Raw genomic sequence first — 56624 nt, 5'->3', positions numbered from 1 at the left:
CAGTTATCAACCCTCAACCATCGCCGTCAACATGAACGATCTCCCTGACGGCGTTACCGTTGATGAAACGATCACCCGCCAAACCTGGACGGAAGGAGCTATCGGTTACAAAGCGCTGATATCCCGTGCAGGCAAAAATATTACCGTCGCCATCAGAATGGAAAATGGAGACTACCCGCCACTTGGCGCGATCGTTCGGCATATTGCCAGCAATACCGAAGTAGGAATGGTCAGTGAAGAAGGTCATGCCTGGCTTGGTGGTGTCGACAGTGGGCAACACTTTACAGTTCAATGGGGTGATAAAAAGACATGCACCTTCGCATTACCAGACACATTGGATATCACCACGCAAAACCTTATTTTACCTTGTCATTAATTAAGGATGAAAAATGACATTATTTAAAAAATTGCCAATAGTACTACTCGCCTTATCACTCACCTCTCAGGCGGCAATTCAACCTGACAGAACGCGGATAATATTTAACGGCAACGAAAAGGCCAGCAGCCTGAAAATCGAAAACCAAAGCAAGCAGCTGCCCTATCTGGCCTATTCATGGATTGAAGATGAAAAAGGTAATAAGGACGACACCTTTCTGGTTGCCCTGCCTCCAATCCAACGCTTAAATCCCAGCGCAATTTCACAAGTGAGGATCGTTAAGCAGGATAAAGCTCGCTCACTACCTCAGGATCGGGAAACGCTGTTCTATTTTAATGTCCGTGAAATTCCGCCTGCGCCAGAAAATAAGGGAAGCAATGCCATTGTGCAGATGGCCCTGCAATCTCGATTGAAATTGTTCTGGCGTCCAGCGGCTTTGAAGAAAAAGCCGGGTACTGAAGTTGAACTTCAGCTCAAAGTTAGCCAACAGGGAAATACGCTGTTGGTTAATAATCCTACCGCCTACTACATTACGTTGGCTTTTTTTGGCAAAGACAGCAAAAGCCAATTGTCAGGCTTTAGCAGTAAGATGATTGCCCCTTTTTCCTCTGTCACATTAAATGCCGGCGGTTATAACGGAAATGCGTTCGCACTAGGATATATGGATGATTATGGCGGACTGCGCATGCTGAACGTGAAATGCCATGGTCAATGCGATCTTATCGTGCCGGAGGCCAGAAAATGATCCGCACGCTACGGTTATTTCTGCTGTTAATATTCATCGTGCTCCCTTTTCGTTCAGCGCTGGCGGTTCACTGCTATCTGGGAGCCACCGGAGGTCCTGTTGAAGGTTATACCGCTATCGAGCCGTTTGCAGTCCCTAACAACGCCAAACCCGGGGACAAAATCTGGGAAAGCAACGATATAAAAATCCCCGTCTACTGCGATAACGCAACCTCCGAAAATGCTTATAGCAGCGAAAACGTCTACGCATGGGTCAACCCCTACACCTCAGTCAATGATACCTATTATCAACTGGGCGTCACCTATGAAGGCGTTGATTATGACGCCACGCAAGGTGCGGTCAATATTGATACACATCAGTGCATTGATAATCAGAAGCTTAAGATCTATACCCCCGCGCAAATCAAAGCCAGCGGTTGGGAACATTATCTCTGTTCAGGTAATGCAGAAGATACGCACTATTCAAGAACGTTTATTGCCCGCATGCGCCTGTACGTAAAAGTGATTTCGATGCCCCCCCACGACTACGCCAGTAGCATCGGTGATTATATTCTTGTGCAGTTTGATGGTGTTGGTGGTATCAACGTCAGCCCGGATGCCGCTAACCTGAAATATCATGTCACTGGATTAGATCAAATTCGAGTACTGGACTGTAGCGTAAAATTCAACATTTATCCGGAAAATCAGACCATTGACTTTGGCACCTTTAATAATATGGAAATCAATGCCAAAACCATGACCAAAAGTTTCTCCATCAAGACTATAAAGAATTTAAATGCAGACAGTGGATGTACTGATACATTCAAAGTTTCATCTTCATTCTATACTACTGAAGAATTAGCAGAAGATGATACTTCACTGAGAATAGGGAATGGCTTGCAATTAAAAATCCGTAATATGGAAGATAATACACTCTCCACCTACAACGCGTACGCAGAGTATGCCGAATTTGATACGGAATTATTGACCAGAGAGAAAAGTTATCAAGCAGAGTTAAGTCAAGTCGCTGGCGAGGCCGTTCAGACCGGACCATTTGAAACGGTAGTGTTATTTAAAATTAACTACAACTAAACAAAAAAAGCCGATGGCATTGCATCGGCTTTTCTTCACCATGGCACTGTACGATTAGCTGGCTTTGCGCTCGTGCGCCTGACGGTAAGCCACCAGGTCTTCGATAGTCACCACCGCCATATTATGCTTGCCGGCAAATTCGATGCACTCTGGCGCTCGCGCCATGGTGCCATCGTCGTTGGTCAGTTCGCACAGCACGCCTGCCGGTTTAAACCCTGCCAGCGTCATCAGGTCGATGGTCGCTTCAGTATGACCACCACGGGTCAACACGCCGCCAGCCTGAGCACGCAGCGGGAAAACGTGCCCCGGACGGTTAAGATCGGAAGGTTTGGCGCCATCCTTAATTGCCGCACGCACCGTAGTCACACGGTCCGCAGCGGAAACACCGGTGGTCACGCCCTCTGCTGCTTCAATGGTCACGGTAAAACCGGTGCCGTAAGCGCTGGTATTATTTTCCACCATCATTGGCAGATCGAGCTGTTTGCGTCGGTCTTCAGTGATGCACAGGCATACAATACCGCTACCGTGACGGATGGTCAGCGCCATCTGTTCTACGGTCATGGTCTCTGCCGGGAAAATCATATCGCCTTCGTTTTCGCGATCTTCATCGTCAAGCACCATCACACCGCGTCCTTCACGCAGCGCAGACAGCGCATGTTCAACACGTTCGAAAGCCGTACCAAAAGAGGAAAGTAGCGTCTGATTCATGGTAAAAAAACCTCACTAAAATTATGGTTACCAGAATCAGGGCAGTCTTAGGAGTACCGTCTAAGCGGCAAAAAAATAACGTGAGCGGGTCCATGCCCGACTGGATCGTTACTCTCTCCCATCCGGACTCTAACCGTCGGCCCCGGAATTACACCGGATCTGCTGACCTTTTTGCCGTAACAAAAAGCGCTCGCGGGCTTTCAACATCAGTTGATTTACCGCCGGTGGGGAATTTCGCCCCGCCCTGAGAATAAGCGGGTTAACTATAACGCTATTGATTACCTTCATCAACGCCTTTACTCGTCTTAGCTTCACACAATTCTGGTTTATGCCTGTGCCAGTTCGCACTACAATAGGCAGCAACACGTACCAGTTCAGGGAAACCACAATGATTGACCCGAAAAAAATTGAGCAGATTGCTCGTCAGGTTCACGAGTCGATGCCGAAAGGGATCCGCGAGTTTGGCGAAGACGTCGAGAAGAAAATTCGTCAAACGCTGCAGTCACAGCTGACCCGTCTGGATCTGGTAAGCCGTGAAGAATTCGATGTACAGACTCAGGTTTTATTGCGCACACGTGAAAAGCTGGCGCTGCTTGAGCAACGTCTGACTGAGCTGGAATCGCGTGAAAAAACGGCAGAAGTTAAACCTGCCCCCGCGATCCCGTCAGTCGATCCGCAAGAGTAAAACGACAACGGGCCGCAAGGCCCGTTTTTCTGTTAGTGTTCCAGTTCTAGCTTCCTGGCTTCCGTCGCCTGCTGGCAGTACAGCGCATAGCGTTTGCAAAACCAGCTTCGATGTTCTTCATCCATGTTCCCGGTTATCGCCTGGATATCAACGGGATGGCCCTCAGCCTGCATTCTGGCAAAACTACGGGCCAGGAAATCGAAATTGTTCATTGAATACATATTGCTGTTCATGAGCATACCCTCCAGTTATTGAATATCTGCTAAGGCCATATGCTTTTTCTAATTTCAGTATTTCCCTGGATACGAAGTTATTCTGTACATATTGTGCGCAAAAAAACCGCCTGCTTCACAGTTTCCTACGAAATCTAAGAGGGGGATGAGCCCCTTTTCGGATTAAAGACCAGGGTAACGCATGTTATTGTAACGTCATGTAAAAGTAAGAGGTAAAACCATTACTTTTGACACGGACAGGGAACGCAGTAACAGGAGGAAACAACTTGGCATTATTCACGGATTACAACAGCCCCTACCTGTTTGCTATTTCATTTGTACTGTTGATTGGCCTACTGGAAATCATCTCTCTTATTTTTGGCCATTTTCTTTCAGGTGCGCTTGATGCTCACCTCGAACATTACGATGCCCTGACTTCCGGCAATATCGGCCAGGCGCTTCACTATCTCAATATCGGGCGGATCCCGGCACTGATCGTGCTGTGTTTACTCGCTGGCTTCTTTGGACTCTTCGGTATCCTCCTTCAGCATGGCTGGGTCACGCTGTGGCAAGCACCGCTCAGCAACCTGCTGCTTGCTCCGGTGAGTTTTATTCTTGCCGTCTTCGCCGTGCATTACAGCGGAAAAATCATTGCTCCCTGGCTGCCGCGGGATGAAACCACCGCCCTCGCTGAAGATGAATTTATCGGCAGCATGGCGATTATTACCGGACATTCCGCAAGTGCCGGAACCCCCTGCGAAGGCAAATTTACCGATAAGTTCGGGCAGACTCACTATGTGCTGCTGGAGCCTGAAGCGGGCAAAGAATTCAAAAAAGGAGACAAGGTGCTGATTATCTGCCGACTCTCCGCAACGCGTTACCTGGCCGAGCTAAACCCCTGGCCGACTGTTTTATAATTTTATACAGAGGGATCTTATAGATGGATGATGTTTTTGGCATGTTACCTTCATGGATGTTTACCGCCATTGTGGCGGTGGTCGTCTTAGTAATTATCGGGATTATTTTTGCCCGCCTGTATCGCCGCGCATCTGCTGAACAGGCGTTTGTGCGTACCGGCCTTGGTGGACAAAAAGTGGTAATGAGCGGCGGCGCAATTGTCATGCCTATCTTCCACGAAATTATTCCTATCAACATGAACACCCTCAAACTTGAGGTGAGCCGTTCAACTGTCGACAGTCTCATCACCAAAGACCGTATGCGCGTGGATGTCGTCGTCGCCTTTTTCGTGCGTGTAAAACCGTCTGTTGAAGGGATTGCTACCGCCGCACAGACGCTGGGACAGCGGACGCTGTCACCAGAGGATTTACGTGTGCTAATAGAAGATAAGTTTGTTGATGCCCTACGTGCCACTGCGTCGCAGATGACCATGCATGAACTGCAGGATACGCGTGAAAACTTCGTTCAGGGCGTACAAAATACCGTCGCGGAAGACCTGTCCAAAAACGGCCTGGAACTGGAGAGCGTTTCACTCACCAACTTTAACCAGACCGAAAAAGTCCATTTCAACCCGAATAACGCCTTTGATGCCGAGGGTCTGACCAAGCTGACCCAGGAAACAGAACGCCGTCGTCGCGAACGTAACGAAGTCGAGCAGGACGTAGAAGTTGCCGTTCGTGAGAAAAACCGTGATGCGCTGGCACGCAAGCTGGAAATCGAACAGCAGGAAGCCTTCATGACGCTCGAGCAGGAGCAGCAGGTGAAGACCCGCACGGCCGAGCAAAACGCCAAAATTGCCGCCTTCGAAGCCGAACGTCATCGTGAAGCTGAGCAGACGCGCATTCTTGCTGAACGCCAGATTCAGGAAACAGAAATCGAGCGTGAACAGGCGGTGCGTTCCAGAAAAGTCGAGGCCGAGCGTGAAGTTCGCATTAAAGAAATCGAACAACAGCAGGTAACGGAGATCGCCAACCAGACCAAGTCCATCGCTATTGCCGCCAAGTCTGAACAGCAGTCTCAGGCTGAAGCACGCGCTAACGATGCGCTAGCCGAAGCGGTTCGCGCCCAGCAGAACGTAGAAACCACCCGCCAGACCGCAGAAGCGGATCGTGCCAAACAGGTGGCGTTGATTGCCGCAGCGCAGGATGCAGAAACCCAGGCGGTTGAACTGACCGTCCGGGCAAAAGCGGAAAAAGAAGCTGCAGAATTGCAGGCGGCAGCAATTGTTGAACTGGCCGAAGCCACGCGGAAAAAAGGTCTGGCGGAAGCCGAAGCCCAGCGTGCGCTGAACGATGCCATCAACGTGCTTTCCGACGAACAGACCAGTCTGAAATTTAAGCTGGCCCTGCTGCAGTCCCTGCCAGCAGTCATTGAGAAATCCGTTGAGCCAATGAAGTCTATCGATGGGATCAAGATTATCCAGGTTGATGGTCTGAATCGTGGCGGCGCCGTCGGTGAAGTGACCGCAGGTAACGTAACCGGAGGGAATCTGGCTGAGCAGGCATTATCCGCCGCCCTTGCCTATCGTACACAAGCGCCGCTGATTGACTCGCTGTTAAATGAAATTGGTTTGTCCGGCGGTTCGCTGTCGGCACTGGCCGATCCGCTGAAAAACAGTCCACAGCCTGTTGAGAAAACGACTGAAGAATAAGAAACAGAAATGCCGGATGGCAACGCTTACGCGTTTTATCCGGCCTACAACCTCGTAGGCCGGGCACCGCCATCCGACAAACATTCCAATTGTTATTTATCGCTGTCTTTCTGGATCTTCTTGATGATATTGGTCGTTGAGCAGCCATCTTCGAAGTTCAGCACCAGCACTTCACCGCCGTTCGCCCATACCTCTTTGCTGCCCGCAATATCTTCTGGCTTATAGTCACCGCCTTTGACCAGCAGATCCGGCAGGATGCCGGCGATCAGACGCTGCGGTGTATCTTCTTCAAAAGAGACCACCCAGTCGACGGATTCCAGCGCGCCCAGCACGATCATGCGCTGTTCCAGCGGGTTGACCGGACGCGTTTCGCCTTTCAGACGTTTGGTCGACGCATCGCTGTTTACCGCCACGATCAGGCGATCGCCCAGCTTGCGCGCATTTGCCAGATAGGAAACGTGGCCCGCATGCAGGATGTCAAACACGCCGTTAGTCATCACCACTTTCTCACCGCGCTTGCGGGCGCTGGCAACGGCCTGTTTCAGCTCAGATTCGCTCATCACGCCAAAACCAGTATCAGCCCGACCACGCACCGCGTTTTCCAGTTCAATCGGAGAAACGGTGGAGGTTCCCAGTTTACCAACCACAACACCGGCTGCAGCGTTGGCAAAATAGCACGCCTCTTCCAGTGTGTTACCCGCCGCCAGCGTCGCCGCCAGCACGCCGATTACCGTATCGCCCGCACCGGTCACGTCATACACTTCCTGCGCCTGCGTCGGCATATGCAGTGGCGATTTGCCCGGTTGCAGCAACGTCATCCCCTGTTCTGAACGGGTAATCAGCAGTGCGGAAAGGTCGAAATCAGCAATCAATTTCATGCCGCGCTCAACCAGTTCATCTTCGCTTTTGCATTTACCCACTACCGCTTCAAACTCAGACAGGTTGGGCGTTAGCAGCGTTGCGCCGCGGTAACGTTCAAAATCGGTCCCTTTCGGATCGATAAGTACCGGCACGCCAGCCTTACGCGCCAACGCAATCATCTGCTGCACGCTTGCCAGCGCGCCTTTGGCGTAGTCGGAAAGCACCAGAGCGCCAATAGAACCCAGCGCCTGATTAATACGCTCGTGCAGCGGCTGCGGATCCACGCCTTCAAAACCTTCTTCAAAATCCAGACGAATCAACTGCTGGTTGCGGGAAAGCACGCGCAGTTTGGTGATTGTCGGATGCGTCGGCACGGAAACGAAGTCGCATTTTACGTTCACATCCGCCAGCGTTTTGCTCAGCGCACGCGCCGCGTCGTCGATACCGGTCAAACCCACCAGACGGGAATTTGCGCCCAGAGAGGCAATGTTCATCGCCACGTTTGCTGCGCCACCGGGACGTTCTTCGATGGTATCGACCTTCACCACCGGAACCGGCGCTTCAGGTGAAATACGGCTGGTAGGGCCGTACCAGTAGCGATCCAACATCACATCACCGACAACCATGACTCCTGCACGTTCAAACTCTGGCAGCGTTACTTTCATTCCTGTCTCCTGAGAGATTCTCTGAGGGTCTTAAAATTTGCGCGCGATAATAGCACACTTCACTCGGCAACCAGCCACTTCTGCCAGCTGTCACGCACCAGTGTACGTTCAGCGTCAAAGTGCTCCAGCGCCACATGGCCCGGAAGTTCCTGCAACGCAAGATGGTGAAGTTCATCACGCAACGTCGTATAAGCACGGGTAAGCGCCAGCGCTTCCTGCTCGTCCATAATGTCGTTTTGCGCCAGTAATTCCAGAATGCGCACATTATCCGACCAGCGCGTCAGCTTCGGTTTTTCATGCGCATAGCGCAACACCAGATACTGCGTAATAAACTCAATGTCTGTGATGCCACCTTCATCCGCTTTAATATCAAAACGATCCCGATGCTTATTGCCCAAATGGGCGCGCATTTTCTCACGCATTTCACGCACGTCGGTCTGCAAGGTTTTCCCATCACGGACGAGGGTCATGATATCGCGACGAATCGCATCAAACTGAGAGGTCAACTGCGGGTCGCCATATACCACACGAGCACGCACCAGCGCCTGATGCTCCCATGTCCAGGCTTCGTTGCGCTGGTAATCGTCGAAAGCGTCGGTTGATGTCACCAGCATTCCCGCCGCGCCGGATGGACGCAGCCGCGCATCCACTTCGTACAAAATACCGGACGAGGTACGGGTGCTGAAAAGGTGCATAATGCGCTGCGACAGACGCAGATAGAACTGTCGCCCATCAATCTCACGTTCACCGTCCGTCATCACGTCCATCGGGCAATCATGCAGGAAGATCAAATCAAGATCCGAACTGTAACCCAGTTCCCAGCCGCCCAGTTTGCCATAGCCGACGACGGCAAAACCGCGCCCCTCACGTTCGCCAAGATGGGTAGGTTGCCCGTAGCGAGCAACCATCTGCGTCCACGCCTGCTGGACTACCGCATCAATAATCGCTTCCGCCAGCCAGGTTAAATGGTCGCTCACCTTCATCACCGGCAGCGTGCCGGCGATATCAGCCGCGGCAATACGCAGTAGCTGCGTTTGCTTAAACTGGCGCAGTGCCTCCAGTTGCTGCTCTTCGTCATCTTCCGGCACGCGCAGCAAATACTGGCGCAGCTCATCACGGTAGGCGTCCGTCGCGGTAGGTTGATACAGGGTATTCGGATCCAACAGTTCATCGAGCAACAACGGATACCGCGCCAGCTGGCTGGCGACCATCGGCGAGGCCGCACAGAGCGAAATCAAATGCTTCAGCGCCCCGGGGAATTCGCTCAGCAGTTCCAGATAGGTCGTGCGAGTCACAATACCCACCAGCAGCGGTGTAATGCGTGACAGCGGGACTGAGGCGTCGTCACGCGTACAGACATCGCTCAGCAGATGCGGCATTAAATGATCCAGCACCTGGCGTCCACGCGGGCCAATGGTGCGTTTATCCAGCTCTTTGCGGAAATCAGCAATCAGAGACAGCACGCGCCGCCGATCTTCATCCGCCAGATGCGTCAGCACTGGCGTGGTGTCATCTTCCTGTAAGGCGTCCTGCCACAATTCGCGCCACTGTTCTGAGAGCGACTCTTCCTGGGTTTCGGCCTCGTCATCGCCAATCAGCTCGTTAAATACCCGGCGTACGTTGTCCATATGATTGGTCAGCACATCGGTTAACTGCTGCCAGTCATCAACGTTCATCCCCCACGCTAGCCGCGCGCGATTCAGTTCATCACCCGGCAGCGTCTGGGTCTGCTCATCATTGATACTTTGCAGCAGGTTTTCCAGGCGGCGTAAATAGAGATAGGCTGCGCGCAGTTGTTCCGCGTCGGTATCAGAAAGCAAGTGCAGCGCATTGATGGCGCTAAGCGTCGGTAACAGCGAGCGGGATTGCAGCGATGGCTCGCGCCCACCGCGAATCAGCTGGAATACCTGCACGATAAATTCGATTTCACGAATGCCGCCCGCCCCCAGCTTGATGTTGTCTTTCAGGCCACGACGGCGTACTTCACGCGCAATCATCCCTTTCATGTTACGCAGCGACTGGATCACGCTGAAATCAATATAGCGACGGAAGACAAAAGGCCTCAGCATGGCACGAAGCTCGCTGACGTATGTGCCGTCGGCTTCGCCCATAATGCGGGCTTTAACCATCGCATAGCGTTCCCAGTCGCGCCCTTGTTCCTGGTAATAATCCTCCAGCGCGGAGAAGCTCAGCACCAGCGGGCCGCTGTCGCCAAATGGGCGTAAACGCATATCCACCCGATAGACAAACCCATCCATTGTGGGCTGATCCAGCACTTTGATAAGCCGCTGGCCCATACGGGTAAAGAACTGCGCGTTATCCAGCTCGCGGCGCCCACCCTGTGTGCTGCCGTGTTCCGGCCAGGCAAAAATCAGGTCGATATCGGAGGAAAAATTCAGCTCGCCGCCGCCGAGTTTCCCCATGCCTAAAATCAGCAGCGGCTGCGCCACACCTTCAGGATTACACGGCGTACCCCATTCGCGACAGCAGGCTGCGTACAACCAGTCGCGCGCGGCGACGATCAACGTTTCAGCCAGATGACTTAGCTGCTGCAAAATACTCTCTTCGGTCACCAGCGACAGCGTCTGTGCCCAGGCGATACGCACCATAATGCGACGGCGAAACAGGCGTAACTCACGCATCAGTGTGTTTTCGTCACTAACGTCAGCCAATGCTTGCTGTAACCAGTTGGCATAGTGTTGCCATTCATCCGCCAGGGGTGGAGTGCTTTCCAGCTCAGCCAGCCATTCGGGATGGGCAATAATGCTGTCACGGACAAAATCACTGAATGTAAGTACTGACTTCGTCTGAACGCTAAGCGAGGACTCAGATATTGCTGCTGGCAGCCGCTCAACAACGGTCGGCCAGTACTGCTGTAACGGTGAAGAGAGCTGCTTCATTTACGGGTTATCCTTTGAATGGTGCCGGATGCGTCTTTTCGCCTTATCCGACCTACATGACAGTTACACACATCGCGTAGGCCTGATAAGCGCAGCGCCATCAGGCATCCCGGCCTCGGCCCTGATTATCGTTTTCCGCTGTGCAGCCAGAACGGTTCCAGTGCAATCGCCTCGTTACGGAAGTGTTCAATTTCAATATATTGGTTGGCCGCAATGGCGCGACGTAAGCCCTGCCAAGTAGCGATCCATTCCGATGCGACATTTTCGTCGTAGTATCCCGCCAGCATCAGCATGCTATCAATGTTGCGCGTCAAACGTGGAAGCTGATCGGCGTACTGATCGCCCAACGGCTGCGCAAAAGCGGTTTTCAACTCAGCGGCATGGCGTGAAAGATGGGTATCAGAGAAGCGCTTAAAGGAGTCGGCAATTTTGCCCTGCGCCTTCGCATCCAGGAACGGCTGCCATCCTTTGGTCACCAGCCATTCGGTCAGCGCCAGCTTGGCCATTGCCGTTTGCGTACTGTAAACCGCCGAAATAGCAGAAACGTCCGACGCAATGATCGCTTCCGATTGGGTCAGCAAATCACGTAAGTGAGCGCTCGCTTTTCGTGGCACATTACCGCCAAACAACATCAGAATGTGACGCACCAGACCCATTGCCGCCAGCACCTCGGCTTTCGCCCCTTTCACGCCGCGTACCCACAGCTCTTCGTGGTACTGCCACTGTGATAATGCCAGCTCCAGCGCCGCTTCCAGCCCCTGCTCAATGCTCGCCTTCGCCGGAACCTTCAAAATCCGCGTCGGTTTGAGTTCGCGCAGCGCATTCCCCTGGGCCAAATGATAACCGCGCGCGGCTTTGCTCAAACTGCCCTGGCGTAAACCGGTTTGCGAAACCAGCTGGTTTGCCAGCTTCAGTACCGCACGGGTATCGCCGCTTAGCAGTTCAAGTTCAAGCTCACAGATAGGTTCTGCAAACTCGCCCGCTTTCACTTCCCCCACATCGAGGGCCATTTCAATCCGGCTGCCATCAACATCAACCAACCATTTCTCACGGAAAAAATCGGTGCTGAACAACGGCTGCACTTGAGAAGCAAGTTCAGCGGGCAGTTTGCCACCAGGCCAGACTTCCGTTGGGAACAAGGCGAGATCCAGCTCAGGCGCGTCCAGCGCAACGTTAAATTCCGGTCGCTGATGCAGGCCGCCCGTCACGCGTCCGGCAATTTTCATGGTCATTTCGTAATGACCGTTTTCACCGCGAATACGCAGCCCCATATCGTGACCACGCAACCACGCATCCGGCGTTTCGTAGTAAATATTCAGCAACTGGCTGGGCGCATGATGCTCTCCCCCCAGCGTATTCAGACGTTCACGTAGCGCATCGACAGCGTCACTATTAACGATAAATTTTAATTCGATTTCCTGGGCCATGGTCTTGTACTTATGGGTTATGTCACAGTTGAGAAAACTGACTGCGAACTAAGTTCGTTCTTTATGGTCAGTAGATAGTATTTTGCGCCAAATTGCCATGCAACGAGCAATTTGACGGGCGTAAAAGTTTCGAGTGGTGGCAAAAAGGACACAGATGATTCCGATTGATGTCGAATGCTTTGCGTAGAGACACTGATGCCACTACTATCGTTCCACTTTCTATGACAATAACGACAGCCTGATGCCAAAATTACGCCTGATTGGATTAACTTTACTCGCACTTAGCGCCACTGCAGTCTCTCATGCCGAAGAAAAGCGCTATGTCTCTGACGAACTGAACACCTGGGTCCGCAGCGGTCCGGGAGATAATTATCGCCTCGTGGGTACGGTTAACGCCGGCGAGGAAGTCACGCTATTACAGACTGATGCCAACACCAACTACGCCCAGGTGAAAGACAGCACCGGACGTACCGCCTGGATCCCACTGAAAGAGCTGAACAGTACGCCGAGCCTGCGTACCCGCGTTCCCGACCTGGAAAACCAGGTTAAGATCTTGACCGATAAGCTCAATAATATCGATACCACATGGAATCAGCGTACCGCCGACATGCAGCAAAAGGTAGCGCAGAGCGACAGCGTGATTGACGGGCTGAAACAAGAAAACCAGAAGCTGAAGAACGAACTTATCGTGGCGCAAAAGAAGGTGAGCGCAGCCAACCTTCAGCTTGATGACAAGCAGCGTACTATCATCATGCAATGGTTTATGTATGGCGGCGGCGTGCTGGGTCTTGGTCTGCTGCTCGGTCTGGTTCTGCCACACATGATCCCAAGCCGTAAACGCAAAGATCGCTGGATGAACTGAATCGCCTTCTCCGCCACACTGACATATGATTAAGGGATGTTTTTTTCAAAAGGAAAGTGGCGTGAAGATTTATCTGGTCGGTGGTGCTGTTCGGGATGCGTTATTAGGGCTACCGATTAAAGATAAAGATTGGGTCGTTGTCGGCGCCACGCCGCAAGGAATGCTCGACGCGGGTTACCAACAGGTAGGCCGCGATTTTCCCGTGTTTCTGCATCCGCAAACCCGGGAAGAGTATGCGTTGGCGCGTACTGAACGCAAATCAGGTTCGGGATATACCGGATTCACCTGCTACGCCGCGCCAGATGTGACGCTGGAGGCCGATCTTCAGCGGCGCGACCTGACCATCAACGCAATGGCCCGCGATGACAACGGGGAGATTATCGACCCGTATAACGGACGCGATGATCTGGAAAACCGCCTGCTGCGTCATGTTTCCCCGGCTTTTAGCGAAGATCCACTGCGCGTGCTGCGCGTAGCGCGCTTTGCTGCCCGCTATGCGCACCTTGGCTTTCGTATTGCCGACGAAACCATGACGCTGATGCGCGATATGAACGCCGCTGGCGAGCTGGAACACTTGACGCCAGAGCGCGTGTGGAAAGAAACGGAAAGCGCCTTAACCACCCGCAACCCACAGGTATTTTTTCAGGTCCTGCGCGACTGCGGCGCACTGCACGTTCTGTTTCCTGAAGTGGATGCTCTGTTCGGCGTTCCCGCGCCCGCGCAATGGCACCCGGAAATTGATACCGGTATTCACACGCTGATGACGCTGTCGATGGCAGCCATGTTAAGCCCGGAGGTCGACGTGCGTTTTGCCACGCTGTGCCACGATCTTGGCAAAGCATTAACGCCTAAAGCGCTATGGCCGCGCCATCATGGCCACGGTCCGGCGGGCGTTAAGCTGGTCGAGCAACTGTGTCAGCGCCTGCGCGTGCCGAATGACATCCGTGATTTAGCCAAACTGGTGGCCGAGTTCCACGACCTCATTCATACCTTCCCGATCCTGCAACCGAAAACAATCGTTAAGCTGTTTGATTCCATCGATGCATGGCGCAAACCGCAGCGCGTGGAGCAAATCGCCCTCACCAGCGAGGCCGACGTGCGTGGGCGAACCGGTTTTGAAGCGGCGGATTACCCGCAAGGCAGGCTGTTGCGTGAAGCCTGGCTGGTTGCACAGGCGGTTCCCACGAAAGATGTCGTGGAAGCGGGATTCAAAGGTCAGGCAATTCGTGAAGAACTGACCCGGCGTCGCATTGCGGCGGTGGCCAACTGGAAGGAGAAGCGGTGTCCTAAACCCACCGCCTGAACGAATATCACCCGTAGGCCGGATAAGGTGAAACGACGCCATCCGGCACCACGGTAAGTCATCAGAAGAACACGACGTAAACGGCAGCCGCCACAATAAAGCGGTAAATCGCAAACGGAATGAACGAAATACGCTTAATCAGTTGCAGGAAGGTTTTGATCGCGACCAGCGCCACGATAAACGCCGTCACAAAACCGACTGCAAACATTGGGATATCTGATGCGCTAAGGAACGACCAGCTCTTGTAGAGATCCAGTGCCGTCGCGCCCATCATCATCGGCACCGCCAGCAGGAATGAAAACTCAGAAGCCGCATAACGGCTCACGCCCATCAGCATACCGCCAGAAATCGTCGCCCCTGAGCGAGAAAAACCCGGCCACAGCGCGAGACACTGAAAACAGCCAATCATAAACGCCTGGCGATAGGTCATATCATCCAGACCCGGCGCGCGCGGCTCTTTCGGCTTCAGGCATTCTGCGGCAATCAGCAGTACACCACCCACCACCAGCGCATACATCACGTTGATCGGGTTAAACAGCGACTTGATGGTGTCGTGGAACACCAGTCCCAGTACAACCGCCGGAATCATCCCCAACAGGATATGCCCCAGCGTCAGCCGACCTTTGCCAGTACCTTCATGCGGAGCCTTGCCGAAGTGAATGCCTATCAGGCCAAACAAACGTCGCCAGAACATCACCACTACTGCCAGAATAGACCCCAACTGGATCACCACCTCGAATGTTTTTGCGGTATCACCCTCAAAACCCAACAGGTGGCCAACAATAATCATATGGCCGGTACTGGAAACGGGTAAAAATTCCGTCAATCCTTCGACCACACCCAAAATTGCCGCCACCAGCAGCGAGTGCATATCACTCATTAATAAACCCCTAGATAGAGAAAACACGGCAAAAAAGAGCCGACGAAAGGACTCTTTTATACCCGTTTGATTTAGAAATTATTAAATTAATTATTTTCTTTCAGATTATTGCCACGCTCAATGACGACCCCGACGTTTGCCGCACGGGCTACCGCGCCAGGTTTGCTGAGTTTGATCCGCACCCACGGTGAATTAAAGCGGTTAAGTAGCAAATCCGCCACCTCTTCCGCCACACGTTCTACCAGCGCAAAACGCCCACCTTCCACATGATTAACAACCGTTTGAGCAATATCAGCATAGCTCAGGCAATCAGCCACATCATCGCTTTTAGCTGATTTGCGGTTATCCCATGCCATTTCGATATCGAACACCAACCGTTGTTCGATCGTTTGTTCCCAGTCGTAAACACCAATAGTGGTGATTACAGAAAGTTGCTCTATAAATACAATATCCATCACGACCTGCCTGCTTTTTGGCTAACCCGGATACCACTTCCGGCGAAATATGCGTATTATCCACAGAAGTAGCGTTTTACACGACATTTTCAAAACGGAACAGCTTATGAGTGCAATCGCGCCTGGAATGATTATCTTCGCGTACCTCTGTGGCTCAATTTCCAGTGCTATTCTGGTATGCCGCCTTGCTGGATTGCCGGACCCGCGCGACAGCGGCTCTGGCAATCCGGGCGCGACAAACGTGCTGCGCATCGGTGGCAAGGGAGCCGCCGTCGCGGTACTGATTTTCGACGTCCTGAAAGGTATGTTACCCGTCTGGGGTGCCTATGCGCTAGGCGTCAGCCCCTTCTGGCTGGGATTGATCGCAATCGCCGCCTGTCTGGGACACATTTGGCCGGTATTTTTCGGCTTTAAAGGTGGAAAAGGCGTTGCCACCGCCTTTGGCGCAATTGCGCCGATTGGCTGGGACTTAACCGGCGTGATGGCCGGAACCTGGCTACTAACCGTCCTGTTAAGCGGCTATTCGTCGTTAGGCGCTATCGTCAGTGCGCTGATCGCCCCTTTTTACGTCTGGTGGTTCAATCCCCAGTTCACTTTTCCGGTGTCCATGTTGTCGTGCTTAATTCTGCTTCGTCACCATGACAACATTCAGCGTCTGTGGCGTCGTCAGGAGCCGAAGATCTGGACCAAGCTAAAGAAAAAACGCGAAAAAGACCCCGAGTGATTTTATTGTCGGATAGCGACGCGTCGGCGTCTTATCCGGCCTCGGGGATGTGATACCCCTCCACCGGTTTGCCTAATCGGTTCTGACACCACGTCGCCAGAAACTCCACGCACACGCGAAGCTTCACGCTGCGATACAGCGGCTCCTGATAAACCGCCCAGATATTAGCGCTCTGCGCATAGTCCGGCAGCACCCGCTCCAGTTCACCGCTGGCCAGAAACGGTTGTACGTCCCATTCAGAACGCAGCATGATCCCTTTTCCCTGTAGCGCCCACTGCAGCACAATCTCACCGCTGTTAGAAGAAAGATGTCCCGCCACCTTAACCGACTTTTTCTCCTGACCGTTATCCAGTTCCCACACCCCGTGAGTCATATCCCGTTCTTTGGTGACCAGACAATCATGCCGAATTAATTCTTGTAACGTCGTCGGCTCACCGTATTTTTGTAAATACGTCGGTGCTGCGCATAATATCCTTTTATTTTTCGTTAACAAATGCGCAATATAATAATCAGGAATTTCATCATTGATACGAATATCCAAATCGATATTATCCTGCGCCAAATCAATTTGCCGATCGTAAAGTTCAAAATGTACCTGTAATTCAGGATAGCTGTGCATCAATTCTATAATTGCCGGTGCAATATAACTGCGCCCAAAACCAAAGCTACAGCCGATACGAATCATCCCTGCCGGACGCGTTTTGAGTTGCGTAACGTCATCGACCAAATGTTGATAACCTGCGAGGATCGCTTGCGCGTGTTCATAGCAACGTTGACCACTCTCCGTTAGCGCCACGCCACGCGCCGAGCGGCTTAGCAACGTAGCCCCTAGCGTGGACTCGAGGATCTGAATGCGCTTCGTCACAAACGCTGGCGTCTGGCCCAGCGTCGCAGCGGCGGCGCTAAAGCTGCCGCTATGAACAATTTCAACCAGCACCTGTAGGTCTTTCGCCAGGGGATACGTATTCAGCATGATCGGTAATCCGTAATGTGATTAACCGCAGTGTAATTCTCCCATACGTATTAAACCCTGCCCTGGCGCAATTTTTATTGCCTTATCTGGACATCATTCACGAACTGTTAATTAGATATTCACAGTGCCAAATAATATAAAACCACATTTTTAGTGGTAGTTTGTGGCGGAGAATTTATTTCCAGACAAATAAAAGAACTGGAGTTAATAAGATGAGCAATCAAAATAACCAACATGCGATAACTACGCTGACGAACATTGTCGCCGACTTTACCGCCATGATTTCTACCCGCATGCCTGACGATGTTGTGGATAAATTAAAACAGCTGCGTGAAGGCGAAACCTCGCCGATGGGTAAAATCATCTACCACACCATGTTTGACAACATGCAGAAAGCTATCGACCTGAACCGCCCTGCCTGTCAGGACACCGGGGAAATTATGTTCTTCGTGAAGGTCGGTTCCCGTTTTCCTCTACTTGGCGAACTGCAAAGCATTCTGAAACAGGCTGTTGAAGATGCCACGGTAAAAGCGCCGCTGCGCCATAACGCGGTTGAGATTTTTGACGAAGTGAATACCGGAAAAAATACCGGTACCGGTGTGCCGTGGATCACCTGGGACATCATCCCTGATAACGATGACGCGGAAATCGAAGTCTACATGGCAGGCGGCGGCTGTACGCTGCCGGGGCGCTCGAAAGTGTTAATGCCTTCTGAAGGCTACGAAGGCGTGGTGAAATTTGTCTTCGAAAATATCTCCACGCTGGCAGTCAACGCCTGTCCGCCAGTGCTGGTGGGCGTAGGTATTGCCACCTCTGTAGAAACCGCTGCCGTGCTTTCTCGTAAAGCGGTGCTGCGCCCAATCGGATCACGCCATCCAAACCCAAAAGCGGCAGAACTGGAACTGCGCCTGGAAGAAGGACTTAACCGTCTGGGCATTGGGCCGCAAGGGTTGACCGGGAATAGCTCAGTGATGGGCGTACATATCGAATCCGCCGCGCGCCACCCGTCGACTATCGGCGTTGCCGTCTCTACCGGCTGCTGGGCGCATCGTCGCGGCACGCTGTTGGTTCATGCCGACCTCTCCTTCGAAAACCTGTCTCACACCCGGAGCGCGTTATGAAAAAGATCCTCACAACCCCGATCAAAGCCGAAGATCTGGCAGACATTCGCGTTGGCGATGTCATTTACCTGACTGGCACGCTGGTGACCTGCCGTGACGTTTGCCACCGTCGCCTGATCGAACTGAAGCGCCCGATTCCTTATGACCTGAACGGCAAAGCCATTTTCCATGCGGGCCCGATCGTCCGTAAGAACGGTGAAAAATGGGAGATGGTCTCCGTCGGCCCAACTACCAGCATGCGTATGGAAGCGTTTGAGAAAGACTTTATCGAGCAGACGGGCGTCAAGCTGGTGGTCGGCAAAGGCGGCATGGGGCCGCTGACGGAAGAAGGCTGCAAACAGTTCAAAGCGCTGCACGTCATCTTCCCGGCTGGCTGTGCGGTCGTGGCGGCTACTCAGGTTGAAGAAATTGAAGAGGTTCACTGGACCGAACTCGGCATGCCGGAATCTCTGTGGGTATGCCGGGTAAAAGAGTTCGGCCCGCTGATCGTTTCCATCGATACTCACGGTAATAACCTGATTGCCGAAAACAAAAAGCTGTTCGCTGAACGTCGCGATCCTATCGTCGAAGAAATCTGCGAGCACGTGCACTACATCAAATAACCCTCCCGGAGGGGCGTAACGCCTCTCCCTCTTCGCAGGGATACAACAATGGCACCTTTAGCTGGTTGGTGGCGATACCTGGCTCCGCTGGTGGTCATCGCCATTATTGCTGTTCTGCCCGTCCCCACCGGTCTTGAGAGTCACACCTGGCTCTATTTTGCCGTCTTTACCGGTGTGATTGTCGGGCTTATTCTGGAACCTGTACCGGGCGCGGTGGTGGCGATGATTGGCATTTCGATCATCGCTGTCCTTTCACCGTGGCTGCTGTTCAGTCCGGAGCAACTCGCGCAGGACGGTTTTAAATTTACCGCCAAATCGCTGTCGTGGGCGGTATCTGGATTCTCAAACTCAGTCATCTGGCTGATCTTCGCGGCCTTTATGTTTGGTACCGGCTATGAGAAAACCGGCCTTGGTCGGCGAATCGCGCTGATGCTGGTGAAAAAGATGGGGCACCGGACGTTATTTCTCGGCTATGCGGTGATGTTCTCCGAACTTATCCTCGCTCCCGTCACGCCTTCCAACTCCGCGCGCGGAGCCGGAATAATCTACCCGATTATCCGCAACCTGCCGCCGCTGTATAACTCGCAGCCCAATAGCACCAGTTCACGCTCCATTGGCTCGTACATCATGTGGATGGGCATTGTCGCTGACTGCGTTACCAGCGCTATTTTCTTAACGGCGATGGCACCAAATCTGCTGTTGATCGGCCTGATGAAAGGCGCGTCCCACACGGCGCTGAGCTGGGGCGACTGGTTCTTAGGCATGCTGCCGCTGAGCATTTTACTGGTGCTGATCGTGCCATGGCTGGCGTACGTGCTGTATCCACCGGTGCTGAAATCCGGCGAGCAGGTTCCACGTTGGGCGGATACAGAGCTAAAAGCGATGGGACCGCTCTGCGCTCGCGAGAAAAAGATGCTGGCACTGATGGTCGGCGCGCTGGTGCTGTGGATCTTCGGCGGCGACTACATTGACGCCGCAATGGTCGGATACAGCGTGGTGGCGTTGATGCTGGTACTACGCATCATTAGCTGGGATGACATCGTCAGCAATAAAGCCGCATGGAACGTCTTTTTCTGGCTGGCCTCGCTGATAACGCTCGCCACCGGGCTCAATAACACCGGCTTTATCTCCTGGTTTGGCAAGCTGCTGGCGGGAGGACTGAGCGGCTATTCGCCGATGATGGTGATGGTGGCGCTGATCGTGGTGTTCTATCTGCTGCGCTACTTCTTTGCCAGCGCCACGGCGTATACCTCGGCACTCGCGCCGATGATGATTGCCGCCGCGCTGGCAATGCCGGAAATCCCGCTACCGGTCTTCTGCCTGATGGTCGGCGCCGTCATTGGTCTGGGCAGCATTCTGACCCCGTACGCCACCGGTCCTAGCCCTATCTACTACGGCAGCGGTTATTTGCCAACGGTGGATTACTGGCGGCTCGGCGCTATTTTTGGCCTGATTTTCCTCGTGCTGCTGGTGATCACCGGTCTGGTCTGGATGCCCCTCGTTTTGCTGTAATCTCCCTTGGGCGGCGTATTGTCGCCCCTTTATCCATAAGCTTCTCATATGATCGATTTCCCGATGCGCTGAGGCATACTTTTTTGTATGCAAACACCCTCATGCTGATAGGGGAAACGCTCTGGACACGGTTGCGCACGAGACACTCACACGGGGCTGGCAGGCCGAACTGGAACTGCATTTTACCTGCTCCGGGCACAAAACGGTGCTCGCCTTGGCGCGTCATCATGGTCCATTGACGGTTCAGCGCCCGTTTTACCCGGAAGAGGACGTCTGCCACCTCTATTTGCTGCATCCACCTGCGGGGATCGTTGGCGGGGATGAGCTTCATATTGCCGTCACACTCGACGAAAACAGCCATGCGTTAATCACCCAGCCCGGCGCGGGCAAGTTTTATCGCAGCCGTGGACCGCAGGCGTTGCTGCGCCAGCATTTTACCCTCGCCTCGCACGCCACGCTGGAGTGGCTGCCGCAGGATACGATCCTCTTTCCCGGCGCCAACGCCGCTATTCAGACCGTCTTTCATCTGACATCCGCAAGCCGCCTGCTGGCCTGGGATCTGCTGTGTCTTGGCCGACCGGTTATGCAGGAAACTTTCAGCCACGGCATGCTGCAAAATCGCCTGGAAGTGTGGCGAGATGGGCTGCCGCTGCTGATAGAACGCTTGATATTGCAGGAGGGGAATCTGAGCGGCGTCGCGCATCATCCTTGGGTCGGCACGTTGCTGTGTTATCCGGCCAACGAACACATGCTGGAGGGCACGCGGGAGCGGCTTATGGCGCTTGGCGATTACGCCGGGGCAACGCTTAACGACTCGCTGCTGACAATCCGTTTTCTTGCTAACGACAACCTGGTTGTTCAGCGCGTTATGCGTGACATCTGGCAATTTTTGCGCCCGCTGCTGACACATAAAACGCCTGTACTCCCGCGAATCTGGCAAACCTAAGAGAACCCTTATGGAACTGACCCCCAGAGAAAAAGATAAGTTGTTGCTGTTTACCGCCGCGCTGGTAGCGGAACGTCGCCTGGCCCGCGGGCTGAAGCTGAACTACCCGGAATCGGTGGCGCTGATTAGCGCTTTCATCATGGAAGGGGCGCGCGACGGGCAAACCGTGGCCGCACTGATGGAGGACGGGCGTCACGTGCTGCGCCGCGATCAGGTGATGGAAGGCGTACCGGAAATGATCCCGGATATTCAGGTTGAAGCCACCTTTCCGGACGGATCGAAGCTGGTCACTGTCCACAATCCGATCGTCTAAGGAGCGGCAATGATCCCAGGTGAATATCAGATCGCAAAAGGCAGTATCGCACTTAATCAGGGGCGAGAGATCTGCACGATCGTGGTTGAAAATCATGGCGACAGGCCCATCCAGGTGGGATCGCACTATCACTTTTTCGAAGTGAACCCGGCGCTGCACTTTGACAGGCTGGCCGCACGCGGCTTTCGTCTGAACATTGCTGCGGGCACAGCGGTGCGTTTTGAGCCAGGACAAAAACGCGAAGTCGAACTGGTGCGCGTTGCTGGCGCACAAAGGATCGTGGGTTTTCGCAGCGAAGTGATGGGCGCGCTGGAGGCAGATAATGAGTGACATTTCCCGGCAGGCGTACGCCGACATGTTTGGCCCAACCACCGGCGATAAAGTGCGCCTGGCGGATACCGACCTGTGGATCGAAGTGGAAAAAGACTTCACCACCTACGGTGAAGAGGTCAAATTCGGCGGCGGAAAAGTGATCCGCGACGGCATGGGCCAGGGGCAAATGCGCGCCGATGCATGTGTGGATCTGGTGATAACCAACGCGCTGATCGTCGATCACTGGGGGATCGTGAAAGCAGATATCGGTATCAAAGCCGGCAGGATCTTCGCCATCGGCAAGGCAGGTAATCCCGATATTCAGCCCAACGTTACGATTCCGATAGGCGTGGGAACTGAAGTCATCGCCGGGGAAGGCAAGATCGTCACCGCAGGCGGCGTGGATACGCATATTCACTGGATCTGCCCACAGCAAGCGCAAGAGGCGCTGGTTTCCGGCGTGACGACGATGATCGGCGGCGGCACCGGTCCGGCCGCGGGCACTCACGCCACCACCTGTACGCCGGGGCCGTGGTACATCGCACGCATGCTGCAGGCGGCAGACACGTTACCGGTTAACATCGGTTTACTGGGCAAAGGTAACGGCTCAAATCCTGACGCCTTGCGCGAGCAAATCACCGCGGGCGCAATTGGCCTGAAAATCCATGAAGACTGGGGTGCCACGCCCGCCGCTATTGACTGCGCACTGACCGTGGCCGACGAGATGGACATCCAGGTCGCGCTGCACAGTGACACGCTCAATGAGTCCGGTTTCGTGGAAGATACGCTGGCGGCGATTGGCGATCGCACCATTCATACTTTTCACACCGAAGGCGCGGGCGGCGGTCATGCGCCGGATATCATCACCGCCTGCGCGCATCCGAATATCCTGCCCTCCTCTACGAACCCGACGCTGCCCTATACCATCAACACCATCGACGAGCATCTCGACATGCTGATGGTTTGCCACCATCTCGATCCGGATATCGCCGAAGACGTGGCCTTTGCCGAATCACGCATTCGCCGGGAAACGATCGCTGCCGAAGATGTGCTGCATGACATTGGCGCCTTTTCCCTGACCTCGTCCGATTCACAGGCAATGGGGCGCGTGGGCGAAGTGATCCTGCGCACCTGGCAGGTGGCACACCGTATGAAGGCGCAGCGTGGACCTTTGGCAGAAGAAACCGGCGACAACGACAACCTGCGCGTTAAACGCTACGTCGCCAAATACACCATCAATCCGGCGCTAACCCACGGTATCGCCCATGAAGTCGGCTCCGTTGAACCTGGCAAACTGGCCGATCTGGTGCTGTGGTCACCGGCCTTCTTTGGCGTAAAACCAGCGACGATCGTTAAAGGCGGGATGATCGTCTGTGCGCCGATGGGCGACATCAATGCCTCGATTCCCACCCCACAGCCAGTGCATTACCGCATGATGTTCGGCGCACTTGGCGCAGCGCGGCATCACACCCGGCTGACCTTTATTTCGCAGGCCGCTGATGCGCAAAACATCGCGCAGCAGCTCAACCTGCAAAGCGCCATCGCCGTCGTTAAAGGCTGCAGAACAGTGAAAAAGGCCGACATGATCCACAACGACCTGCAACCCAATATCACCGTCGATGCTCAGACCTACGAGGTGCGTATTGATGGCGAACTGATTACCAGCGAACCGGCAAACGTTTTGCCGATGGCACAACGCTATTTTCTGTTTTGAGGAGTGACGATGATCTACCTGACCCAACGCCTTGACCACGCTCACCGCGCCACCGCAAGCGTCACGCTACCCATTGATATGCGGGTAAAAAGTCGTGCCAGAGTGGCGCTGAACGACGGTCGCGAAGCCGGGCTGATGCTACCGCGCGGTTTGCTGTTACGCGGTGGCGACCTGCTGACCACCGACGATGGCAGCGAGGTGATCGAAGTGATCGCCGCGCCGGAGTCGGTTTCCGTGGTGCGCTGCGCCGATCCTTTCCTACTCGCCAAAGCCTGTTATCACCTCGGCAATCGCCACGTTCCGCTGCAAATCCTGCCGGATGAGCTGCGCTACCACCACGATCATGTGCTGGACGCCATGCTGCGCCAGTTCAACCTCGAGGTGACGTTCGCCCAGTTGCCGTTTGAACCGGAAGCAGGCGCTTATGCCAGTGAATCACACGGGCATCATCACGGCCATGCGCACTGATGCATAACACCCAACAGCTGCGTCTGATGCAGCTCGCCAGCAGCGCACTCCCGGTGGGGTCGTTTACCTGGTCCCAGGGTCTGGAGTGGGCAGTGGAGATTGGCTGGGTGAAAAGCGTCGATGACTTCTCTGCCTGGCAAATTCAGCAGATGGAGCAGAACTTTTTTACCGTCGACCTACCGCTGCTGGCGAGACTGTATCGCGCCTGCGAGCAGGACGATCTCGACGCCGCACGCCGCTGGAGCGCTTACCTGTTAGCCTGTCGCGAAACCCGCGAACTGCGGGATGAAGAACGCAGTCGGGGCGCGGCGTTTACGCGGCTGGTCACCGACTGGGAGGCGGATTGCTCGCGAGAGTGGCGCACTCTCTTCGCCGACAGCCAACTCTGCGGCATGGCCTGGCTGGCCGTGCGCTGGAGAATTCCCCTGACCGAACTGGCGTTAAGCCTCGGCTACAGCTGGATTGAGAGCGCTGTGATGGCTGGCGTCAAGCTGGTTCCTTTTGGACAACAGGCGGCCCAGCGTTTGATTATTGCGCTCTGCGGTCGCTATGCGCAGGGTCTGGCTCAGGCGCTGGCGACGCCTGACGCCAGTCTCGGCTCCGCAACGCCGTTGGCCGCTATCGCGTCTGCCCGGCATGAAACCCAATATTCCCGATTATTCCGCTCCTGAGGAGAAAAAATGAGTAACTACAAGCATCCCCTGCGTGTGGGCGTTGGCGGCCCGGTCGGTTCCGGCAAAACGGCGCTGCTGGAAGCGTTATGCAAATCCATGCGCAGCAGCTATCAACTGGCGGTGGTGACCAACGATATCTACACCAAAGAAGATCAGCGCATTCTCACCGAGGCGGGCGCACTGGAGCCAGACCGGATCGTCGGTGTGGAAACCGGCGGCTGCCCACATACCGCCATCCGCGAAGATGCGTCGATGAATCTGGCTGCCGTAGAGGCGCTGAGCGAGAAATTCGGCAATCTGGATCTGATTTTTGTGGAAAGCGGTGGCGATAACCTGAGCGCCACCTTTAGTCCGGAATTAGCGGATCTGACGATCTATGTGATCGACGTTGCCGAAGGCGAGAAGATCCCGCGTAAGGGAGGGCCGGGGATCACTAAATCCGATTTTCTGGTTATCAATAAAACCGATCTGGCCCCTTACGTCGGCGCCTCGCTGGAGGTGATGGAACGCGATACCCTGCGTATGCGCGGGGAGCGTCCATGGACGTTCAGCAATTTAAAATCCGGAGAGGGTCTGGAAAAAATTATCGCGTTTCTGGAAGAGAAAGGAATGCTGCGGATGTAGCGTCTTGCCCGGTAACATTGCGCCACCGGGCAAAAAATCACGCCGCCGGTAATTCCGCCAGCGGCCAGCGTGGGCGCACGGTTACGCCAAGATCCGCCGTTGCGCCCGCTTTAAAACGCACCATGCCCGCGTAGGCGATCATCGCCCCGTTGTCGGTACAAAATTCCGGACGCGCGTAAAATACTTCGCCACGACGTTTTTGCATCATCTCGGCCAGTTTTGCGCGTAGCGTACGGTTAGCGCTCACGCCCCCCGCCATCACCAGACGTTTAAAACCGGTTTGATCCAGCGCGCGTTTGCACTTGATCATCAGCGTATCAACTACCGCATCTTCAAAGGCACGAGCAATATCTGCGCGCGTCTGATCGTCATTTTCGTTATTACGAATAGTATTCGCGGCAAAGGTTTTCAGCCCGGAGAAGCTGAAATCCAGCCCCGGACGATCGGTCATCGGGCGCGGGAAGACAAAACGTTTTTCAACGCCTTGCGAGGCCAGCTTTGACAACATTGGACCGCCAGGATAATCCAGCCCCAGCAGCTTGGCGGTTTTGTCGAACGCTTCGCCAGCAGCATCATCAATCGATTCGCCGAGTAATTCATACTGACCGATACCGGTGACGCTGATCAGCTGCGTGTGACCGCCGGAAACCAGCAGCGCGACGAACGGGAACGCAGGGGGATTATCTTCCAGCATTGGCGCCAGCAGATGCCCTTCCATGTGGTGCACAGGAATTGCCGGTACGCCCCAGGCGAACGCCAGCGAACGTCCTACGGTTGCGCCAACCAGCAGCGCGCCAACCAGACCAGGACCTGCGGTATACGCCACCGCATCAATCTCTTTTGCAGTCAGTCCCGCCTCTTTCAGCGCGGCCTGGATCAGCGGTACGGTTTTACGTACGTGATCGCGCGAGGCCAGTTCTGGCACTACGCCGCCGTAGTCAGCGTGTAATTTCACCTGACTATACAATTGGTTGGCTAAAAGACCTTTTTCATCGTCGTAAATGGCGATGCCAGTTTCATCGCAGGATGTTTCAATACCCAGTACACGCATGACTTGTTTTACCTCGCTCTATTACCGCGCAGTGTAGGACCAATGCGGGTTGATGTAAAACTTTGTTCGCCCCAGGAGTTTCGCTCGTGTATACTCCTTGTCCTTATAAAAGTCCCTTTCAAAATCGCGTCGGTGCTTTACAAAGCAGCAGCAATTGCAGTAAAATTCCGCACCATTTTGAAATAAGCTGGCGTTGATGCCAGCGGCAAACCGAATTTATTAAAGGTGAGAGTTACATGCCGGTAATTAAAGTACGTGAAAACGAGCCGTTCGACGTAGCACTGCGTCGCTTCAAGCGTTCATGCGAAAAAGCAGGTGTTCTGGCGGAAGTTCGTCGTCGTGAGTTCTATGAAAAACCGACTACCGAACGTAAGCGCGCTAAAGCTTCTGCTGTGAAACGTCACGCGAAGAAACTGGCTCGCGAAAACGCACGCCGTACTCGTCTGTACTAATCCATTGAGAGCCAAAGCTCTCAATTCAGACTGAGTTGTAGTTGTAAGGCCGTGCTTCCGGAAGGAATGCGCGGCTTATTTTCGTTTATACACGTCATCATTCAAGCTGCCTCAGTGTTGGCTGCAGTCGCTCACCCCAGTCACGTACTGATGTACGCTCCTGAGGATTCGCTTCCTTGCCGCCTTGATGCATCCTGAATGATTTTGTGTATATGAGTCATCAAAAAACAGGGGCTTATGGCTGGACGAATTCCTCGCGTTTTTATCAATGACCTGCTGGCAAGAACCGACATCGTCGATCTCATCGACGCGCGGGTAAAGCTGAAAAAGCAGGGCAAAAATTATCACGCGTGCTGTCCGTTTCATAACGAAAAAACCCCCTCTTTCACCGTAAACGGTGAAAAACAGTTTTATCACTGCTTTGGGTGTGGCGCGCATGGCAACGCCGTCGACTTTCTCATGAACTACGACAAGCTCGAGTTTGTGGAAACCGTCGAAGAACTGGCCGCAATGCACAACCTTGAAGTGCCCTATGAAGCAGGCAGTGGCCCCAGTCAGATAGAGCGCCATCAACGGCAAAGCCTTTATCAATTGATGGATGGCCTGAACACTTTTTATCAACAGTCTTTGATGCAACCCGCCGCTACCCCTGCGCGCCAGTACCTGGAAAAGCGAGGATTAAGTAGCGACGTTATCACCCGTTTTGCTATTGGTTTTGCGCCCCCCGGCTGGGACAACGTCCTGAAACGGTTTGGCGGCAATGCTGAAAATCGCAAATCGCTGGTTGATGCGGGGATGTTGGTCACCAACGATCAGGGACGCAGTTACGATCGCTTCCGCGAACGGGTGATGTTCCCCATCCGCGACAAACGTGGTCGGGTCATTGGTTTTGGTGGACGCGTGCTGGGCGATGCCCTGCCGAAGTATCTCAACTCCCCGGAAACCGATATTTTCCATAAAGGTCGCCAGCTGTATGGTCTTTATGAAGCCCAGCAGGATAACGCCGATCCACAGCGTCTGTTAGTGGTAGAAGGCTATATGGATGTGGTGGCGCTGGCGCAATACGGCATTAACTACGCCGTGGCATCCCTTGGGACGTCAACCACCGCCGATCACATCCAACTGTTGTTCCGCGCGACGAACAACGTAATTTGCTGTTACGACGGCGACCGTGCCGGACGCGACGCAGCATGGCGCGCGCTGGAAACCGCACTGCCCTATATGACAGACGGACGCCAGCTACGCTTTATGTTTTTACCTGACGGCGAAGATCCCGATACGCTGGTGCGCAAAGAAGGGAAAGAGGCCTTTGAAGCGCGGATGGAGCAGGCGCTGCCGCTCTCTGCGTTTTTATTTAACAGCCTGTTGCCGCAGGTGGATTTGAGTACCCCAGACGGACGCGCACAGCTCAGCACGCTGGCATTACCGCTGATTACTCAGGTACCAGGCGAAACGTTGCGCATTTACCTGCGACAGGAGTTGGGAAACAAGCTCGGCATTCTGGATGACAGCCAGCTTGAACGTTTAATGCCAAAACTGGCAGAAAATGGGGCTTCCCGCCCTGTTCCACAGCTAAAACGTACGACCATGCGTATACTTATAGGGTTGCTGGTGCAGAACCCGGAGCTCGCCCCGCTGGTTCCACCGTTAGGCGCACTGGATAGCAATAAGCTGCCTGGACTTGGCTTATTCAGAGAACTGGTCAACACTTGTCTGGCTCAGCCAGGTCTGACCACCGGGCAACTTTTAGAACACTATCGTGGCACAAATGATGCTGCGACCCTTGAAAAACTGTCGATGTGGGACGATATAGCAGATAAAGATATCGCAGAAAAAACCTTCACCGACTCACTCAACCATATGTTTGATTCGATGCTTGAACTGCGCCAGGAAGAGTTGATAGCTCGTGAGCGCACACACGGTTTAAGTAGCGAAGAACGCCGGGAACTCTGGACGCTGAACCAGGAACTGGCAAAGAAATAAGAGAAAGACAAAACAAAGACAAAATCATTCGCGTTGTATCAAGGCAGCAAGTAAACGAACGCAGCTAACGCAGAGACAACGTGAAAGATGAAGTATTTAACGGCTTAACTGCCGAATATCGATCGGGAAGCCCCCGACAGCCGCACGGAGAGGCAGCGGCAAAATATAAGTATGCCCTCGTTTTGCCGTTGGCGGTTTTACCGCCCAACACCAATCAAACGAATTAAGTGTGGATACCGTCTTATGGAGCAAAACCCGCAGTCACAGCTGAAGCTTCTTGTCCAACGTGGTAAGGAGCAAGGCTATCTGACCTATGCCGAGGTCAATGACCATCTGCCGGAAGATATCGTCGATTCAGATCAAATCGAAGACATCATCCAAATGATCAATGACATGGGTATTCAGGTGATGGAAGAAGCACCTGATGCCGATGATCTGCTGCTTGCTGAAACCTCCAACAGCACCGATGAAGACGCGGAAGAAGCGGCTGCCCAGGTTCTGTCCAGCGTTGAGTCCGAAATCGGTCGTACAACTGACCCGGTCCGCATGTACATGCGTGAAATGGGTACCGTTGAACTGTTAACCCGCGAAGGCGAAATCGACATCGCTAAACGCATCGAAGACGGGATTAACCAGGTTCAATGCTCCGTTGCCGAATACCCGGAAGCTATCACCTACCTGCTTGAGCAGTACGATCGCGTAGAAGCTGAAGAAGCACGTCTTTCCGATCTGATCACTGGCTTTGTCGATCCAAACGCGGAAGAAGACATGGCGCCAACGGCGACCCACGTCGGTTCTGAACTCTCTCAGGAAGAGATGGATGACGATGAAGACGAAGATGAAGAAGATGGCGACGACGACAGCAGCGATGATGACAACAGCATCGACCCTGAGTTAGCGCGTGAAAAATTCGGTGAACTGCGTACTCAGTACGAAATCACTCGCGACACCATCAAAGCGAAAGGCCGCAGCCATGCTGCCGCGCAGGAAGAAATTCAGAAGCTGTCCGAAGTGTTCAAACAGTTCCGCCTGGTGCCGAAGCAGTTCGACTACCTGGTAAACAGCATGCGCGTCATGATGGACCGCGTGCGTACTCAGGAACGTCTGATCATGAAGCTCTGCGTTGAGCAGTGCAAAATGCCGAAGAAAAACTTCATCACCCTGTTCACTGGCAACGAAACCAGCGAAACCTGGTTCAACGCGGCAATCGCGATGAACAAACCGTGGTCTGAAAAACTGCACGATGTGGCAGATGACGTTCACCGCGGCCTGCAGAAACTGCAGCAGATTGAAGAAGAAACCGGCCTGACCATCGAGCAGGTTAAAGATATCAACCGTCGCATGTCCATCGGTGAAGCGAAAGCCCGCCGTGCGAAAAAAGAGATGGTTGAAGCGAACTTACGTCTGGTTATCTCTATCGCTAAAAAATACACCAACCGTGGCCTGCAGTTCCTGGATCTGATTCAGGAAGGTAACATCGGTCTGATGAAAGCGGTTGATAAGTTTGAATACCGTCGTGGTTACAAGTTCTCCACCTATGCAACCTGGTGGATCCGTCAGGCGATCACCCGTTCGATCGCGGATCAGGCGCGTACCATCCGTATCCCGGTACATATGATTGAGACTATCAACAAGCTCAACCGTATCTCCCGTCAGATGCTGCAAGAGATGGGCCGCGAGCCTACGCCGGAAGAACTGGCTGAACGCATGCTGATGCCGGAAGACAAGATCCGTAAAGTGCTGAAGATCGCTAAAGAGCCTATCTCCATGGAAACGCCGATCGGCGACGATGAAGATTCGCATCTGGGTGATTTCATCGAGGATACCACCCTCGAGCTGCCGCTGGACTCTGCGACTACCGAGAGCCTGCGTGCCGCAACGCACGACGTTCTGGCTGGCCTGACCGCCCGTGAAGCGAAAGTTCTGCGTATGCGTTTCGGTATCGATATGAACACCGACCACACGCTGGAAGAAGTCGGTAAACAGTTCGACGTTACCCGTGAACGTATCCGTCAGATCGAAGCGAAAGCGCTGCGTAAACTGCGCCACCCGAGCCGCTCAGAAGTACTGCGTAGCTTCCTCGACGATTAATCGTTTCTGTTATTAAGAAGCTCCCTCCGGGGAGCTTTTTTTTTGGGATTTTCCGCAGTGTACAAAAATTGGTAGGGGGCATCGCCTATACATGCAATTGTAAATGATATTTATTTTCATTATCATTTTTCTTTTCGTAAACAACTGTAAAGAAAAATGACATGAATTTAAAAACATTAAAAAATCAGTCCCTCTGCGCGCTTGCGATTTCACTGGCACTTTATGCCGGTTCAGCCCTGGCAAAAGACTTTACTGAGGATCAGTTCGCCTCTCAGACGCTTGGTCATGGCGTTTACGAACTGGCTTATGACGCCGGACAACAGGCTATCTATGCAGCCTCTGCCCCCTCTTTCGACAAAGATAAAACCGCCGGTGAAGTGTTCCTGTTTTCAACTGAATCATTAAAAGTCGATGAGCGGATCGCCACCGAACGCCGTCCTTTTGCGGTCTCACTGGATGAACCTAACCACATTCTCTGGCTAGGTAATGCGCTGGATGGCTCACTGACCCTGCTGGATACCCGTACCCATAAAGAAGTGAAAATGCTTCAGCTTGCAGACGAAGAAAATAAAGCCCACGTTCGTGAAGTGGTGCTCGACAAGAAGCACCACCGTCTGTATGTCTCCGGTATTGGCAGTGAAAATAAAGGTGTGCTGTGGGTTGTCGACACGTATAACCAGAAACTATTACACGCCCTCAAAGGGATGGATCCGGTCGGTTTCGCCGTTGATGAAGCTGGCGATAAAGTTTACGCCGTCACTGGCAAAGGCGAACTGGTTACCCTGGATGGCAAAACGTCGCAGGTTCTGTCGCGTGTGAAGGTTGACCCCTCCGAGCCGAAGCATTACTTCCTGAACATCGCGTTGAACACGGCCAAAGGCGTCGGATTTATCGCCGATACCAACACCGCCGACGTGCTGGTAGTCCAACTGGGCAGCGGTAAAATTGTTCACCGCGTTCCCACGCCAAACTCCATCGCTGCGGTCTATAACCCTGCCCGCAACGAAGTGTATGTTACCCATCGCAATGCCCGTCAGATTAGCGTTATCGATGCCAACACTTACAGCCTGAAGCACACCATCAAAACGGCAGCAATGCCAAACAGCATGGTGCTTTCTCCTGACAGCAAAACGCTCTTCGTTAGCGTGAAGCAGGATGAAAAAGCCAACAAGGCTGACTATGTACTCAAGCTCGATTTAACCCAGTTCTGAGGAATGCGTTGTGATTAACCAGACTCGTACCGCGCTGGCGATTTCGCTCGCCCTTGCCAGCCTCCCGGCGACCGTTTTCGCCGAAGAAACCACACCAGATAATGAAGATCAACTGGTGGTCACCGCCACCGGTTTCGCACAGGAACGCCGTGAGGCACCGGCGACCATCTCCGTCGTCGGCGAGAAAGAACTGAACACCCGCTCTAACCAGAACGTCACCGAAGCCCTTCGCGAGATGCCCGGCGTATTGGTGGGTAATGGCAACGGTAGCCTTGCCACAGGCGATGTGCAGATGCGCGGCATGGACTCGACCTATACCTCCTACATGGTCAACGGCATCAAACAAGGCACCCGCGAATCGCGTCCTTACGGACACCATATCGGGACAGAGGCTGCCTTTTTACCGCCGCTTGCTGCTATCGAGCGAATCGAGGTGATTCGCGGACCGATGTCCTCACTGTATGGCTCTGACTCCATCGGCGGCGTGGTCAACGTCATCACCAAAAAAGGCTACAACCTCGATAAATGGACAGGTGTGCTGGAAGATAACTACTTCCTGCAAGAGAAGAGCGAGTACGGTAACACCAACCAGACCAATGTCTTCCTGATGGGGCCAATTATCCCCAGCAAGCTCGGAGTGAGCGTAGCGGCGGATTATCTTGATCGCCGTGATGACGACAGCATCTCCGATGAGCGCTTTGTGAAGCACCAGGCTGGCAATCTGGATGCCACCATCAACATGTCGCCGACCGACACCCAACTGTGGGATTTGAACGTCGTCAAAGGGCATCAGGTAAAATCACACAATGATAAAGCCTGGCAATGGGACTTTGACCGCGATGCCGCTTCACTTGCGCAGCATGCCTGGTACGGCGACGATCTGCTGGAAGTGAAGAACTTCATCAGCTACGAAAACGCTAAAACCGAGTATCGTGTGCCGGGCATGAGTTCGCAGTTCATTAAGCAGAAAAACTATGAAGCCAACAGCGCGAACACCTTTACGCTGGGCGACCACAAGTTGACGCTGGGGATCAACTTCACCCGTAATGAGCTGGACGACACTTTCGGCATCGAAAACAAAGAAGTGCCGGGCATAACGCCAGTCAGCAAGATCACCCGTGACGGCTGGGCCATCTTCGCGGAAGATGCCTGGATGATGGTTCCGGACTTCACCCTCACCACCTCGGCGCGTCTCGATCACGACAGCTACTTTGGCTACCACGTCACGCCAAAACTCTACGGTAACTGGACGATTGACGAAAACTGGGCGCTGAAGGGCGGCGTATCGGCGGGCTATAAAAAACCGGACCTGCGTGAGAACAATGAAGGCTTCACCAGCGTCTACGGTTCGTATCCGTATTCCTTCATTGGGATCGGTAACGATGACCTGAAACCTGAGCAGAGCGTCAATACCGAGCTGGGCGTCTACTGGCAACAGGACACACTGGCACTAGATGCAACTGCGTTCTTCACCAAATTCAAGGACAAGATCAGCGACTACACCATCTGTACCGCAACGGCCACGCAGAAGTGCATTTACAACGGGTATGAAGCGGAAGAAGTCTCGCAGTATTTCAACGTCAGCGACGCGGAAATCTATGGCCTGGAGCTGAACGGCGACTGGCAGGTCACTACCGCGCTGAAAGCGAACGCGAACTACACCTATACCCACAGCGAGCAAAAGAGCGGTCAGTACAAGGGCGAGGCGCTGAACGAGTTCCCGACGAGCATGGCCAACCTGTCTCTGACATGGAATGCACTTAACGATCTGGAGCTGTGGAGTAAAGCCAGCTGGCGCAGCAATACGCCTGACATCGGCAAATCAACGTCAACCGACGCCTATGCGCTGGTCGATTTAGGCGCACGCTACCATCTCAACAAGAGCATCACATTGATGGCGGGGGTTTATAACCTGTTCGACGTGAACCCAATCTACAAAACGTCCTATAACCAGTCTTCCATCCTGGAAGGACGCCGCTACAACATGGGCGCACGCTTCGAGTTCTGACAGTGACGCCGGAGCCTAAGGCTCCGGCAGTTACAGGCCGCGCGCCTTCAACGCCACATTCACTTCCCGATACGCCTCTACCAGTTTATCCAGCGTGATCCGGCTTAACCCGCTGGGATTCGGCAATACCCATATTTGCGTCGCGCCAATGGTCAGCGTCTGTTTTCCCCACTGCGCCCCACGCTGGCTAAGCCCCTGCTCAAATGCCTGCTTCCCGAGGATAGCGAGCGCGGCTGGCTGATACTCTTCTATTTTCTCAATAAGCAGACGACCGCCGCTACGCATCTCTTGTAGCTTCACTTCATTGGCTTGTACCGTTGGTCTGTCGACAAACTTAGTCACGCCGCAGCGGAAATCCAGCAGATGCTGTGCCTCTTCAGGTTTAAGCTGGCGATCGGTAAACCCCGCCTGATGGATAACCTTCCAGAAGCGATTAGCGGGATGTGCAAAGGGGAATCCTGTACCTGCGGAAGATAACCCCGGATTGATGCCGCAAAATACCACCCGCAGCCCCGGTGCCAGTATGTCCTTAACCATAATTACTCCGAACAATACATCAGAGGAACAAGTATAACGGACTGAAAATACATTGTTTATAAAAACAGCATCCGTACGCTTATGTCTGGATTGCAACGCGGAGTTACTTTATAATCCACCGCCACGGCCCCTTAGCTCAGTGGTTAGAGCAGGCGACTCATAATCGCTTGGTCGCTGGTTCAAGTCCAGCAGGGGCCACCAAATTTTAATTTTAGAATCAACCAGTTAAAAGAAGATCGCGTTTAAAATTTTTTTTACAACATCTTAACTGTCCCCTTTTTGTCCCCTCATGAAATTTTGTTGGCTCGTTATGGTGATACCTAAGATGGGGGCCTGAGCGTTTTTTTTGGAAAGTTACAATTTTTTAATGCTAATTAGTGCATGACAAATGTTAAGGCGAGGCGCTTGAGCATGTGCATTAACCTTTCAACCCAACTGCGCCATTCTATCCATAACCTTGAGGTAGAATGGATGGGCATTTCGGTCTCCCACATTGCGCTAAACCAATCCTCGTCATTGCTTCATAGTCTAAAAATGGATATCGGAAACGAAAAAGTATGAAAAAAATCATTGGTACCATCTCTACCCAGTTAGCAATATTCCTGGACAGCAATATAATCAGGCCGGACACACTATATAATCGTCTGAATGAAGATTTGGGTGAAATCATTGATGCCATGCCACAAACCATTCCTCTTCCGGCAGAAGCACCAGCGGACATCCCAAGGGTAATAGGAACATCGTCTTTTGGAACTTACGTTCTCAACGTTTCCTTAAATCGTGTTGACATTGTTAAAAATTATAACCCCTCAAATGATATGGAATCTGAAGTGAATGAGTTCTTACGAACTTCAAAAAACCTTATCATTAGTATTCTTCAAACACACAAAATAAACCGTTTAGGTTTGGTTGGTAACCATTACATCCCTACCAAGGATGCACAACAATTTATATCGAAAGCATACCTTAATGAAAAAAATCAGGGCAACGATGAAGTCTCATTAAGAATAAATAAAAAAGATACTGTTGATGAGTTCACTCTGAATAATGTCTTAAACATTAGTCAAGCTCATATTGAATCACCAGTTTACACAGGTAATGCAGTTCTTATACAGCTTGATTACAATAATGATCCGAACCATAAAAATCTTGATGAAAATACCGCAATAAAAATATTTAATGAAAAAGTCACAGCTTATAAATACAGCCATGTGATGGAGAATTGCAAACCATGAATGTATTTTTCGGAAACGGGGGAAAACAAGATGATTTAATGCGTGTTCAGGTATCATCTGCCTCCAGTAGCAGCAACAGAACAGCCGCTGGTTCAGGTACCGACACCAACTTACAAACTGCTTATTTAATCAAAGCTGAAATCGAAGATTTGATTAAAAACCACAGACCTAAAACTGAAAAAGAAATCAAAGCGGAAGGTGAGAATAGAATAAGATTTTGGTCTATGCTTTTTATCTTTATTGTTGTCGCTTTTTTGCTTGTTGTCATTACCATTTCGTCTTTCAAAACTGGAGAGCAACCTCCAATCGTTAATGGGCTAATGTCTCTAGTGACAACGCTCGTTGGCGGCATCGGTGGTTTTATATACGGCACCAAGAAGTAATAATATGCACAATCATATGAATCATCATCGATATACAATCGATGGTGATTCGTTAATTTTTGAGAACCGCCTGTTGAGATTATTGAACCCAGTCAGTACTAACAGTACATTGAGAGAATTCCTGTTTTTTTAGCCACCACGTTTGCCAATATCTTAATGAAGAATTTTTCAGTACTTTTATCTGACTCAAAAAAACTTAACCCACGCCATTTACGGCTTTCTTATAATCCCTGCAGACCTTAAATCCATTCTACTTAAATAAAAAAAACTCACCAAAAGATAAAAAACACAAATTTATCAATGAGTTATCACATTGCTGTGGAACTCAATTTTTTATATTACTGAAAAACACTGAAATTCCTTTCATACTTTTCAGTTCTGGTTTTCTGTGAAGCTGCCAGCCACAGCACGGTCTGGCGCTCTGTTTTGTAGAAAATGAAAACTGAAAAATTTTATCGATCCAGAAACCGCAGGCGGGTGCGGTGTAGTGCCGTTTTTGTCTGCGAAAGATTTATTTTGTCAGCGTGTAGCGCCGTCAGCGTCACGTGATAGCACAGATCCTTTTGTGGTGTTGCGCGGTAGTGGTCAGATAAAAGAAGCGCTTAGAATGCGTCTGGTGAGGTCTGGGAATGGGTACAAAAAAGCCCGCATTATGCGCGGGCTGATGGGATGATCAGGCGATTATTTTCTGGTACTTACTCCGGGTCTGACCTGCCTTTTCTGCCGTCTGGGTAAATGCTCCGGCATTGGTTGGCGTACCAACGCTGGGGTGTGAATGGCTCGCACATTGCTGCGCCAACTCTGCCAGTAAATCAATAGTGTCCAGCATCATGGTCAGGGTGTTGACGCTCTCACTTCCAATATGGACGGTTGGCCCCATAATCTGCTGACCGCCCGCCGCCAACGATTTACGCAATGCGGCAATCTTTTCAGTCAGGGTTCCCCCCACATCAACATCCACGGCTCCGGCCACCTTAGTGGACTGTTTCCCGGTTATGTCAGTTTCGTCATTCCCTTCAATGCTGGCCAACCTGTTGCCTTTCACGGCCTGGCTATAATCCCCTGCACTGACCTGCTGAATGGCTCCGGCCAGCAGGGTGGCGGTACCCAGCACCGTGGTTTTGTCAGTGGCTTTAACCGTCGTTTCACGGCTGATCAGATCGCGCCGTTCCGTATCGGCTTTAACCGTCCGCGCCATCGATGTTTCGCTGATGGTCTGATCGGTCTGTCTCACCCAGTCGCCAGCCTGGGTAACACGCTGCGACACTTCCGCCCGCTGCTGTTGCAGCTGCTCACCGGGTTTAACATCCGGCAGACTGGTACCATCCGGCAGCGTCTGCCTGATAAACGGTTTATCCGGGCGCCCTCCGGTAAACGCAACTTCAACCAGTGTTCCTTCTGGCGGGAACTGGAACATGCCGGAGTCATTCCCGGCCATAGGTACCGGCAGCGGCACCGCAGAATAAACCGGCGTCTGGTTATCCGGGTTGCCGTCTGCATCAAGCAGCTGCACATCAACGGCATAGCGCGGCCGGAACGGATCGGCAAAATTACCACTTTTCACCGCCTCGCTGGGTGCCACCACTCTGGCCAGCTTTGGCAGGTGCAGCCCGGAAGCCAGTTCCGGGTAATGGCTTTCAATCTGGCGCTGTGCCGGTGTTTTCTGTAATGGCTGACCTGTCGCGCGGTTTCTGGGTGTCCAGGTGACAGCCATTGTGTCATTGGTCAGATGTACTTTGGTCACGCGCTCCCCGTTCAGCTCCACACCCGGCCGCAGACTCTGGATCACTGGCAACGTAATGGAATTACCGCCCGCCGCCCCCTGGCTGAACTCTGCCGGGATATCGACCGGACGACCGGCAAACATCGCTTTTTCCGCGCCGCCCACATACAGGGAACCATCCGGCAGCTGGTACCAGATGTAATCCGGGATACTGAACGCCCTGCCCAGATTATTCAGCAGCTGATAACCCGTGCCGTTATGGGTGAAATGGGGGATCGGTTTATCGCTGTAAGGGGCATCCGGCACACTGACAGCAATTCCGCTGTTTTCCTCCAGCCAGCTGGCTACCTTGCGCAAAGTGGGATGCTGAAATGAACATGGCCACATCCTTTCAAATACGCCGACCAGCTCGCGAACAAACAGACGCTGAAAACCATTTTCGGCGGGTTGTGCGCGTTCCACATAGCCGGTAAACCAGCGCAAAAGGAGATCGGAGTATCCCACATCCAGCCGCACCAGTTTCCCGGTGTAATCCGTAGTTGTCTGTGCAGTGATAAATCCCCGGCCGCAGCTGTTCAGCTCCAGCACCAGGCTGGCATCCGCCAGGTGAACGTCATCCGTTGAAAGGTACAGGCGTTTAACTGGTTTCATCATTAACCCAAAGCATCATTGACGGGTTTCAGCACCCGTTTTTCAAACCACGTCAGTTTTTCTTCATCTTCCCCGGCACTCTGGCCGCCGGATTGTCCCGCATTACCGGCCGTCTGTTTTTTGGCAGACGTTTTGCCTGTTGCCCTGGCTTCCCGCTTTTCCTGCACGCTGATATGTTCTGCCAGGGTGAATGTGACCAGCCAGGCCATTTTCCCGTCCTGCTGCGGGGCATCAAGCATCCCGCTGAATGTCGCCTCGCGAAAATTCACGGCTCTGGCCACTTCATGCGCAACACGATATTTCTGGCGATTTCCTCCGGCATCCGTGGCGCTGGCCAGTTCAAAAATACGCTTCAGGATCTCCGGGCTTTTAAACGGAATTTCGCCACTGATACGCAGCTCTTTCCCTTTTGCCCCCTGTTCTGATTTGGTTGTGGCGCTTGTCTGGCCGGACTGGTCTTTATCCTGAAACTGCTGCGATACAGTCACGCGCATGTTTTTCAGCTGGATAGCCTCACCATTAAGCGCCAGTGTTGGGATCGAAGTCATGAATCATTCCCTTTATTCCATCCAGATTGTCACCGACCAGCATCACCGCCGCGGTATAGACGGCAGACGGTTGCGGGATATCCTTTACCAGTTCCAGCAGCGTGGTGGCCGTATCGCCGGTGCTGGTAAACACCCATGCTCTGGCACTTTTCCCCTGCAAATCATTCAGCCCGCTGGCCACATCACTGATCAGGCTGTCGCGCAGCTGCGCGAACTCACCCATTTGTTGCTTTAATCCGTCCAGGCTGAATCCCGCACTGGCCGCTTTTTGTGCCTGGCTGACAGCCGCCGCAGACAATGCCGCCCTGCTGGTTGGCACAGACAGCGGAATGGCCACCAACCCCGCCCCGGTTTTAGCGGGGATCTGCATTTTTTCGATGGACAGCGCCGCTGCGGATTGTGCCAGACGTTTTACCTGAGTGAATGCCGGTGCAGGGAAAACATCGACCAGACCGTTGAGACGGGTCATAAAATTCTCATGCGTCTGGCCTGTCACCATCATGATCATCACATCGGCATTCCCGCCCGTTCCGGCCAGCCTTTTAGCAAGATAGCGGACGGCGTTCACCGGGCTGAGATATGCCCCGTTATCCGTCTGCTGCCCCAGACCGTTTATCCACGGATGCGCCGGAACAACGGAACAATTCAGCGCGGCCAGTGAGTCAGTAAACGCCAGACGCGCTTCACGCCACATCAGGCACCTCCGGCCAGCTAATATCAGGCGCATCATCTGGATTTATGCGGTTAAGTAAAACGCGGTATTTTTTCCACGCCAGTAAAAGTGCCGCTTCCGCTTCTGTTGCAATATCAAGATCAACTGCGTCCTGTAAGGGGGCAATTTTTGATGCCGCCAGCGCCAGAAGACTTTCTTTTTGCTGCGTCGCCTGAGTAACCTGCGCCACTTTTTCCGCCTCCGTATCATGTACCCATTTTTTCCCGTCCCATTTCATAAAATGGCCTTCGGGCGCAATGGAAACAACATCATCCGGTAGTGCGCCTAACTGGCTAATTGTGGTTGCTTCCCCCGTGTGGATGCTGTAAACAATTTTCCCGCGATGGTCTTCAACCAGTGACCATTTATTAGAATCAGAATTAAATACTGCAATAAACCCCTCCGGCGCTGACGGCGGGGCAATATCTGTACTGAAAGCAGGCAATCCGGTATTTGCCGGAATATAACCATCACCCTGACCAATAAATTCATTCGTCGAAGATGAAAGGTTATAGATTGTGATTACCCGGTTGGAATCGGTCATTTTAAAAGCCATTATGCAAGCCTCACTAAGTAGTTAAATGCGGTGTTTTTTACGGTGTTTTCTGCCTGACCAGACGGCGAAACGGTCACTCCATGGCTGTGCGCACCAATGTAGACAGAGTGGGCATGCGCTCCGATTCCAACAATGTGGTCGTGCGCACCAATGTAGACAGAATGAGCATGATCCCCACCTGCATAAGTTGCCTGGGTTCCCGCCCCGCCAGCCCACTGACCACCGGCACCCACTTTCGCAAACTGCTGTGAAGTGTTGAGATAATAAACATCTACTGCGTGGGCGTGGTTGCCTCCGTTGTTTGTTGTTTTAGTTCCATAGTCAAAAGCCGAAACAGATTTATTACCGTAATCAAATCCGGTGGTGTCACGGCTTCCGAGGTCGGTAGCTGCGACCGTTGCGCCGTGGTCGTGTGACTTAATACCGTCCAGCTCCTGAGACAAGACCGCACGACCATCAGGCCTGCCCTTTATTGTCTGGCCTCGCATATCAGGGATAACGCCGGATGGATACGCCACTGCCAGCAACGGATAGACTGATTTATCAAAAGGCTGTCCCTGCATTAAGGCGTGACCGGGTGGAACAGTATCGGATGGCCACGGAATCGGCGCGCCAACAGGAAAACCATCATCCGGTGTCCACGGTGTCCATGCTTGCGTAGAATATTTGCTCCGCGAATAGCTTCGCGAACTGCTGTACACGCGATAAACCTGCGTTATCCCTGCGCCTTTTAAAACCATCAAGGAACCGGCGTTATTTTCCGGGTAATGCAATGCTGCGCTGGTATTAGCATTTGCTGGCTGAAAATACAGGCCCGGTGACTGGTAATTATCCAGATCCTGACCCGGACCAATTTCAATACACTGGCCTTCAAAAATATCCTGTGCCGTGACACTGATATCAGCGGTCAACGCATGCCCGTTAACCTTCCTTTCTGACGGAACGCGACCATTTGCATTCTCATTCACCGCTTTTAATGCCTTTGGCGTGACGGCCAGCTTTTCGGAATTACTGTCCGTGGCACTACTTAACTGCACAAACCCTTTTTCACTGGTTGAGGCATCAGGATGATTTCGTGACTGCTCATGCTTTTTCAGTGCGTCGCTGGCCTGTTGTTCGTTCAGCGTTCCTTTTGGCCGTAAATCCGTGATATTGCCATTCACATCAATGCTGGCCACGGCAAACACGTAATGCTGTACGCCGTTCTGCACGTAATCCGTCAGGTTTTCCGCCACGGTGATTTTGCACTGGGCATTCCACACACTGGTCAGTGATCCCGTCCAGCACACATCCAGCCAGACTTTGACCGGCTTGGTTGTCACGGTGATATTCTGATTTGCAGCCAGTGACGTACGTAGCCCCGCCACATAGCCGGTGCCTTTGGTGACAAAAAACTGATTACCCGTTTTACCGACCAGCCAGCCATCGCCAAAGAATGCCGCAGCCCCGTAAATATCCGTATTTTCCAGGCGCTGGCGTTCATCCATTCCGGCCATACGCGCCGTGAAGTCAATCTGCCAGGTCTCAGCCGGTGTATTAATCCCGGTTTCGGCCTGTGCGCCGTTGTACTCCATCAGAAACGAACGTGTCAGCACGTTCCCCTGTTGCCCTTCCGCTGTTTTCAGCTTTTGCTGCACAGGCGCATGAACAATCATGGCCAGGGTGCCGCTGGCCTTGTTCAGCAGTCCGATCCAGTTGAAACTGAAATCGCCCACGTCAGCGCCCAGAACGGCGGAATACACCACGCCATTTTCATTCACCACGCCAGTGCGGGTAACAGGCTGCCGGTGCACAATCTGCTCCACAGGCGGCAGTGCTTCACTACGATCAACGGGAATATCCGGGTTCAGCCCTGGCACATTCGCAAACACAAATTCATCCAGTAACACCGGCTCACCAGTCGCACCCTGCTGCGCTTTCCAGTGTTCAAACGCCAGCGTGATAGCTGTCTGTGACATATAAAACTCCTTACAAACCTGCGCTGAATGTCGCGCTTCGGGTTTCCGTCCCTGCTAACGAAGCCGGATAAACCACATATTCCCCCTGATCCCATCCGGCTCTGATGGCCATTTTTTCCGATGTGATCACTTCAAACTGATAGCGGCGACATGTTCGCCCGTACTGTCGGATTATCTGGATAAGCAGCTGCGTGTTGTCCGCTATCTGGCTGTCTGTCACACGTACCAGGATCACATCCCAGTCAATACCCGGCTGACGCTCCCGCAGCTCCACATATCCAATGCCCAGCCGTTCAAAGATGTTGATAAATCCCTCAACGGAACCGGCATCACGCGCATTCACGAAGGCAAACGCCACCCGTTTGCGGAACAGACTCAATGGCTCACCATCAAAGCGGGTTATGTCCCGGTCATACGCCAGCAGGTTCAGTAATGCCGGTGTGCAGGTCAGCGGATCAAACTGGTTCAGTGGCCAGGTTATCCAGCCGTAAACCTCCGCCCAGAATCGCCGGGCTGTTTTCAGCAGCTTGTTCGGCTCCCCCTGATTCATCCAGGAGGGAAGCACCATCCCGGCCAGCTTTTTCATGAACTCATTCATTCTCAAGACTCACTACCAGTGACTTCAGGCGCGGCACATTCAGCTCACTGGTAATGTCACCCAGTGAAAAGGACAGCGAATCCGCCAGCGCAAAGGTTTTGTGGATCTCCCGTCCCAGCTGAGAAAACGAGAACCGCGAATATGGCCACGTTTTTCTGACGTCAAAATCAGCGTTTTCACGAAAAGCACAGCGGATCATGTTTTCAATCCCGGCATTCAGACTGTTCCGTTCGTCGTCTGTCAGGTTGGCCAGATTTCTGACGTACACCGTCACGACCAGATCGTGGCGGGTTTCCGGCATGGCATAACACTGCATATCGTCGCCGTGGCCGTGGTGTCCCTGTGTGTTGATGTAATCATTCACCGCATTCACGAACGGTGCGGAAGCCACCCCACTGTCCAGCAACAGATAGGCGTTTGCGGTACCCGGTCCCCTCGGCGCTTCATGCTCAAAGAAAATCCGGTCAATACTCAGCCCGGCAACACCGGCAATCATTGAACGGTAAACCGCATCCGTGTGGTAATTGCCCACCAGATTGAACTGGTTGCGGCAGCGTTCACGCAGTTCATCATCGCTTTCTTCATCGGCACCCGGCACCGTCAGCCAGTTTTCCTCGCTGGCCACATGGCTGATACCATCCACGGCCACAGGCAAAATGCGGTAATACCCTGGCGCAAGGTTATAGGCTCCCCCGGTTCCGGTGGCTTTCACCGGCAGTAGGGCGCTGGCCGTGCCGGAAGGGATCACCACATCGCCCGTGGTCGCCAGTTCGTACACCCTGCCGTTGATGCGTTCAGTCTGGATAACCGTTCCGGCCTTCACCGTCACAACGGCTCTGGCATCTTCCTTAAAGAAACGGATCACACCCTGCGCAGCGCTGGCAGGTTTCGCCGTCACGTTCACCGCCCAGGCCAACAGGCGCAGCATGCTCCCGCTGGCCGTGGCCACAAACATATTGGCCAGCACCGTGGACACCAGAACCTCTTTCAGCCACATCACCGGCGCAGTCACAATGGCCGTAATTAACCGCCAGAACGGTGACATACGGGATGTGTTAGTGATCATGCCCTCCTCAGCCGCAATCGCATTAAAGCGATCCCGCACTTCAGATTCCGTCACCGGCATCCCGCTGGCCTTCACCACTTCCTCAAAATCAACCTGCGGTTTTTCCGTCATAAATCCACCTGCGCAGAAATACCGCCAAAGTCATAGGTGCTGGCCGTTATCCATAATCGTTTCTGGCTTTCCTCCCTGATTTCCACTGTTCCCGGAATAATCCGTTCATCATCTTCAATCAGTAATTCCATACGGGTAAAAATATCCGCCCGCATTGTTGGGCTGCGTTCGGCAATCAGTTCCGTTGCCAGCCCGCTTTCAATAATGGAATGAATAATGTCCTGTCCGATACTTTTACGGTTATTACACAGTTCAGGTTCATATCCGGTATTCAGAACAAAATCGCCGCCCTGAATAAGCAAATCAATATAAAGGCTCTCACTCATGCGCCCAGCTCCTGAAATTCCATTAACTGACCGGGTGTAATCATTTCTTTCGGATAAATGTTTACCGTGTCAATTTTCCGGCTATTGTCGGTCACGGACTTAGCATTACTGTTAATCGTTTTGGTAATTCCGCCCTTCTCAATACCTTTTAATTCGCCTCCGGTTAAAAGCCTGTCTGGGGTGAAACTATTTTGCGTCACCGCAGGAAGTGCGCCTTCAGCTTTCGCGGATTGTTTTAACTCCGGTACCGGATACACCGCTGTTTCATTTTTAGCGATACCTGCTGAAGCAGCGCCCGCCAGTTCAATATCAACACCCGGAATATTATTTAATTTACTTACAATCCAGTTCCATGATTTCAGAAAGCCGTTTTTAACCGACAGCCAGACATTATCAAACAATGACACAATGCCCATGGCCAGTCCGCTTAATGCCTGAGAAGGAGAAAACCCGGTCAGCATGGAAATAAAACTGTTCCAGCCTTCGCTGATAAACTGCCAGGCTGAAGCAAACACACCGGCAAGCCATGCCACTACCCTGGCGCATGCCTGAAATGCAGCGGTATCCATGACCGCGTTCTTTACCGTGTCCCAGTGTTTAATCAACAGCCAGCAACCGGCAGCAAGTAAGGCAACGGCACCAATCACAAGCAGGATCGGCCAGCTCATCAGATTGATACCTATCCCGGCCATCATTGCCGCCATACGAACCGCCAGCAACGTACCGCGCAGAAATTTCAGCGTGGCGTTCCAGGCAATCACAGCAATGTTCCCCAGCCAGACAGCAGCGGTGTAGACCTTCGTGACGGCCGTCAGCGCCACCCAGATCCCGCGCAACCCCATCATGATGAATCTGGAGACACCCATCACGATGTTGGCGACTGCGCCCACAGCCGCAAAGCTGAGTAAGGCCATTGCCGCATACCCGACAACACGCGCAATGTTGGGAAACAGCTGCATCCAGCGGGCAAAGGTCTGTCCCATATCAGCCAGGCGGTTCAGAACCGGATAGAGCACCGGGATCAACGTCAGGCCGATTACGGTCTGGATAGCCTTCAGGATTGCGACAAACCGATCCCACGGCTTCACCATTTTCTGCGCCATTTCCTGGGTACGCTTCAGACCGTCAGCACCGCCCAGTTCTGTGATATTGCGCTGAAGCAGCGCCACATTGCCATAAAGGTGTTTCACCACAGCCGAACTGTCACCAAATGCCGCATCCAGTTCAGCCTGGGCTTTCAGATTCCCTTCCAGGCTTTTGCCATACTTGCCCTGTAACTTGATCAGCATTTCAGGCATGGACAGCATTTTGCCGGTGGAATCCGTGAAGGACATCCCCAGCTTTTTACCGCCCTCAATGGCTCCGGTCATAAAGCCTTCATAAGCGCTGCTGGCTTCCGTGCCCAGTGTCCGCTGAAGCTGTCCCAGCACGGCCAGCTGTTCATCCAGCCCCACGCCGTAGTTAGTACCCACGCCGCGCGCCCCTTCCATCAAATCCTTGATAGCGGCCATTTCCGTGCCAAAGGTTTTGCGCATATACACCATTTTTCCGGCCAGCTGTTCAGCAAACTCAACTTTGCCCAGCCGGTTGGCATCGGCGGAAAAGTTACCGAACATCTGCCCCATAAACTCAGCGGTTTCCGCAGCGGTGGATTTAAGCGCAAACGCCAGGGTATTAGCGACTTTCGTCACTTTCGGCAGCTCATTCCCGGTCAGCCCGGCAATGGAGGCGTTTATACTTTCCGTGGACTGGACGAACTCCACCGCGCTGGCACCGTAGGTTGTACTGAAGCGCAGCGCATCACGCTGAACGGCCTTAAGAGCAGAATCATCGATCCCTTTTGCGGCCGCATCATTCAGCGCGTCATACATTTCAATGGCGGGCATCAGCGCACCTTTAATGGCCATCCCTGTACCCGCCAGCGCCAGAACACCGCCGCCAATCTGCATAAAGGCTTCTTTTGATTTTTCAGCAAAGCCCGTTACGTTGCCCTGCGCCTGTTTTAACGGGCGGGACAATTTATCAATAAGGCTTAATGTAAAATCTAACTGTTTCATTCAGTGCCTTTAAATGCTTTAGCCACGCCATTAGCCACGGCTATTCCCGTATATTCCCAGTGACGGTTATCCAGCCATATAGCGGCGGCAATATCGTCAACAGAATCCTGACCATGAGGTAAATAATGACGGCGAAGAATTAAATACTGTTCGAGTCCATTTCGTTCAATATCATGGACTCGCTTTGTCAGTTTTTTACTTCAATCTCCAGTTCAGGCGCGTAAATATCATTAACCTTACTGACCAGTTGCAGTGCTGCACCCGGACGTTTTAATACGTCAATCAGTGCTTCTTTCGTTTCCGGGGTAACAATACGCATCAGATAATTATTTGCAGGTGCAACTTTATTATCCATCGCCATTTCATTAATCAGTTTATTGTAGGCAGTCTGATTAGGTTCAAAAACAATATCCGCACCACAAACACTCAGTTTAATTTGTTCCATAAATAACATGCTCTCTTAAATTAATTTCATCGACTAACTGATTATGACGCGCCGCACACTGGCCATATATTTCAAGGTAAACAGTCAGCAGTTCCGCTGCATCTTTACCTGTTGCCCCGTTCAGGCGCGGCAGCTGCGTGGCGCATCGTGTTTTCAGGTTTTCCTGATAACGCACGTTCGGTACCGGCGACGGCGCTGTTGTACATGCTGACAAACTCATCAGACAGGCACCTGTTAGTAAAAACCGGCTTAAGCACTTCCGTGCGGATCTCTCGCGGTTGCGCATTTCTTAGCGCCTCCAGTTTATCTTCCAGCTCCCTGGCGGAATCACTGGCAATGCCCTGCATCACCTTTCGCGATTCATTTCCTGCCACCTGCGCCGCCGTGTTGATTGCCAGCTCCAGACTGTCGCGCCGCCAGTCAGCGGTCAGCCAGCCCCACACAAACGCCAGCGCCACCACAACCAGCCACTGCGCGTGACTCATCAGCGCACCCCGTTATGTTCCAGGCTGAAATGATTACCATCCGGTCTGGATTTGAAGCGCCCGCCCCAGCTTCCGCCCAGTGATTCCCAGTATTCACCCAGCGGCAGATAGTCCTCTGTACGGGTCTGGTACTGACCATTAACAAACAGGTTAAAATCCACGGCCAGACGCTGGGTGTGCAGACTGTTCGAAATACCGCTGCCCTTCTTCGCGTTCAGCGCCGCCTGTTCCGGGGTGCGGTACGCTTCGCCAAACGTCAGCCGGTAGCCGCGTTCTTCCGCCCAGTGGATCAGATTGGCCACCATGACAGTAAACAGCTGCTGCTTTTCACTTAACGTCACTTGCTGCCCCCTTTACCTAAAAAATCGATCCCCTTTCGGCGCAGCCAGGCTTCAACGCCATTCAGACCGAGAATACCCAGCGCGGAACCAATCCCGGCCAGCGCCAGTGGATGAATATCCGGGACAAAGTACAGTGCCACCCCTGCCGCAACCGACAGGGCGCTACCGACAATGACGCGCCCCGCAACCAGCCGCAGAGTTATCGGCTCCCCACTGCTCAACATTTTGCCCAGCGCAATCAGCGCCCCCATCACAGCCAGGGCAATAAACCCTTTCTCATAGTCCTGCATCCCTGCCCCCTATCCGATCAGGTTTTCCGTGGCTTCCGCTTCCAGATACGGCACACCGTTGATGTTCACGAACTTGGGACTGGTCACAAAATATTTGATTTTGTGTGTCGCCACACCGCCGCCCTTTGGATCGATATCCAGCAGATTACTTAGCTGGAGTTTGTTGCCGAACGATTCCACTTTCATTTCTTCGCTGCCCGCTTTGGCATAGAAAAGAAAATCCAGCGGCGGAATACCACGCCATGAACCTGCGGCGCGGGCTTTGGCCGTCAGTACACCCAGCACTTTGGAACTGACTTCAATTTCTCCCTCTGCGGCCACATCGCCATCAACATGGCCATCCGGCACACCACGGGTCTGGGCGGCGGCGCTGTTATCCGTGATATCGAGTGTGATTTTCTCGATGTGGATGAGATCGCCGTCAAGATAGGTATCAAACGACATACCCGAAATACGTTTGCTCATGCAGCGCCCTCCAGACTGGCATCCAGTAACAGACTGATGGTGATTTGCAGCGGGACTTCCCAGGTGCGTACCACCAGATAAATATCCACCGTCTTTTTGTTCTTCCAGACAATGGTCACATCACCCTCCTGCGGCGGCTTCACTTCCCCCGGAAATGACACGCCATTGATACTGGCCGCCGTGGACATTTCACGCAGTGGACGTGCAAACAGCGTCTGGTGTGCAGCAATACTGCCCGGTGTGCTGTTCAGTGAACGATCCGCAATTTTGCTGATAGCCAGCAGACGTACACGACGCGCCGCTTTATCGGCAACACGCAGGGTTTCAATAGACTGGTAATCGCCGCCTTCCACATCCAGCGTTCGCCCGTCAGCCCAGTAAAAGCCGTCATAATCCGGGTACCACATCGGTACACTAAAGCGCTGCGCTTCCAGTGCCTGAAGCGTGGCCAGCTCCAGAACCGCCCCGGTACCATCAACCGGCATTTCATCACTGCCCAGATTCAGCAGCGCCCCGGTTTTCACACGGGCGGGACTGTCTGCGATAGTCACGGCACGACTGCACAGACGGCCAGCCAGCACACCCGGCTCATTTCCCCACAGACGCGGAACCAGCTGCACCGCCTTCTCTGCAATACCATCCTGAATGGCAGACACACGGGTCAGGTAATCCGCCTGGGCTTCTTCCTCCTGCATTCCCTGCACGGCCAGGATGAACCACACCCAGCGCCCATATTTAGAAATCAGCGTGGATCGTAACGTCGCCGCCTGATTCACCGGGGCTTTGGCCGTCACATCACTGGACAGCACTACCCCTTCCACCGAACACACCACCTGTGCGGCCAGAACCGCTTTCACCCAGGCATCGTCCTCAGCATCTGCGGGAAGCACATGAATAAATGCCCACCAGTTCTGACCGGCGTTTGCCAGTGCCGCCAGAACATCGCTTTTCAGCGGGCTTTTCCCTTCTCCCAGCAGTGCATCAAAATCACTCTGGGCATTCACCGCCAGCGTTTTCCCCACATTTTTTGTACCCGTACCGATAAACAGCAGCGTGCGTTCCACTTCATTGGTTTCACCCAGCAGCTGGTTTACCTGGTTCACGGTCACGTTTGGCCAGGTCATGCTTTCCCCTTAATATCCTGCGCCTTAACATCCCAGCCAAAGCCGATGGCCTGAAGCTGACGCGCCAGCGCGTTATCAAATTCATCGTCACTCATGCCCAGAAAGACACGGGCAGGAAGATCCACTGTCCAGCTGGTTTTCACCGCCTTACCGCTGAGTTTTCGAATCAGTAACCCCGCCCGGCTGTATGGCATCGTTTGGGTTAACTCGCCCAGCGTGGGCTTTTTCCAGCGTTTACCGGTGCGTACCCGGTACCCCAGCGCCCGCAGTTTTTTGGCCTGGGCTGGCGTGGCCATTTTTCCGGCCTCCACCTTCCGTGGCTGGCTGCGACGGCTGACACTGACGTGCATCCCATTTTGTTGCGCATATCCGACTGTCCCGGCCGGTACCGGCGCTTCCCCGTTCCGGTAGCCACCGCCCTGCAAATAAATCCGCACCGCCTGAATCTCTGGCATTTCACGGATATGCAGCAGTTTTGGCAGGTTCCGCAGCATCTTTCCTTTGCGCTTCGTTTTACGCCCTGGCCATTTCTGACCATCTGGTGCTTCCTGATTGCGGACATGCCGTTTTGCTGCGGCAATCACGCCATATTTGGCCAGCCTCCAGATAAGACGCTGGCGCTTTTTGGGCGGCAGCTCCATGCTGGCCAGGGATTTACGCAACTCTGCCAGCTGTTTTTTATTCAGCTCGCCACCGGCAATCATTCGTTACCGCCTACCGGCGCACCGGTTTCATCCACGCCATAAATATTGGCGGTGATCGCTATCCAGACTTCAGGGTTAACCAGCGACCAGCGTTTTCCCTGCCACGGGATCACCCCGTTTTCGTCCTCCCTGATCACCAGTTCTTCCGCCATTGGTACCGTCAGCACAATGGTGGCGGTTTCCTCATCCTCCACTGACACATCCCAGTCCGGCTCAGCTTCAGTCAGGCCGACTTCATCCAGCAATTCCCTGTCAGCCTCATCCAGCCACGCGGCCAGCAGCGACATGAGCAACTGCGGCGGACACAGGCGATACGGGAAACGCTGCCAGCTGATTACCGCGTCATAGCGAATCACCGCCTGGCGGTACTGCCCCAGTCCGTAATCCTTCGCGGCAGGGATGAACTTCATTTCATCCAGCACACTGTCAAATGACTGCATGGCGCGCGGCGGCACGTTTTGCTGAAAAAATGCAGTCAGGCTCTCAAGCTGCGTCTGGCTCATACTTTTTTCACCGTTGCCCGTTTAAGCCCCTTCATGCGGCGGATCACTACTGAAGCCTCAGCCAGTAACCCGGCGCGGGTTTCCATACTCTCCTGCCCCGGATGGGTTTCACGCCGCCCGACAGTGGCGAACTCCCCCAGCAAATCCGCTTTTGCCCTGGCAAATACCGCTTTCATGTACTGGGCGCACAGGCTGTTAAGCCCGCCCATGCTGACACCCGGAACATCTGCCGCCAGCGTGTGGCCTTTTGCTTTCCAGCTGGCCTCAACGTTTTCCAGCTCGGCATTCACCTCCGCGACAGCGGCCAGCAGCGCCTGACTGATGGTGTCCGCGTCGATATCGGCTGGCAGTGACCGCTGCGCCTGAAAGTCCTTCAGATTCAGATCCGGCCAGAACCCGTTATTCGTCAGCGGTTCATCCTGATAATCCAGCGGTTTTCCGCTAAACATAATTCCCCCGAAAAAGGCGGACTGACCGGTTTCCACGGCACAGTGACACACGGAGTGTTCTGCCCTCCACCGCGTCCGCCTGGCTTGCGGTAGTCTTTACCCCTGCGTCAGTTTTCGGATACGGGCGGCAATCGTCTGCCGTGCCGTTTTGACGCTGATTTTTAAATAGTATTTTTCTGCGGTGGCCAGCAGTTGATCGGCTTTCTCCAGCGTTTCGATATCATCGACACTCGCTGCCGTTGTCTGGCCATCTTCGCTGCGCAGCAGCCTCAACCCAGCGAATTTGAACCACTTGGCCGTGACCTGTTCATGCAGCCGCCAGGTACTGGCGACACGCTCAAATGTGCGGGAGAAATACGGTTCAACACTTTCCCCGCGCCCTGATGTTTCCTGCGCCCAGGCCAGCATCGTATCGGCCACGAACGTAGGAAAATTGCTGCGCAACCGATCCGGGGTTGCCTGCTGCTGGCTGATTGCAATGTCAGCCCAGTCCAGCGCCTTATCCAGATCGCCCACGTCAAACAGCCAGATAACACACCAGGCAAATACCGGGTTGGCGTACACCTGCCCGCTTTCCAGATAAGCATCCACAGTCGGTGTCCAGCGCGGCAGCAACACATCCCGTTTAAACTCAACGCGATCAGCGATTGTCGGCAGGTTACGGCAATGTTCCACATCCGCTTCCAGCGCCTTAATCAGCAGGTGCATGCTTTCTGTGGTTTCCAGTGCCTGGCTGCGTTTCAGCTTTTGTTCCATCGCAATGCGCTGGCTGTGACGCTGCGCGGGAGAAAGTGCCATTTATCAGCCCTCTGCTGGTTCGGAAACCTTGCCGATGGTCACGGCAGATTCATCAATGGCCGCGTACAGCTCCGGCACTTCAACCGCATAACCTTCATTACGCAGGTATTTGTTTTCGAACTGCTTACGGTCTTCAACAAATTCCGCCTTACGCATGCGGGTGTTGCGCTGGGTGTAGATATGCAGATTAGAAAGCGGTGTGACGACCATACGTTTACCCGGCATAAACGGCGGGATAACAGCAGGACGGCCAGCAATGGTGCTGCCCAGCATCTGCGCCGCGATTTTCTCAGTCGGGCGATCTGCGGCCTGATACAGTCGGTATTGTTCAGCAGCAACCAGATCGGCACCGACCAGAACCACCAGGCGCGGGTCATTGCGGAACTGGGCAGGAATCTTGGCGTTAATCAGGTCTGAAGCCATTGCATCCAGTGACTTGTAATCCCCGGCCTCATCCAGCACGACCGGATCGGTCATAATCTGATTACCACCCAGCAGCGTTTTCATACGCTCATGCCAGCCGATGTTGACATCTTCGCCGTTCGGGTTATCCGTTGGATTCGTCGTTTTGGCACGGCTCTTACCGTTAAAACCAATACGCAGCATATCCAGCGCAAACGCCTGTGTGGTAAAAGCCTGGACCAGGTTGTAAAACTCGTTTTCGTCCTTACCGGCATTGGCCCAGACCGAAAGCAGATCCCAGCGCAGTGCGGCACAGCTGTCCGTTTCAACCAGTGAATAGTCATTGCCGTCCACGCCAACCTGACGAACAAAGCGGCCATTTTCACTTCGGCCGGTATGCAGCACGGAGGAACCGACAGAAATCACCTGGCCACTCAGTTGGTCAACATCCAGACAGGTGATCATGTTCAGGAACTCCACGGACTCCAGCAGCGCCAGACGCAGCGCGTTTTCCTGCGGGTCATTCAGGGAGAAATAACGACTGGTATCACGTGCGCCAAACTGCTGCGCCATACCACTCGAATATTTATCCAGTAAATCCCGTGCACGATTATTAAGGTGCATAAAACTCCCTCGCGATTAAGCGATAATAAAAATGTTTTGTACTAATTAACGTCAGAACGTATTACAGGAAATTAAATTTACCCGCTTTTTCTGAAATCTTGCGCCCTGGTGTACGGGTGGATTTATTACCCAGATCGTTAAAACGTTTAACGATATCTTTTGCATTATCACGAATAGCCGCAAATTCTTCGGTATCGACCACTTCCGCAATGGTATCCACATCACCCTGAACATCATTCAGCTGATTTTCAATTTTAGCCACACGGCCTTCCAGTTCGTTTACCGCGTTGGCCAGTGCCTGTAACTTATCATCACCCTGCGCGGTATCATCAGGCGGTGTTTCATCTTCAAACTTCGGTTTAATACCAAACAATTTTTGCCAGTTCTTCATTCGAATTTCCTGTTTAATTTTTCCGTCACGGGAAATCACACAACTGTAATATCCCTGCCTAGATAATTTTTTGCGCCGACTACTAAAGCGCAGCCGTGTGGTGCCAACACTGGCGGGAGTATCTGTAACCGCCAGCCCCTTGAGGTATGTACGCCCACTACCGCGCCAGTTTTCTGCCGGTTCAATCGAGAAGAACAAGAGCTGATCTTCATGGTTGGCGAATATCAAACGCATATTCGGGCAAAGGCTGACGTAAAGCCGCGCCAGTCCGTCCTCACCATCATGCCAGGTGGCTTCCAGTACCTCCCCAAAATTACCGCAATCATCCTCGTGTTCTGGCCAGATTAGAGCGACATAGTGGTTATAGTCATAGGTTTCCCCCATATCGATAATCCACTGGCGTTTAATATCCCTGCCGTCAACGGTATCCCCTTCGGTAGCAACACACAGCCAGTCAGTTTTTAAATGCGACATATCCCCCCTGATTTATTCACCGACGCTGCAAATCAATTATTGCCAAATAAAACCAACACCGCATCACGCTTTATTCTGAACAGTTCGGTTATCACGTATTACCGAACAGACGCGAATTAACACCGCCGTTTTTTCATAACAGCCACGGCATAATTATCCGCATGGCTAAATACTCAGAAGAACTAAAAGGCGTTGTCCGCGCACTTTATTTGCGCCGCTATACGCCCAAAGAAATTGCATCAGAATTAAATCTGCCGAATGCGCGGATCGTTTACTACTGGGCTGAGAAATACAGCTGGGCTGATTTACTCAGTTTTGAAAGCACAGAGGAGGCAATCGAACGCCGCTACCAGCTGCTGGCCAGCCGCGATAATAAAACCGATCTCGACCTGAAAGAAATGGACATGCTGATTGCCCACGCCACAAAGCTGCGTGCTCAAAGCAATAAGCATAAAGAAAAGATGGCCAGCGGCCAGAGTAACGGGCAGGCAGCTGCGCGGGACAGCAACAACGATGAACCCCGCCCCAAACGCAAAAACAGGAAAAACGATATTTCTTCTCTGACTCAGGCGGATTTTGACACCTGGGCGGAAGAACATCTTTTTGAATACCAGAAACACCTGCGCAGGAATATTGGCCAGCAGGTCAGGAACATCCTTAAAAGCCGCCAGATTGGTGCCACCTGGTATTTTGCATTTGAAGCCTTTGAAAACGCGGTCATGACAGGCGATCCGCAAATCTTCCTGTCTGCCTCCAAAGTCCAGGCGGAATACTTCCGGTCTTACATCGTCAACATTGCAGAGCAGTATTTTGGCATCACGCTGACCGGCAACCCGATCCGCCTCAGCAACGGTGCTGAACTGCGTTTTCTCTCAACCAACAAAAACACGGCACAGTCCTACAGTGGCCACCTGTACTGTGACGAATATTTCTGGGTGCCTAACTTCGCCCGGCTTAACGAAGTGGCCAGCGCAATGGCCACCCATGACAAATGGCGTACCACCTACTTTTCAACGCCCTCAGCCAAAACGCACCAGGCTTACCCGTTCTGGACGGGTGAAGAATGGAAACAGGGCAGCAAAAAACGCGCGGCCGCCCAGTTCCCGTCCTTTGATGAAATGCGCAACGGCGGACGGCTTTGCCCGGACGGTCAGTGGCGCTATGTCATCACGATGGAGGATGCCATTGCGGGCGGCTTCAACCTGGCCAACATCGAGAAGCTGCGCAACCGCTACAACACGGCCACCTTCAACATGCTCTATATGTGCGTGTTCGTGGACAGCAAGGATTCCGTATTCAGCTTTTCTGACCTGGAAGCCTGCGGTGTGGAGGTGGACACCTGGCAGGATCACAACCCGGACGCTGCGCGGCCATTTGGTGACAGGCCTGTATGGGGAGGCTTTGACCCGGCACGCAGCGGCGATTTGTCGTGTTTTGTGATTATTGCCCCGCCGATGTACGCCGCAGAGAAATTCCGCGTTCTGAAGGTCATTAACTGGAAGGGCATGAACTTCCGCTATCAGGCCAGGCAGATCGAACTCCTGTTTAAAAAATATAACTTCACCTATCTGGGAGTGGACGTTACCGGCATTGGCCAGGGTGTTTTTGACAACATCCAGCATTTTGCCATGCGCGTGGCCGTCGCCATTCGTTACGACATGAACACGAAAAATCAGCTGGTTCTGAAAGCGGCGGACGTGGTGGAAAGCCAGCGTATTGAATGGGACAAAAACCTGAAAGAGATCCCGGCCAGCTTTATGGCTGTACGCCGCACCACCACGCAAAGCGGTAACGCCATGACATTTGTCGCTGACCGCAGCCAGGACACTGGCCACGCAGAGGCGTTCTGGGCCATTACCCACGCACTGCATAACGAACCACTCAACTACGAAAACAAACCGAAATCCCGCTGGGGTGTAAGGAAAGAGGCTGCATGAGTAAGAAAAACCGCTTCGTTAAGCGCAACCCGCGCGGCGATAAGTCCAAAAAAATGAGCATCATCACATTCGGCAAACCGGAACCTGTCCTGACCACCGGCACGGATTATCGCGATATCTGGTACGACAATGCAGCCGATCACTTTACCCAGCCGATTGACCGGCTGGCACTGGCACAGCTTATCAATCTGAACG

At 53.1% G+C, this 56624-nt stretch carries 61 protein-coding genes, 1 tRNA gene and 1 riboswitch (2 of these 63 cut by a window edge); of the genes, 29 read left to right on the top strand and 33 right to left on the bottom strand.

Annotated features, from left to right (window positions below; translation table 11 throughout):
• The 3 genes in view from OGX66_RS14510 to OGX66_RS14500 are tightly spaced (at most 13 nt apart) and all read left to right on the top strand, a layout consistent with a single transcriptional unit that may run on beyond the window.
• Positions 1-376: the 3' portion of a fimbria/pilus outer membrane usher protein gene (locus OGX66_RS14510; protein ID WP_136345803.1), read on the top strand. The gene continues 2072 nt to the left of window position 1, outside the view; 376 of the gene's 2448 nt are visible here — the last part of the coding sequence; its start codon lies off the left edge, out of view; the stop codon is at positions 374-376.
• A gap of 13 nt (positions 377-389) precedes the next feature.
• A complete protein-coding gene (locus tag OGX66_RS14505; RefSeq protein WP_048232810.1) occupies positions 390-1121 on the top strand; it encodes a fimbrial biogenesis chaperone in 732 nt (243 codons plus the stop codon).
• Positions 1118-2191 (top strand): fimbrial protein, encoded by a 1074-nt coding sequence (locus OGX66_RS14500; RefSeq protein WP_057102040.1) that lies wholly within the window; start codon positions 1118-1120, stop codon positions 2189-2191. Before OGX66_RS14505 ends, OGX66_RS14500 begins: the two co-directional genes overlap by 4 nt.
• A gap of 54 nt (positions 2192-2245) precedes the next feature.
• On the opposite strand, the gene ribB is transcribed toward OGX66_RS14500, so the two are convergent.
• The gene (ribB, locus tag OGX66_RS14495; RefSeq protein ID WP_003838130.1) at positions 2246-2899 is read right to left on the bottom strand and encodes a 3,4-dihydroxy-2-butanone-4-phosphate synthase; all 654 of its coding nucleotides are present in this window, start codon (positions 2897-2899) and stop codon (positions 2246-2248) included.
• 106 nt (positions 2900-3005) lie between these two features.
• Positions 3006-3155: riboswitch (FMN riboswitch) on the bottom strand.
• Between the two features lie 132 nt (positions 3156-3287).
• Between ribB and ubiK the strand changes: the two genes are divergently transcribed.
• Positions 3288-3584 (top strand): ubiquinone biosynthesis accessory factor UbiK, encoded by a 297-nt coding sequence (ubiK, locus tag OGX66_RS14490; RefSeq protein WP_003024618.1) that lies wholly within the window; start codon positions 3288-3290, stop codon positions 3582-3584.
• Between the two features lie 32 nt (positions 3585-3616).
• Here ubiK and glgS read toward each other — a convergent pair whose 3' ends face one another.
• On the bottom strand, positions 3617-3823 hold the full coding sequence (gene glgS, locus OGX66_RS14485) for a cell surface composition regulator GlgS (RefSeq protein ID WP_019077704.1): 207 nt from the start codon (positions 3821-3823) through the stop codon (positions 3617-3619).
• A 260-nt stretch (positions 3824-4083) separates the two neighbouring features.
• Between glgS and OGX66_RS14480 the strand changes: the two genes are divergently transcribed.
• Both OGX66_RS14480 and OGX66_RS14475 read left to right on the top strand, forming a co-directional pair.
• Positions 4084-4713: an OB-fold-containig protein gene (locus tag OGX66_RS14480; RefSeq protein ID WP_044713705.1), complete on the top strand. Its 630-nt coding sequence runs from the start codon at positions 4084-4086 to the stop codon at positions 4711-4713.
• Positions 4714-4736: 23 nt separating this feature from the next.
• On the top strand, positions 4737-6404 hold the full coding sequence (locus OGX66_RS14475; RefSeq protein WP_003838127.1) for a flotillin family protein: 1668 nt from the start codon (positions 4737-4739) through the stop codon (positions 6402-6404).
• Between the two features lie 92 nt (positions 6405-6496).
• On the opposite strand, the gene hldE is transcribed toward OGX66_RS14475, so the two are convergent.
• The 3 genes from hldE to OGX66_RS14460 all read right to left on the bottom strand — a co-directional run bounded on the left by hldE (position 6497) and on the right by OGX66_RS14460 (position 12257).
• Positions 6497-7930 carry a bifunctional D-glycero-beta-D-manno-heptose-7-phosphate kinase/D-glycero-beta-D-manno-heptose 1-phosphate adenylyltransferase HldE gene (hldE, locus tag OGX66_RS14470; protein WP_003838125.1) on the bottom strand — a complete coding sequence of 478 codons (1434 nt, stop codon included), beginning with the start codon at positions 7928-7930 and terminating at the stop codon, positions 6497-6499.
• A 59-nt stretch (positions 7931-7989) separates the two neighbouring features.
• Positions 7990-10830, bottom strand: coding sequence for a bifunctional [glutamate--ammonia ligase]-adenylyl-L-tyrosine phosphorylase/[glutamate--ammonia-ligase] adenylyltransferase (gene glnE, locus OGX66_RS14465; RefSeq protein ID WP_086550483.1), 2841 nt, complete (start codon positions 10828-10830; stop codon positions 7990-7992).
• A 125-nt stretch (positions 10831-10955) separates the two neighbouring features.
• Positions 10956-12257, bottom strand: coding sequence for a CYTH domain-containing protein (locus OGX66_RS14460; protein WP_032950135.1), 1302 nt, complete (start codon positions 12255-12257; stop codon positions 10956-10958).
• A gap of 241 nt (positions 12258-12498) precedes the next feature.
• Here OGX66_RS14460 and OGX66_RS14455 point away from each other — a divergent pair, with 241 nt between their 5' ends.
• Together OGX66_RS14455 and OGX66_RS14450 are read left to right on the top strand one after the other, a co-directional pair.
• Positions 12499-13119, top strand: a complete 621-nt coding sequence (locus tag OGX66_RS14455; RefSeq protein WP_003024650.1) for a TIGR04211 family SH3 domain-containing protein — start codon at positions 12499-12501, stop codon at positions 13117-13119.
• A 61-nt stretch (positions 13120-13180) separates the two neighbouring features.
• Positions 13181-14422 carry a multifunctional CCA addition/repair protein gene (locus OGX66_RS14450; RefSeq protein WP_003024653.1) on the top strand — a complete coding sequence of 414 codons (1242 nt, stop codon included), beginning with the start codon at positions 13181-13183 and terminating at the stop codon, positions 14420-14422.
• A gap of 61 nt (positions 14423-14483) precedes the next feature.
• On the opposite strand, the gene bacA is transcribed toward OGX66_RS14450, so the two are convergent.
• Positions 14484-15302, bottom strand: a complete 819-nt coding sequence (gene bacA / locus OGX66_RS14445; protein ID WP_049015216.1) for an undecaprenyl-diphosphate phosphatase — start codon at positions 15300-15302, stop codon at positions 14484-14486.
• 86 nt (positions 15303-15388) lie between these two features.
• Positions 15389-15757, bottom strand: a complete 369-nt coding sequence (gene folB / locus OGX66_RS14440) for a bifunctional dihydroneopterin aldolase/7,8-dihydroneopterin epimerase (RefSeq protein WP_003838117.1) — start codon at positions 15755-15757, stop codon at positions 15389-15391.
• 106 nt (positions 15758-15863) lie between these two features.
• On the opposite strand from folB, the gene plsY reads away from it, so the two are divergent.
• On the top strand, positions 15864-16481 hold the full coding sequence (gene plsY / locus OGX66_RS14435; protein ID WP_003024662.1) for a glycerol-3-phosphate 1-O-acyltransferase PlsY: 618 nt from the start codon (positions 15864-15866) through the stop codon (positions 16479-16481).
• Positions 16482-16512: 31 nt separating this feature from the next.
• On the opposite strand, the gene ttdR is transcribed toward plsY, so the two are convergent.
• Entirely contained in the window at positions 16513-17454 is a 942-nt protein-coding gene (ttdR, locus tag OGX66_RS14430; protein WP_086550485.1) for an L-tartrate utilization transcriptional activator TtdR, read from the bottom strand.
• 212 nt (positions 17455-17666) lie between these two features.
• On the opposite strand from ttdR, the gene ttdA reads away from it, so the two are divergent.
• The 10 genes from ttdA to ureG all read left to right on the top strand — a co-directional run bounded on the left by ttdA (position 17667) and on the right by ureG (position 25740).
• A complete protein-coding gene (gene ttdA / locus OGX66_RS14425) occupies positions 17667-18575 on the top strand; it encodes a L(+)-tartrate dehydratase subunit alpha (RefSeq protein WP_003838113.1) in 909 nt (302 codons plus the stop codon).
• Positions 18572-19177 (top strand): L(+)-tartrate dehydratase subunit beta, encoded by a 606-nt coding sequence (gene ttdB, locus OGX66_RS14420; RefSeq protein ID WP_032937359.1) that lies wholly within the window; start codon positions 18572-18574, stop codon positions 19175-19177. Before ttdA ends, ttdB begins: the two co-directional genes overlap by 4 nt.
• Positions 19178-19225: 48 nt before the next feature.
• A complete protein-coding gene (locus OGX66_RS14415) occupies positions 19226-20689 on the top strand; it encodes an anion permease (RefSeq protein ID WP_054528794.1) in 1464 nt (487 codons plus the stop codon).
• A gap of 121 nt (positions 20690-20810) precedes the next feature.
• The gene (locus OGX66_RS14410) at positions 20811-21635 is read left to right on the top strand and encodes an urease accessory protein UreD (RefSeq protein ID WP_197971074.1); all 825 of its coding nucleotides are present in this window, start codon (positions 20811-20813) and stop codon (positions 21633-21635) included.
• A 10-nt stretch (positions 21636-21645) separates the two neighbouring features.
• Positions 21646-21948 (top strand): urease subunit gamma, encoded by a 303-nt coding sequence (locus OGX66_RS14405; RefSeq protein ID WP_003024678.1) that lies wholly within the window; start codon positions 21646-21648, stop codon positions 21946-21948.
• Positions 21949-21957: 9 nt separating this feature from the next.
• Positions 21958-22278, top strand: coding sequence for an urease subunit beta (locus OGX66_RS14400; protein WP_003024680.1), 321 nt, complete (start codon positions 21958-21960; stop codon positions 22276-22278).
• Positions 22271-23974: an urease subunit alpha gene (ureC, locus tag OGX66_RS14395; RefSeq protein WP_100280206.1), complete on the top strand. Its 1704-nt coding sequence runs from the start codon at positions 22271-22273 to the stop codon at positions 23972-23974. Before OGX66_RS14400 ends, ureC begins: the two co-directional genes overlap by 8 nt.
• 9 nt (positions 23975-23983) lie before the next feature.
• A complete protein-coding gene (ureE, locus tag OGX66_RS14390; protein ID WP_057063700.1) occupies positions 23984-24442 on the top strand; it encodes an urease accessory protein UreE in 459 nt (152 codons plus the stop codon).
• Positions 24442-25113, top strand: a complete 672-nt coding sequence (locus tag OGX66_RS14385; RefSeq protein ID WP_003024687.1) for an urease accessory protein UreF — start codon at positions 24442-24444, stop codon at positions 25111-25113. Before ureE ends, OGX66_RS14385 begins: the two co-directional genes overlap by 1 nt.
• A gap of 9 nt (positions 25114-25122) precedes the next feature.
• Positions 25123-25740: an urease accessory protein UreG gene (gene ureG / locus OGX66_RS14380; protein WP_003024692.1), complete on the top strand. Its 618-nt coding sequence runs from the start codon at positions 25123-25125 to the stop codon at positions 25738-25740.
• A 37-nt stretch (positions 25741-25777) separates the two neighbouring features.
• On the opposite strand, the gene tsaD is transcribed toward ureG, so the two are convergent.
• Positions 25778-26791 (bottom strand): tRNA (adenosine(37)-N6)-threonylcarbamoyltransferase complex transferase subunit TsaD, encoded by a 1014-nt coding sequence (tsaD, locus tag OGX66_RS14375; protein ID WP_003024694.1) that lies wholly within the window; start codon positions 26789-26791, stop codon positions 25778-25780.
• Between the two features lie 236 nt (positions 26792-27027).
• On the opposite strand from tsaD, the gene rpsU reads away from it, so the two are divergent.
• From rpsU to OGX66_RS14350, 5 genes are all read left to right on the top strand, one after another.
• Positions 27028-27243, top strand: coding sequence for a 30S ribosomal protein S21 (gene rpsU / locus OGX66_RS14370; protein ID WP_001144069.1), 216 nt, complete (start codon positions 27028-27030; stop codon positions 27241-27243).
• Positions 27244-27480: 237 nt separating this feature from the next.
• The gene (gene dnaG, locus OGX66_RS14365; protein ID WP_003024697.1) at positions 27481-29226 is read left to right on the top strand and encodes a DNA primase; all 1746 of its coding nucleotides are present in this window, start codon (positions 27481-27483) and stop codon (positions 29224-29226) included.
• 243 nt (positions 29227-29469) lie between these two features.
• On the top strand, positions 29470-31317 hold the full coding sequence (gene rpoD / locus OGX66_RS14360) for an RNA polymerase sigma factor RpoD (RefSeq protein WP_003024699.1): 1848 nt from the start codon (positions 29470-29472) through the stop codon (positions 31315-31317).
• Positions 31318-31478: 161 nt separating this feature from the next.
• Positions 31479-32528, top strand: coding sequence for a 7-bladed beta-propeller protein YncE (gene yncE, locus OGX66_RS14355; RefSeq protein ID WP_048218613.1), 1050 nt, complete (start codon positions 31479-31481; stop codon positions 32526-32528).
• Between the two features lie 10 nt (positions 32529-32538).
• Positions 32539-34536: a TonB-dependent receptor domain-containing protein gene (locus OGX66_RS14350; RefSeq protein ID WP_088903056.1), complete on the top strand. Its 1998-nt coding sequence runs from the start codon at positions 32539-32541 to the stop codon at positions 34534-34536.
• A 30-nt stretch (positions 34537-34566) separates the two neighbouring features.
• Here OGX66_RS14350 and mug read toward each other — a convergent pair whose 3' ends face one another.
• Positions 34567-35073, bottom strand: a complete 507-nt coding sequence (gene mug, locus OGX66_RS14345; protein ID WP_048218614.1) for a G/U mismatch-specific DNA glycosylase — start codon at positions 35071-35073, stop codon at positions 34567-34569.
• 125 nt (positions 35074-35198) lie between these two features.
• On the opposite strand from mug, the gene OGX66_RS14340 reads away from it, so the two are divergent.
• The 3 genes from OGX66_RS14340 (at position 35199) to OGX66_RS14330 (ending at position 36691) form a co-directional block, all read left to right on the top strand.
• Positions 35199-35274, top strand: a tRNA-Ile gene (locus OGX66_RS14340).
• 356 nt (positions 35275-35630) lie between these two features.
• Positions 35631-36308 carry a hypothetical protein gene (locus OGX66_RS14335; protein ID WP_253141618.1) on the top strand — a complete coding sequence of 226 codons (678 nt, stop codon included), beginning with the start codon at positions 35631-35633 and terminating at the stop codon, positions 36306-36308.
• Positions 36305-36691, top strand: a complete 387-nt coding sequence (locus tag OGX66_RS14330) for a DUF4231 domain-containing protein (RefSeq protein WP_253141620.1) — start codon at positions 36305-36307, stop codon at positions 36689-36691. Before OGX66_RS14335 ends, OGX66_RS14330 begins: the two co-directional genes overlap by 4 nt.
• Positions 36692-37364: 673 nt before the next feature.
• Here the strand turns inward: OGX66_RS14330 and OGX66_RS14325 are convergent.
• From OGX66_RS14325 to OGX66_RS14220, 23 genes are all read right to left on the bottom strand, one after another.
• Positions 37365-39068, bottom strand: a complete 1704-nt coding sequence (locus OGX66_RS14325; protein ID WP_286511732.1) for a hypothetical protein — start codon at positions 39066-39068, stop codon at positions 37365-37367.
• Positions 39068-39613, bottom strand: coding sequence for a baseplate complex protein (locus tag OGX66_RS14320; protein WP_003838080.1), 546 nt, complete (start codon positions 39611-39613; stop codon positions 39068-39070). Before OGX66_RS14320 ends, OGX66_RS14325 begins: the two co-directional genes overlap by 1 nt.
• Positions 39585-40307 (bottom strand): hypothetical protein, encoded by a 723-nt coding sequence (locus OGX66_RS14315; protein ID WP_286511730.1) that lies wholly within the window; start codon positions 40305-40307, stop codon positions 39585-39587. Before OGX66_RS14315 ends, OGX66_RS14320 begins: the two co-directional genes overlap by 29 nt.
• Entirely contained in the window at positions 40297-40881 is a 585-nt protein-coding gene (locus OGX66_RS14310) for a tail fiber assembly protein (protein WP_286511728.1), read from the bottom strand. The genes OGX66_RS14315 and OGX66_RS14310 overlap by 11 nt, the downstream gene beginning before the upstream one ends.
• Complete coding sequence (locus OGX66_RS14305) at positions 40881-42839, bottom strand: phage tail-collar fiber domain-containing protein (RefSeq protein WP_286511726.1); 1959 nt, start codon at positions 42837-42839, stop codon at positions 40881-40883. Before OGX66_RS14305 ends, OGX66_RS14310 begins: the two co-directional genes overlap by 1 nt.
• A gap of 10 nt (positions 42840-42849) precedes the next feature.
• Entirely contained in the window at positions 42850-43437 is a 588-nt protein-coding gene (locus tag OGX66_RS14300; protein ID WP_048998134.1) for a phage tail protein, read from the bottom strand.
• Positions 43430-44614: a baseplate J/gp47 family protein gene (locus OGX66_RS14295; RefSeq protein ID WP_286511723.1), complete on the bottom strand. Its 1185-nt coding sequence runs from the start codon at positions 44612-44614 to the stop codon at positions 43430-43432. The genes OGX66_RS14300 and OGX66_RS14295 overlap by 8 nt, the downstream gene beginning before the upstream one ends.
• Positions 44611-44940, bottom strand: coding sequence for a DUF2590 family protein (locus OGX66_RS14290; RefSeq protein WP_286511721.1), 330 nt, complete (start codon positions 44938-44940; stop codon positions 44611-44613). Before OGX66_RS14290 ends, OGX66_RS14295 begins: the two co-directional genes overlap by 4 nt.
• Complete coding sequence (locus OGX66_RS14285; protein ID WP_286511719.1) at positions 44937-46997, bottom strand: phage tail tape measure protein; 2061 nt, start codon at positions 46995-46997, stop codon at positions 44937-44939. Before OGX66_RS14285 ends, OGX66_RS14290 begins: the two co-directional genes overlap by 4 nt.
• Positions 46994-47137, bottom strand: coding sequence for a DUF6890 family protein (locus OGX66_RS24620; protein ID WP_370922079.1), 144 nt, complete (start codon positions 47135-47137; stop codon positions 46994-46996). Before OGX66_RS24620 ends, OGX66_RS14285 begins: the two co-directional genes overlap by 4 nt.
• Before the next feature lie 47 nt (positions 47138-47184).
• The gene (locus tag OGX66_RS14280) at positions 47185-47442 is read right to left on the bottom strand and encodes a putative phage tail assembly chaperone (protein WP_021293731.1); all 258 of its coding nucleotides are present in this window, start codon (positions 47440-47442) and stop codon (positions 47185-47187) included.
• Positions 47429-47617, bottom strand: coding sequence for a hypothetical protein (locus OGX66_RS14275; RefSeq protein WP_096880779.1), 189 nt, complete (start codon positions 47615-47617; stop codon positions 47429-47431). Before OGX66_RS14275 ends, OGX66_RS14280 begins: the two co-directional genes overlap by 14 nt.
• Complete coding sequence (locus OGX66_RS14270) at positions 47547-47927, bottom strand: hypothetical protein (RefSeq protein ID WP_000017542.1); 381 nt, start codon at positions 47925-47927, stop codon at positions 47547-47549. Before OGX66_RS14270 ends, OGX66_RS14275 begins: the two co-directional genes overlap by 71 nt.
• Entirely contained in the window at positions 47927-48268 is a 342-nt protein-coding gene (locus OGX66_RS14265; protein WP_000175561.1) for a M15 family metallopeptidase, read from the bottom strand. Before OGX66_RS14265 ends, OGX66_RS14270 begins: the two co-directional genes overlap by 1 nt.
• A complete protein-coding gene (locus OGX66_RS14260; RefSeq protein ID WP_048225932.1) occupies positions 48265-48558 on the bottom strand; it encodes a phage holin family protein in 294 nt (97 codons plus the stop codon). Before OGX66_RS14260 ends, OGX66_RS14265 begins: the two co-directional genes overlap by 4 nt.
• A 9-nt stretch (positions 48559-48567) precedes the next feature.
• Positions 48568-49023, bottom strand: coding sequence for a phage protein (locus tag OGX66_RS14255; RefSeq protein ID WP_000044253.1), 456 nt, complete (start codon positions 49021-49023; stop codon positions 48568-48570).
• Positions 49020-50147 (bottom strand): DUF2586 domain-containing protein, encoded by a 1128-nt coding sequence (locus OGX66_RS14250; RefSeq protein ID WP_286511716.1) that lies wholly within the window; start codon positions 50145-50147, stop codon positions 49020-49022. Before OGX66_RS14250 ends, OGX66_RS14255 begins: the two co-directional genes overlap by 4 nt.
• Positions 50144-50851, bottom strand: a complete 708-nt coding sequence (locus OGX66_RS14245; RefSeq protein ID WP_286511714.1) for a hypothetical protein — start codon at positions 50849-50851, stop codon at positions 50144-50146. The genes OGX66_RS14250 and OGX66_RS14245 overlap by 4 nt, the downstream gene beginning before the upstream one ends.
• The gene (locus OGX66_RS14240; protein WP_048225937.1) at positions 50848-51354 is read right to left on the bottom strand and encodes a phage tail protein; all 507 of its coding nucleotides are present in this window, start codon (positions 51352-51354) and stop codon (positions 50848-50850) included. The genes OGX66_RS14245 and OGX66_RS14240 overlap by 4 nt, the downstream gene beginning before the upstream one ends.
• The gene (locus tag OGX66_RS14235; RefSeq protein ID WP_172616068.1) at positions 51351-51803 is read right to left on the bottom strand and encodes a head completion/stabilization protein; all 453 of its coding nucleotides are present in this window, start codon (positions 51801-51803) and stop codon (positions 51351-51353) included. Before OGX66_RS14235 ends, OGX66_RS14240 begins: the two co-directional genes overlap by 4 nt.
• A gap of 96 nt (positions 51804-51899) precedes the next feature.
• Entirely contained in the window at positions 51900-52601 is a 702-nt protein-coding gene (gene gpM, locus OGX66_RS14230) for a phage terminase small subunit (protein WP_286511713.1), read from the bottom strand.
• 3 nt (positions 52602-52604) lie between these two features.
• A complete protein-coding gene (locus tag OGX66_RS14225; RefSeq protein ID WP_003838043.1) occupies positions 52605-53627 on the bottom strand; it encodes a phage major capsid protein, P2 family in 1023 nt (340 codons plus the stop codon).
• Positions 53628-53688: 61 nt separating this feature from the next.
• Positions 53689-54492, bottom strand: coding sequence for a GPO family capsid scaffolding protein (locus OGX66_RS14220; RefSeq protein ID WP_286511711.1), 804 nt, complete (start codon positions 54490-54492; stop codon positions 53689-53691).
• Between the two features lie 161 nt (positions 54493-54653).
• Between OGX66_RS14220 and OGX66_RS14215 the strand changes: the two genes are divergently transcribed.
• Together OGX66_RS14215 and OGX66_RS14210 are read left to right on the top strand one after the other, a co-directional pair.
• Positions 54654-56429: a terminase large subunit domain-containing protein gene (locus OGX66_RS14215; RefSeq protein ID WP_048225943.1), complete on the top strand. Its 1776-nt coding sequence runs from the start codon at positions 54654-54656 to the stop codon at positions 56427-56429.
• Positions 56426-56624: the start of a phage portal protein gene (locus OGX66_RS14210; protein ID WP_286511709.1), read on the top strand. 863 nt of this gene lie beyond the right edge of the window; only the first 199 of its 1062 coding nucleotides appear in the window; its start codon is at positions 56426-56428; its stop codon lies off the right edge, out of view. The genes OGX66_RS14215 and OGX66_RS14210 overlap by 4 nt, the downstream gene beginning before the upstream one ends.

Source organism: Citrobacter sp. Cf072, assembly GCF_030334485.1.
GTDB classification, from domain to species: domain Bacteria; phylum Pseudomonadota; class Gammaproteobacteria; order Enterobacterales; family Enterobacteriaceae; genus Citrobacter; species Citrobacter freundii.
This window is presented reverse-complemented; position numbering and strand designations above follow the sequence as displayed.

Excerpts from the sequence above, each read along its gene's own strand:
- OGX66_RS14505 (WP_048232810.1), top strand. The coding sequence starts at position 390 with ATGACATTATTTAAAAAATTGCCAATAGTACTACTCGCCTTATCACTC.
- OGX66_RS14500 (WP_057102040.1), top strand. The coding sequence starts at position 1,118 with ATGATCCGCACGCTACGGTTATTTCTGCTGTTAATATTCATCGTGCTC.
- ribB (WP_003838130.1), bottom strand. The coding sequence starts at position 2,899 with ATGAATCAGACGCTACTTTCCTCTTTTGGTACGGCTTTCGAACGTGTT.
- ubiK (WP_003024618.1), top strand. The coding sequence starts at position 3,288 with ATGATTGACCCGAAAAAAATTGAGCAGATTGCTCGTCAGGTTCACGAG.
- glgS (WP_019077704.1), bottom strand. The coding sequence starts at position 3,823 with ATGCTCATGAACAGCAATATGTATTCAATGAACAATTTCGATTTCCTG.
- OGX66_RS14475 (WP_003838127.1), top strand. The coding sequence starts at position 4,737 with ATGGATGATGTTTTTGGCATGTTACCTTCATGGATGTTTACCGCCATT.
- hldE (WP_003838125.1), bottom strand. The coding sequence starts at position 7,930 with ATGAAAGTAACGCTGCCAGAGTTTGAACGTGCAGGAGTCATGGTTGTC.
- glnE (WP_086550483.1), bottom strand. The coding sequence starts at position 10,830 with ATGAAGCAGCTCTCTTCACCGTTACAGCAGTACTGGCCGACCGTTGTT.
- OGX66_RS14460 (WP_032950135.1), bottom strand. The coding sequence starts at position 12,257 with ATGGCCCAGGAAATCGAATTAAAATTTATCGTTAATAGTGACGCTGTC.
- OGX66_RS14455 (WP_003024650.1), top strand. The coding sequence starts at position 12,499 with ATGCCAAAATTACGCCTGATTGGATTAACTTTACTCGCACTTAGCGCC.
- bacA (WP_049015216.1), bottom strand. The coding sequence starts at position 15,302 with ATGAGTGATATGCACTCGCTGCTGGTGGCGGCAATTTTGGGTGTGGTC.
- folB (WP_003838117.1), bottom strand. The coding sequence starts at position 15,757 with ATGGATATTGTATTTATAGAGCAACTTTCTGTAATCACCACTATTGGT.
- plsY (WP_003024662.1), top strand. The coding sequence starts at position 15,864 with ATGAGTGCAATCGCGCCTGGAATGATTATCTTCGCGTACCTCTGTGGC.
- ttdR (WP_086550485.1), bottom strand. The coding sequence starts at position 17,454 with ATGCTGAATACGTATCCCCTGGCGAAAGACCTACAGGTGCTGGTTGAA.
- ttdA (WP_003838113.1), top strand. The coding sequence starts at position 17,667 with ATGAGCAATCAAAATAACCAACATGCGATAACTACGCTGACGAACATT.
- ttdB (WP_032937359.1), top strand. The coding sequence starts at position 18,572 with ATGAAAAAGATCCTCACAACCCCGATCAAAGCCGAAGATCTGGCAGAC.
- OGX66_RS14415 (WP_054528794.1), top strand. The coding sequence starts at position 19,226 with ATGGCACCTTTAGCTGGTTGGTGGCGATACCTGGCTCCGCTGGTGGTC.
- OGX66_RS14405 (WP_003024678.1), top strand. The coding sequence starts at position 21,646 with ATGGAACTGACCCCCAGAGAAAAAGATAAGTTGTTGCTGTTTACCGCC.
- OGX66_RS14400 (WP_003024680.1), top strand. The coding sequence starts at position 21,958 with ATGATCCCAGGTGAATATCAGATCGCAAAAGGCAGTATCGCACTTAAT.
- ureC (WP_100280206.1), top strand. The coding sequence starts at position 22,271 with ATGAGTGACATTTCCCGGCAGGCGTACGCCGACATGTTTGGCCCAACC.
- ureE (WP_057063700.1), top strand. The coding sequence starts at position 23,984 with ATGATCTACCTGACCCAACGCCTTGACCACGCTCACCGCGCCACCGCA.
- OGX66_RS14385 (WP_003024687.1), top strand. The coding sequence starts at position 24,442 with ATGCATAACACCCAACAGCTGCGTCTGATGCAGCTCGCCAGCAGCGCA.
- ureG (WP_003024692.1), top strand. The coding sequence starts at position 25,123 with ATGAGTAACTACAAGCATCCCCTGCGTGTGGGCGTTGGCGGCCCGGTC.
- tsaD (WP_003024694.1), bottom strand. The coding sequence starts at position 26,791 with ATGCGTGTACTGGGTATTGAAACATCCTGCGATGAAACTGGCATCGCC.
- rpsU (WP_001144069.1), top strand. The coding sequence starts at position 27,028 with ATGCCGGTAATTAAAGTACGTGAAAACGAGCCGTTCGACGTAGCACTG.
- dnaG (WP_003024697.1), top strand. The coding sequence starts at position 27,481 with ATGGCTGGACGAATTCCTCGCGTTTTTATCAATGACCTGCTGGCAAGA.
- rpoD (WP_003024699.1), top strand. The coding sequence starts at position 29,470 with ATGGAGCAAAACCCGCAGTCACAGCTGAAGCTTCTTGTCCAACGTGGT.
- yncE (WP_048218613.1), top strand. The coding sequence starts at position 31,479 with ATGAATTTAAAAACATTAAAAAATCAGTCCCTCTGCGCGCTTGCGATT.
- mug (WP_048218614.1), bottom strand. The coding sequence starts at position 35,073 with ATGGTTAAGGACATACTGGCACCGGGGCTGCGGGTGGTATTTTGCGGC.
- OGX66_RS14335 (WP_253141618.1), top strand. The coding sequence starts at position 35,631 with ATGAAAAAAATCATTGGTACCATCTCTACCCAGTTAGCAATATTCCTG.
- OGX66_RS14330 (WP_253141620.1), top strand. The coding sequence starts at position 36,305 with ATGAATGTATTTTTCGGAAACGGGGGAAAACAAGATGATTTAATGCGT.
- OGX66_RS14325 (WP_286511732.1), bottom strand. The coding sequence starts at position 39,068 with ATGATGAAACCAGTTAAACGCCTGTACCTTTCAACGGATGACGTTCAC.
- OGX66_RS14320 (WP_003838080.1), bottom strand. The coding sequence starts at position 39,613 with ATGACTTCGATCCCAACACTGGCGCTTAATGGTGAGGCTATCCAGCTG.
- OGX66_RS14315 (WP_286511730.1), bottom strand. The coding sequence starts at position 40,307 with ATGTGGCGTGAAGCGCGTCTGGCGTTTACTGACTCACTGGCCGCGCTG.
- OGX66_RS14310 (WP_286511728.1), bottom strand. The coding sequence starts at position 40,881 with ATGGCTTTTAAAATGACCGATTCCAACCGGGTAATCACAATCTATAAC.
- OGX66_RS14305 (WP_286511726.1), bottom strand. The coding sequence starts at position 42,839 with ATGTCACAGACAGCTATCACGCTGGCGTTTGAACACTGGAAAGCGCAG.
- OGX66_RS14300 (WP_048998134.1), bottom strand. The coding sequence starts at position 43,437 with ATGAATGAGTTCATGAAAAAGCTGGCCGGGATGGTGCTTCCCTCCTGG.
- OGX66_RS14295 (WP_286511723.1), bottom strand. The coding sequence starts at position 44,614 with ATGACGGAAAAACCGCAGGTTGATTTTGAGGAAGTGGTGAAGGCCAGC.
- OGX66_RS14290 (WP_286511721.1), bottom strand. The coding sequence starts at position 44,940 with ATGAGTGAGAGCCTTTATATTGATTTGCTTATTCAGGGCGGCGATTTT.
- OGX66_RS14285 (WP_286511719.1), bottom strand. The coding sequence starts at position 46,997 with ATGAAACAGTTAGATTTTACATTAAGCCTTATTGATAAATTGTCCCGC.
- OGX66_RS14280 (WP_021293731.1), bottom strand. The coding sequence starts at position 47,442 with ATGGAACAAATTAAACTGAGTGTTTGTGGTGCGGATATTGTTTTTGAA.
- OGX66_RS14270 (WP_000017542.1), bottom strand. The coding sequence starts at position 47,927 with ATGAGTCACGCGCAGTGGCTGGTTGTGGTGGCGCTGGCGTTTGTGTGG.
- OGX66_RS14260 (WP_048225932.1), bottom strand. The coding sequence starts at position 48,558 with ATGCAGGACTATGAGAAAGGGTTTATTGCCCTGGCTGTGATGGGGGCG.
- OGX66_RS14255 (WP_000044253.1), bottom strand. The coding sequence starts at position 49,023 with ATGAGCAAACGTATTTCGGGTATGTCGTTTGATACCTATCTTGACGGC.
- OGX66_RS14250 (WP_286511716.1), bottom strand. The coding sequence starts at position 50,147 with ATGACCTGGCCAAACGTGACCGTGAACCAGGTAAACCAGCTGCTGGGT.
- OGX66_RS14245 (WP_286511714.1), bottom strand. The coding sequence starts at position 50,851 with ATGATTGCCGGTGGCGAGCTGAATAAAAAACAGCTGGCAGAGTTGCGT.
- OGX66_RS14240 (WP_048225937.1), bottom strand. The coding sequence starts at position 51,354 with ATGAGCCAGACGCAGCTTGAGAGCCTGACTGCATTTTTTCAGCAAAAC.
- OGX66_RS14235 (WP_172616068.1), bottom strand. The coding sequence starts at position 51,803 with ATGTTTAGCGGAAAACCGCTGGATTATCAGGATGAACCGCTGACGAAT.
- gpM (WP_286511713.1), bottom strand. The coding sequence starts at position 52,601 with ATGGCACTTTCTCCCGCGCAGCGTCACAGCCAGCGCATTGCGATGGAA.
- OGX66_RS14225 (WP_003838043.1), bottom strand. The coding sequence starts at position 53,627 with ATGCACCTTAATAATCGTGCACGGGATTTACTGGATAAATATTCGAGT.
- OGX66_RS14220 (WP_286511711.1), bottom strand. The coding sequence starts at position 54,492 with ATGTCGCATTTAAAAACTGACTGGCTGTGTGTTGCTACCGAAGGGGAT.
- OGX66_RS14215 (WP_048225943.1), top strand. The coding sequence starts at position 54,654 with ATGGCTAAATACTCAGAAGAACTAAAAGGCGTTGTCCGCGCACTTTAT.